General features: G+C 63.1%; 48 protein-coding genes and 1 riboswitch (2 of these 49 only partly in view). Of the genes, 22 read left to right on the forward strand and 26 right to left on the reverse strand.

What is annotated here, in order from left to right; translation table 11 throughout:
* From mfd to X727_RS159045, 6 genes are all read right to left on the reverse strand, one after another.
* A protein-coding gene (gene mfd, locus X727_RS159070; protein WP_023833733.1) for a transcription-repair coupling factor crosses the window boundary here: on the reverse strand, positions 1-1,050 show its 5' end (the start). Its footprint begins 2,442 nt before the window's first position; only the first 1,050 of its 3,492 coding nucleotides appear in the window; its start codon is at positions 1,048-1,050; its stop codon lies off the left edge, out of view.
* A gap of 10 nt (positions 1,051-1,060) precedes the next feature.
* Complete coding sequence (locus X727_RS159065; RefSeq protein WP_023681561.1) at positions 1,061-1,348, reverse strand: succinate dehydrogenase assembly factor 2; 288 nt, start codon at positions 1,346-1,348, stop codon at positions 1,061-1,063.
* A 2,306-nt stretch (positions 1,349-3,654) separates the two neighbouring features.
* The gene (locus X727_RS159060; RefSeq protein ID WP_027050381.1) at positions 3,655-4,413 is read right to left on the reverse strand and encodes a DUF502 domain-containing protein; all 759 of its coding nucleotides are present in this window, start codon (positions 4,411-4,413) and stop codon (positions 3,655-3,657) included.
* A gap of 92 nt (positions 4,414-4,505) precedes the next feature.
* Positions 4,506-6,329 (reverse strand): glutamine--fructose-6-phosphate transaminase (isomerizing), encoded by a 1,824-nt coding sequence (glmS, locus tag X727_RS159055; protein WP_023748541.1) that lies wholly within the window; start codon positions 6,327-6,329, stop codon positions 4,506-4,508.
* A 194-nt stretch (positions 6,330-6,523) separates the two neighbouring features.
* On the reverse strand, positions 6,524-7,897 hold the full coding sequence (gene glmU / locus X727_RS159050; RefSeq protein WP_023833734.1) for a bifunctional UDP-N-acetylglucosamine diphosphorylase/glucosamine-1-phosphate N-acetyltransferase GlmU: 1,374 nt from the start codon (positions 7,895-7,897) through the stop codon (positions 6,524-6,526).
* Between the two features lie 123 nt (positions 7,898-8,020).
* Positions 8,021-8,770, reverse strand: a complete 750-nt coding sequence (locus tag X727_RS159045; protein ID WP_023833735.1) for a cytochrome c biogenesis CcdA family protein — start codon at positions 8,768-8,770, stop codon at positions 8,021-8,023.
* Between the two features lie 218 nt (positions 8,771-8,988).
* Between X727_RS159045 and X727_RS159040 the strand changes: the two genes are divergently transcribed.
* The 8 genes from X727_RS159040 to rpmG all read left to right on the forward strand — a co-directional run bounded on the left by X727_RS159040 (position 8,989) and on the right by rpmG (position 18,257).
* Positions 8,989-9,366: a hypothetical protein gene (locus X727_RS159040; protein ID WP_023833736.1), complete on the forward strand. Its 378-nt coding sequence runs from the start codon at positions 8,989-8,991 to the stop codon at positions 9,364-9,366.
* A 318-nt stretch (positions 9,367-9,684) separates the two neighbouring features.
* The gene (gene topA / locus X727_RS159035) at positions 9,685-12,348 is read left to right on the forward strand and encodes a type I DNA topoisomerase (protein ID WP_023833737.1); all 2,664 of its coding nucleotides are present in this window, start codon (positions 9,685-9,687) and stop codon (positions 12,346-12,348) included.
* A gap of 4 nt (positions 12,349-12,352) precedes the next feature.
* Entirely contained in the window at positions 12,353-14,659 is a 2,307-nt protein-coding gene (gene rnr / locus X727_RS159030; RefSeq protein WP_023833738.1) for a ribonuclease R, read from the forward strand.
* Positions 14,659-15,111, forward strand: coding sequence for a DUF983 domain-containing protein (locus X727_RS159025; protein ID WP_031194788.1), 453 nt, complete (start codon positions 14,659-14,661; stop codon positions 15,109-15,111). The genes rnr and X727_RS159025 overlap by 1 nt, the downstream gene beginning before the upstream one ends.
* A gap of 87 nt (positions 15,112-15,198) precedes the next feature.
* Complete coding sequence (locus X727_RS159020) at positions 15,199-15,939, forward strand: NUDIX hydrolase (protein ID WP_023833739.1); 741 nt, start codon at positions 15,199-15,201, stop codon at positions 15,937-15,939.
* Between the two features lie 79 nt (positions 15,940-16,018).
* Positions 16,019-17,194, forward strand: a complete 1,176-nt coding sequence (locus tag X727_RS159015; RefSeq protein ID WP_023681570.1) for an MFS transporter — start codon at positions 16,019-16,021, stop codon at positions 17,192-17,194.
* A gap of 116 nt (positions 17,195-17,310) precedes the next feature.
* Entirely contained in the window at positions 17,311-17,766 is a 456-nt protein-coding gene (locus X727_RS159010) for a hypothetical protein (protein WP_023710625.1), read from the forward strand.
* A 323-nt stretch (positions 17,767-18,089) separates the two neighbouring features.
* Positions 18,090-18,257: a 50S ribosomal protein L33 gene (gene rpmG / locus X727_RS159005; protein ID WP_006201775.1), complete on the forward strand. Its 168-nt coding sequence runs from the start codon at positions 18,090-18,092 to the stop codon at positions 18,255-18,257.
* Between the two features lie 409 nt (positions 18,258-18,666).
* On the opposite strand, the gene X727_RS159000 is transcribed toward rpmG, so the two are convergent.
* A complete protein-coding gene (locus X727_RS159000) occupies positions 18,667-20,040 on the reverse strand; it encodes a PleD family two-component system response regulator (protein ID WP_023710626.1) in 1,374 nt (457 codons plus the stop codon).
* 24 nt (positions 20,041-20,064) lie between these two features.
* A complete protein-coding gene (locus X727_RS158995; RefSeq protein ID WP_023667574.1) occupies positions 20,065-20,436 on the reverse strand; it encodes a response regulator in 372 nt (123 codons plus the stop codon).
* A 239-nt stretch (positions 20,437-20,675) separates the two neighbouring features.
* Here X727_RS158995 and X727_RS158990 point away from each other — a divergent pair, with 239 nt between their 5' ends.
* Both X727_RS158990 and X727_RS158985 read left to right on the forward strand, forming a co-directional pair.
* Entirely contained in the window at positions 20,676-20,975 is a 300-nt protein-coding gene (locus X727_RS158990; RefSeq protein WP_023729852.1) for a DUF3572 domain-containing protein, read from the forward strand.
* The gene (locus tag X727_RS158985) at positions 20,972-21,625 is read left to right on the forward strand and encodes a hypothetical protein (RefSeq protein WP_023710628.1); all 654 of its coding nucleotides are present in this window, start codon (positions 20,972-20,974) and stop codon (positions 21,623-21,625) included. The genes X727_RS158990 and X727_RS158985 overlap by 4 nt, the downstream gene beginning before the upstream one ends.
* Before the next feature lie 24 nt (positions 21,626-21,649).
* Here the strand turns inward: X727_RS158985 and X727_RS158980 are convergent, their stop codons facing one another.
* Together X727_RS158980 and X727_RS158975 are read right to left on the reverse strand one after the other, a co-directional pair.
* Entirely contained in the window at positions 21,650-23,137 is a 1,488-nt protein-coding gene (locus X727_RS158980) for a hypothetical protein (RefSeq protein WP_023710629.1), read from the reverse strand.
* A gap of 100 nt (positions 23,138-23,237) precedes the next feature.
* The gene (locus X727_RS158975; protein ID WP_023821406.1) at positions 23,238-23,813 is read right to left on the reverse strand and encodes a GNAT family N-acetyltransferase; all 576 of its coding nucleotides are present in this window, start codon (positions 23,811-23,813) and stop codon (positions 23,238-23,240) included.
* Between the two features lie 67 nt (positions 23,814-23,880).
* On the opposite strand from X727_RS158975, the gene X727_RS158970 reads away from it, so the two are divergent.
* Complete coding sequence (locus X727_RS158970) at positions 23,881-25,209, forward strand: DNA polymerase IV (protein ID WP_023744815.1); 1,329 nt, start codon at positions 23,881-23,883, stop codon at positions 25,207-25,209.
* A 6-nt stretch (positions 25,210-25,215) separates the two neighbouring features.
* Here the strand turns inward: X727_RS158970 and X727_RS158965 are convergent, their stop codons facing one another.
* Complete coding sequence (locus tag X727_RS158965) at positions 25,216-25,722, reverse strand: hypothetical protein (protein WP_023681578.1); 507 nt, start codon at positions 25,720-25,722, stop codon at positions 25,216-25,218.
* A gap of 183 nt (positions 25,723-25,905) precedes the next feature.
* Here X727_RS158965 and X727_RS158960 point away from each other — a divergent pair, with 183 nt between their 5' ends.
* Complete coding sequence (locus X727_RS158960) at positions 25,906-26,787, forward strand: DMT family transporter (RefSeq protein ID WP_023710632.1); 882 nt, start codon at positions 25,906-25,908, stop codon at positions 26,785-26,787.
* Between the two features lie 7 nt (positions 26,788-26,794).
* Here X727_RS158960 and X727_RS158955 read toward each other — a convergent pair whose 3' ends face one another.
* The 4 genes from X727_RS158955 to X727_RS158940 form a co-directional block, all read right to left on the reverse strand.
* Positions 26,795-27,598 (reverse strand): potassium channel family protein, encoded by an 804-nt coding sequence (locus X727_RS158955; RefSeq protein ID WP_023725720.1) that lies wholly within the window; start codon positions 27,596-27,598, stop codon positions 26,795-26,797.
* A 306-nt stretch (positions 27,599-27,904) separates the two neighbouring features.
* Positions 27,905-28,303 carry a nuclear transport factor 2 family protein gene (locus X727_RS158950; protein ID WP_023667583.1) on the reverse strand — a complete coding sequence of 133 codons (399 nt, stop codon included), beginning with the start codon at positions 28,301-28,303 and terminating at the stop codon, positions 27,905-27,907.
* Positions 28,304-28,472: 169 nt separating this feature from the next.
* Positions 28,473-32,000, reverse strand: a complete 3,528-nt coding sequence (dnaE, locus tag X727_RS158945) for a DNA polymerase III subunit alpha (RefSeq protein ID WP_023710635.1) — start codon at positions 31,998-32,000, stop codon at positions 28,473-28,475.
* A gap of 260 nt (positions 32,001-32,260) precedes the next feature.
* Positions 32,261-34,273: an acetyl/propionyl/methylcrotonyl-CoA carboxylase subunit alpha gene (locus X727_RS158940; RefSeq protein ID WP_023833740.1), complete on the reverse strand. Its 2,013-nt coding sequence runs from the start codon at positions 34,271-34,273 to the stop codon at positions 32,261-32,263.
* Positions 34,274-34,511: 238 nt separating this feature from the next.
* Between X727_RS158940 and X727_RS158935 the strand changes: the two genes are divergently transcribed.
* The 6 genes from X727_RS158935 to X727_RS158910 all read left to right on the forward strand — a co-directional run bounded on the left by X727_RS158935 (position 34,512) and on the right by X727_RS158910 (position 39,333).
* On the forward strand, positions 34,512-35,639 hold the full coding sequence (locus tag X727_RS158935; RefSeq protein ID WP_023833741.1) for an S-(hydroxymethyl)glutathione dehydrogenase/class III alcohol dehydrogenase: 1,128 nt from the start codon (positions 34,512-34,514) through the stop codon (positions 35,637-35,639).
* Positions 35,640-35,706: 67 nt separating this feature from the next.
* Positions 35,707-36,276, forward strand: coding sequence for an S-(hydroxymethyl)glutathione synthase (gene gfa / locus X727_RS158930; RefSeq protein ID WP_023729860.1), 570 nt, complete (start codon positions 35,707-35,709; stop codon positions 36,274-36,276).
* 64 nt (positions 36,277-36,340) lie between these two features.
* Positions 36,341-36,814, forward strand: a complete 474-nt coding sequence (locus X727_RS158925) for a YaiI/YqxD family protein (protein ID WP_023695438.1) — start codon at positions 36,341-36,343, stop codon at positions 36,812-36,814.
* A gap of 21 nt (positions 36,815-36,835) precedes the next feature.
* The gene (locus X727_RS158920; protein ID WP_023688301.1) at positions 36,836-37,528 is read left to right on the forward strand and encodes a DUF1345 domain-containing protein; all 693 of its coding nucleotides are present in this window, start codon (positions 36,836-36,838) and stop codon (positions 37,526-37,528) included.
* A 136-nt stretch (positions 37,529-37,664) separates the two neighbouring features.
* Positions 37,665-38,540 carry a cytochrome b/b6 domain-containing protein gene (locus X727_RS158915; protein WP_023691148.1) on the forward strand — a complete coding sequence of 292 codons (876 nt, stop codon included), beginning with the start codon at positions 37,665-37,667 and terminating at the stop codon, positions 38,538-38,540.
* Between the two features lies 1 nt (position 38,541).
* Positions 38,542-39,333 (forward strand): molybdopterin-binding protein, encoded by a 792-nt coding sequence (locus X727_RS158910; protein ID WP_023681588.1) that lies wholly within the window; start codon positions 38,542-38,544, stop codon positions 39,331-39,333.
* 151 nt (positions 39,334-39,484) lie between these two features.
* Here X727_RS158910 and X727_RS158905 read toward each other — a convergent pair whose 3' ends face one another.
* Positions 39,485-40,486: a hypothetical protein gene (locus X727_RS158905; RefSeq protein WP_023688299.1), complete on the reverse strand. Its 1,002-nt coding sequence runs from the start codon at positions 40,484-40,486 to the stop codon at positions 39,485-39,487.
* A gap of 199 nt (positions 40,487-40,685) precedes the next feature.
* Positions 40,686-40,772: riboswitch (glycine riboswitch) on the forward strand.
* 149 nt (positions 40,773-40,921) lie between these two features.
* On the opposite strand from X727_RS158905, the gene gcvT reads away from it, so the two are divergent.
* The 3 genes from gcvT to gcvP are packed head-to-tail and all read left to right on the forward strand — an operon-like array spanning position 40,922 to position 45,224.
* Positions 40,922-42,022: a glycine cleavage system aminomethyltransferase GcvT gene (gene gcvT / locus X727_RS158900; RefSeq protein ID WP_023691145.1), complete on the forward strand. Its 1,101-nt coding sequence runs from the start codon at positions 40,922-40,924 to the stop codon at positions 42,020-42,022.
* A 5-nt stretch (positions 42,023-42,027) separates the two neighbouring features.
* Entirely contained in the window at positions 42,028-42,396 is a 369-nt protein-coding gene (gene gcvH, locus X727_RS158895) for a glycine cleavage system protein GcvH (protein ID WP_023681591.1), read from the forward strand.
* A 17-nt stretch (positions 42,397-42,413) separates the two neighbouring features.
* The gene (gene gcvP, locus X727_RS158890; RefSeq protein ID WP_023833742.1) at positions 42,414-45,224 is read left to right on the forward strand and encodes an aminomethyl-transferring glycine dehydrogenase; all 2,811 of its coding nucleotides are present in this window, start codon (positions 42,414-42,416) and stop codon (positions 45,222-45,224) included.
* Between the two features lie 12 nt (positions 45,225-45,236).
* Here the strand turns inward: gcvP and X727_RS158885 are convergent, their stop codons facing one another.
* The 10 genes from X727_RS158885 to cpaB all read right to left on the reverse strand — a co-directional run bounded on the left by X727_RS158885 (position 45,237) and on the right by cpaB (position 55,473).
* Positions 45,237-46,406, reverse strand: a complete 1,170-nt coding sequence (locus X727_RS158885) for a GGDEF domain-containing protein (RefSeq protein WP_023744807.1) — start codon at positions 46,404-46,406, stop codon at positions 45,237-45,239.
* A gap of 161 nt (positions 46,407-46,567) precedes the next feature.
* A complete protein-coding gene (locus tag X727_RS158880; RefSeq protein WP_245264504.1) occupies positions 46,568-47,014 on the reverse strand; it encodes a hypothetical protein in 447 nt (148 codons plus the stop codon).
* Between the two features lie 95 nt (positions 47,015-47,109).
* Positions 47,110-47,898 (reverse strand): hypothetical protein, encoded by a 789-nt coding sequence (locus X727_RS158875; protein WP_245274127.1) that lies wholly within the window; start codon positions 47,896-47,898, stop codon positions 47,110-47,112.
* A gap of 230 nt (positions 47,899-48,128) precedes the next feature.
* Positions 48,129-49,094: a type II secretion system F family protein gene (locus tag X727_RS158870; protein WP_023681595.1), complete on the reverse strand. Its 966-nt coding sequence runs from the start codon at positions 49,092-49,094 to the stop codon at positions 48,129-48,131.
* Position 49,095: 1 nt separating this feature from the next.
* Positions 49,096-50,061 (reverse strand): type II secretion system F family protein, encoded by a 966-nt coding sequence (locus tag X727_RS158865; protein ID WP_023704530.1) that lies wholly within the window; start codon positions 50,059-50,061, stop codon positions 49,096-49,098.
* Positions 50,062-50,065: 4 nt separating this feature from the next.
* Positions 50,066-51,487, reverse strand: coding sequence for a CpaF family protein (locus X727_RS158860; protein WP_023667600.1), 1,422 nt, complete (start codon positions 51,485-51,487; stop codon positions 50,066-50,068).
* On the reverse strand, positions 51,484-52,698 hold the full coding sequence (locus tag X727_RS158855; protein ID WP_023667601.1) for a response regulator: 1,215 nt from the start codon (positions 52,696-52,698) through the stop codon (positions 51,484-51,486). Before X727_RS158855 ends, X727_RS158860 begins: the two co-directional genes overlap by 4 nt.
* Before the next feature lie 44 nt (positions 52,699-52,742).
* Complete coding sequence (locus X727_RS158850) at positions 52,743-53,009, reverse strand: hypothetical protein (protein WP_023744805.1); 267 nt, start codon at positions 53,007-53,009, stop codon at positions 52,743-52,745.
* A 4-nt stretch (positions 53,010-53,013) separates the two neighbouring features.
* Entirely contained in the window at positions 53,014-54,447 is a 1,434-nt protein-coding gene (locus X727_RS158845; RefSeq protein WP_245274128.1) for a type II and III secretion system protein family protein, read from the reverse strand.
* Positions 54,448-54,567: 120 nt separating this feature from the next.
* Positions 54,568-55,473 carry a Flp pilus assembly protein CpaB gene (gene cpaB, locus X727_RS158840; RefSeq protein WP_023667604.1) on the reverse strand — a complete coding sequence of 302 codons (906 nt, stop codon included), beginning with the start codon at positions 55,471-55,473 and terminating at the stop codon, positions 54,568-54,570.
* A gap of 257 nt (positions 55,474-55,730) precedes the next feature.
* Between cpaB and parE the strand changes: the two genes are divergently transcribed.
* Positions 55,731-57,671, forward strand: partial view of a DNA topoisomerase IV subunit B gene (parE, locus tag X727_RS158835; RefSeq protein WP_023744803.1) — the 5' portion only. It continues 114 nt past the right edge of the window; only the first 1,941 of its 2,055 coding nucleotides appear in the window; the start codon lies at positions 55,731-55,733; its stop codon lies off the right edge, out of view.

A 57,671-nucleotide genomic window follows, 5' to 3' on the forward strand; every position in this document is an offset into this window, starting at 1 on the left:
GATGGCTTCGCGCGGTCCGAGCGACGCTACGAGGTTTTCCGGTGAGAGATAGAGCAGGTCCGGCGCCACCGGCTTGTAGGGCACGGCGTCCTTCAAGGCGGCGTCGGCCTGTTTGCGGCGCGCTTCGTAGTGGTCGAGGATCAGCGTGTGACGCTCAGCCAGCGCTTCGTGCGCCAGATGGTCGAAGATGACAGGCGCATCCGGCAGATAATCAAACACTGTCTCCAGCCGCTCGTAGAACAGCGGCAGCCAGTGCTCCATGCCGGCAAAGCGCCGCCCTTCGCTCACCGCCGCATAAAGGCCGTCGTCGCGCTGCGGCGCGCCAAAGGCTTCGATATAGGAGCGGCGGAAGCGGCTGATGGTTTCGGGGGTCAGCGCCACTTCACTCATCGCCTGCAGCGCCATCGACTTGCGCTGGCCGGTGGTGCGCTGCGTGGCGGCGTCGAAGACGCGGATCGATTCCAGCGTGTCGCCGAAGAAATCGAGCCGCAGTGCTTCCGTCCAGCCGGGTGCGTAGAGGTCGAGGATGCCGCCGCGCACGGCGAATTCGCCGATACCGCGCACCGTCGGCACCCGCTCGAAGCCGGAAATCTCCAGCCGGGACACCAGCGCGTTCATGTCGATCTGGTTGCCGGGCTTTGCGTGGAAAGTCTGCGCTTCGACCAGATCGGCCGGCGGAATGCGCTGCAGCAGCGCATTGGCAGTGGTCAGGATGACGGCGCGATGCGGCTTTTTCGCCAGCGCGATCATCGCCGTCAGCGCGTCGAGCCGCTTGGCGGCGGCATCGGAGCCGGGAGAAACGCGGTCATAGGGCAGGCAATCCCAGGCCGGCAACTCCAACACCGGCAGGCCGGGGGCGGCAAAGGTCAGCGCCTCGATGATCGACGGCAGGCGCTGGCCGTCGCGCGCCACGAACAGCACCGGTTTGTCAGGCGCAATCTCATGGATCGCCTGCACCAGCGCAAAGGCTTCGTAGCCATCGGCAACGCCGTCGACGATGAACTGGCCGGCACGGCCTTTCGGCAGACCGATTCTGGGAATGAGGCTCATGGTTGCACGTTTAAAATGTCATGGTCCGGCGCGATGCCAGGATCTTTTGCAGGACGGCACAGTCGATATTCCTGGGAACCGGGCGTTCGCCGGTGACCATGGGCAGGAATTCGGTGTCGGGGATGTCGAGGAGCCTTTCATATTGGTCGATTTCATCGCCGGTCAAGGCGCCGATCTCGTTGTCGGCAAACGTACCGAGGATAAGGTCCATCTCGCGCATCCCGCGATGCCAGGAGCGGAACAACAGCTTGCGGCGCCTGATATCCAGCCCCTCGCTCGATCGTTTCGTCCCGGTCATCGTGCCGCATCCTTGCTTGGTGCGGCGCATATAGCGTGGATAGAGGGCGGTGTCAGCCTTGCAACGCACGGGTGGGCGGCTAAACATCCCGGGTGTGAAGAACACTCCTGACAACGCTGGTGCCGGACACCGCCCGCACTTCACCCTCCCCCTTGTGGGGAGGGTCGGCGAGCACGCTTCGCAAAGCGAAGCGGGTGAGACGGGGTGGGGGTGCGGCGCTGACCTACCGACTTCCTCGAAAGTTAGCCGCGCACCTACCCCCATCCCGCTCCGCTTCGCGGATCGACCCTCCCCACAGGGGGGAGAGTGAAGCCATGCGCCCCTCCCTCCTCGACCCTCTCTTCGTCCCGATCACTTCGCTTGCCGGCGTCGGCCCCAAGGTTGGCGCTCTGATTGAGAAGGTGGTGGCGGCCGATCTCGGCGAACGGCCGGCGCGCGCGGGCGACCTGTTGTTCGTTCTGCCGCACACCGTCATAGACCGCCGCAATCGTCCCGGCATCGCGCTTGCGCCGGCCGGCGCCATCGTCACGCTCGACGTGCGCATCGACCGCCACCAGCCGCCGCCGCGCGGCAACCGGTCGGTGCCTTACCGCGTCTATGCCCATGACGACACCGGCGAGATCGGCCTGATCTTCTTCCACGCCCATGCCGCCTATCTCGAAAAGGCGATGCCGGTGGGCGAGCATGTCGTCGTCTCCGGCCGCATGGAGTGGTTCAACGGCCGCCCGACCATGGTCCATCCCGACCATATCGCCCTGGTGAGCGAGGCGGAAACACTGCCGCTGGTCGAACCGGTCTATCCGCTGACCGCCGGCCTGTCGGGCAAGGTGCTGCGCCGCGCCATCGGCCAGGCGCTCGGCCGGCTGCCGGAATTGCCGGAATGGCAGGACGGCGCCTTCATGCGCAAGCAGACTTTCCCCGCCTTCGCCGACGCGCTCGCCCGCATCCACTATCCCGCGGACCCGATCGATGTCGCCATCGAGGGGGTGGCATGGCGCCGCCTTGCCTATGACGAGCTTCTCGCCGGCCAGGTCTCGCTGGCATTGGTGCGGGCAAAAGTGCGCCGCCTGTCGGGCCGGCCGCTCATCGGCGACGGTCGCATCGTCGAGAAACTGCGCAGATCGGAAGAGCGTCGTGTAGGGANTGCAAGGCGATGTCGGCTCCGGCAAGACGGTGGTGGCGCTGCTGGCCATGGGGCGCGCAGTCGAGGCCGGCGGCCAGGCGGCCTTGATGGCGCCGACCGAAATCCTGGCGCGCCAGCATCTGGCGACGATCACGCCTTTGGCCGAACAGGCCGGCCTGCGCGTCGCTATCCTGACCGGCCGCGAAAAGGGCCGCGAACGCACTGAAACGCTATCAGGTCTCGCCAGCGGCGAGATCGACATCGTCGTCGGCACCCATGCGCTGTTCCAGGAAACGGTGGCCTATCACGACCTCGTCTTTGCCGTGGTCGACGAGCAACACCGCTTCGGCGTCCACCAGCGGCTTGCCATCACCGCCAAGGGCGACGCCCCCGACATGCTGGTGATGACGGCGACGCCGATCCCGCGCACTCTGGTGCTGACCGCCTTCGGCGACATGGACGTCTCCAAGCTGACGGAAAAACCGATCGGCCGCCAGCCGATCCGCACCGTCACGCTGCCGCTGGAACGGCTGGACGAACTGGTCGGTCGCATGCTGGACGCGGTTGCCGACGGCCAGAAGATCTACTGGATCTGCCCGCTGGTCGAGGAATCCGAAGAGATCAAGTTGATGTCGGCCGAGGACCGTTTTGCCTCGCTGCAGCCCTTGTTCGGCGATCGCATCGGCCTCGTCCACGGCCGCATGAAGGGCGCCGAAAAGGACGAGGCGATGCGCGCGTTCAAGGCCGGCGAAACCCGCATCCTGATCGCCACCACCGTCATCGAGGTCGGCGTCGACGTGCCGGACGCCACCATCATGGTCATCGAGCATGCCGAACGTTTTGGCCTGGCGCAACTGCACCAGTTGCGCGGCCGCGTCGGCCGCGGCGACAAGCCTTCTTCCTGCGTGCTGCTCTACAAGGACCCGCTCGGCGAAACGGCCAAGCGCCGGCTGTCGGTGATGCGCGAGACCGAGGACGGGTTCCTGATCGCCGAAGAGGATCTGAAGCTGCGCGGCGAAGGCGAATTGCTCGGCACCCGCCAGTCCGGCACGCCGGGCTTCCAGGTGGCGCGCATCGAGGTGCACGCCGACTTGCTCGAAGCAGCCCGCGACGATGCAAGGCTGATCCTGTCGCGTGATCCGGAACTACAGTCTGAGCGCGGCGAGGCGCTGCGGCTGCTGCTCTATTTGTTCGGCCGCGACGAGGCCGTGCGGCTCTTGCGTGCCGGCTGAGCCAAAGCGCCAAGCGGCGGGTTGGCGAGATCTCCGTCGATCGGCTGGCCGTTCATAGTCACCATTTTCGGCTTGACTTCGGGCGCCACCAGCCCGGCCGAGACGATCAGCCTGGCGCCGTCCTCGATCGTCATGTCGAGCAGCACGATGTCGGATTTCGGCACGTACATCAGGAAACCGGTGGTAGGGTTCGGCGTGCACGGCATGAACACGGCGATCATCGGGTCGCCTGCATGGTCGAGCTTCTGGTTGATCTCGGTTTCCTTTTCACTGGCGACGAACACCAGCGACCAGACGCCTTTTCGCGGATATTCGACCAGCCCGACCTGGCGGAACATATCGCCCTTGTTCGACAGCACCGTCTGGAATATCTGCTTCAGCGAACCGTAGATGCCGCGCACCAGCGGCATACGGCCAAGCAGCCGTTCGCCGAAATTGACGATCGCGCGGCCGACGATGTTGGCGGTCATGAAGCCGATCAGCGTGATCAGCACGAGCGCCACGATCAGGCCGAAGCCGGGCACCGGAAACGGCAAATAGGTGTCGGGGCTGTAGCGCGCCGGAATGTACGGCTTCACCCAGGAATCGACCCAGCCGACGAACGACCAGGCGATATAGGCGGTGATCGCCAGCGGCGCGCAGACGATAAAGCCTGTGAGGAAATAGTTCCTCAGCCGGGTCATGCCGGAAGTTCTGGGAGCATCGGACATGGTTCACCGGGGACGCGGGTTGCAGGGCCACACTAGTGAAGCGAACGGCGCTTTGGAACCGCGAAGTTTTTAAGACCGCCGATGAGCGCCGACTACTCCACGGTCACCGATTTCGCTAGATTGCGCGGCTGGTCGACGTCGGTGCCCATGAAGACGGCGGCGTAGTAGGCCAGCATCTGGATCGGCAGCGCGTAGATGATCGGCGAGATGATTTCCGGCACGTCTGGCAGGATGATCGTCTCCATCGTCTTGACGCTGACCTGCGCCGCGCCCTTGGCGTCGGTGATCAGGATGATCTTGCCGCCGCGCGCCGCCACTTCCTGCATGTTCGACACCGTCTTTTCGAAGATGCGGTCATGCGGCGCGATGACGATGACCGGCATGTTCTCGTCGATCAGCGCGATCGGCCCGTGTTTCAGTTCGCCCGCGGCATAGCCCTCGGCATGGATGTAGGAGATTTCCTTGAGTTTCAGCGCGCCTTCCATGGCCAGCGGGAAATTGGTGTCGCGGCCGAGATAGAGCACGTCCTTGTAGCGCGAGATTTCGCGCGCGATGCGCTCGATCTGCTCCTCGAGCTTGAGCACCTGGTTGGCATAGCGCGGCGCTTCCGAAAGCGCGCGCACCAGCGTCTTTTCCTCGTCCTTCGAGATCGTCCCGCGCGCCACGGCGGCGCGCACCGCAAGCGACGCCAGAACCGAAAGCTGGCAGGTGAAAGCCTTGGTCGAGGCGACGCCGATTTCCGGCCCGGCCAGCGTCGGCAGCACCACGTCGGATTCGCGCGCCATGGTCGATTCGCGCACATTGACGATGGCGCCGATCTTCATGCCGGCCTTGCGGCAATAGCGCAGCGAGGCCAGCGTGTCGGCGGTTTCGCCCGACTGCGAGATGAAGAAGGCGGCATCATCAGCCGATAACGGCATTTCGCGATAGCGGAATTCCGAGGCGACATCGATGTCGACCGGCAGCCGCGCATAGCGCTCGAACCAGTATTTGCTGATCAGGCCGGCCAGATAGGCGGTGCCGCAGGCCGAGATCGCCAGCCGGCCGATCTTGGCGAAGTCGAACGGCAGTTCCAGCGGCTTCGACACGCCGGAGACGAAATCGACATAGTGCGCCAGCGTATGCGAAATCACTTCGGGCTGTTCATGGATTTCCTTTTCCATGAAATGGCGGCGGTTGCCCTTGTCGACCATGAAGCTGGTCGACAGTGATTGCTGGCGCTTGCGGGCAACCTCTTTGCCGTCGATGTCGAAGATGGTGACGCCATCGCGGCGCACCACCGCCCAGTCGCCGTCTTCAAGGTAGGTGATGGAATTGGTGAAGGGCGCCAGCGCGATGGCGTCGGAGCCCAGAAACATCTCGCCATCGCCATGGCCGACGGCCAGCGGCGGGCCATTGCGGGCGCCGACGATGAGGTCCTCGTCGCCGGTGAACATGATGGCCAGAGCAAAGGCGCCTTCCAGCCGCTTCAGCGCCTGATGCGCCGCCTCGATCGGCTTCAACCCCTTGGCGAGTTCGCGCGCCACCAGATGTGCTACGACCTCGGTGTCGGTCTGCGACGAGAAGGAATAGCCGTCGCGGATCAGCTCATCGCGCAACTCGGCGAAATTCTCGATGATGCCGTTGTGAACGATGGCGACGCCGTTGGAAAAATGCGGATGGGCGTTGGTCTCGTTGGGCACGCCATGGGTCGCCCATCGCGTGTGGCCGATGCCGATGGTGCCGTCGAGCGGTTCTTCCTTCAGCCGGCGTTCGAGGTTGATGAGCTTGCCTTCGGCGCGGCGGCGGCCGAGCGCACCTTTCTCGACGGTGGCGACTCCGGCGGAGTCATAGCCACGATATTCAAGCCGCTTCAAAGCATCGACAATGAGCGGCGCGACTTGGCTCTGGCCGACAATTCCGACGATACCGCACATGCGCCTGCCCCCGATTCACCTGGAAAACCAGTCCCGATGGAAAACCAGCGCTATCTAGGGATTGCCGGCCCGCCGCGAAAGTCACTTTGCGTTTCGTCTGCTGTAACGGAACGCTTCTCAACCCGATGCACCATGACACACCGCTCTTGCAATCCGGTTACCGCAATTCCTCGGTTGTTCAATTGCTTCGGCGGTTAATGGCCGGTGCCGGCCTTTTTCTTCGCCCCTGCGGCAGACGCGAAGCGCTCGCGCAATTCCTTGCCCTTGCCGGGAATGGTCTTCTGGCGGGCGCGGCCGAAGGCCAGCGCATCGTCCGGCACGCTTTCGGTTATGACGCTGCCCGAGGCGATGTAGCCGCCCTTGCCGATCGTAACCGGCGCCACCAGCGACGAGTTCGAACCGATGAAGGCGCCCTCGCCGATGTCGGTGAAAAACTTCGAGTAGCCGTCATAGTTGCAGGTAATGGTGCCGGCGCCGATATTGGCCCCCGCGCCCACACGGGCATCGCCGATATAAGTCAGATGATTGACCTTGGCGCCCTCCTCGATGACCGCCTGCTTGACCTCGCAGAAATTGCCGACCTTGGCCTTGTTGCGAAGATCGGCACCCGGCCGCAGCCGCGCGAACGGCCCGACATCGCAGTTGGAGGCAATGGTTGCGCCTTCGATGTGGCTGAAAGCGTGGATCTTGGCGCCGGTTGCAATTTTCACGCCCGGTCCGAACCAGACATTGGGCTCGACGATCGTATCGGCGCCGATTTCGGTGTCGTGCGAGAAATACACGGTCTCCGGCGCGATCAGCGTTACGCCCGACAGCATCGCCTCGTGCCGGCGACGCGTCTGCCAGATGTCTTCCGCCTGCGCCAGTTCGGCTCGGTTGTTGATGCCTAGCGCACTCTCGAAGCTGGTTTCGGTGGCAACGACATCTACGCCCTGCGCGCTGGCGATCTCGACGATGTCGGTGAGATAGAACTCGCCCTTGGCGTTCTTGTTGCCGACCTTGTCGAGCAGTTCGAGCGCATGAGCGCCGGCCACCGCCATCATGCCGGCATTGCAGAAGCCGATCTTCTTTTCCTCGGCGGAGCAGTCCTTCTCTTCGCGGATGGCAGTCAGCTTGCCGCCCTTTTCGATCAGCCGGCCATAGCCGGCCGGGCTGAGCGGACGGAAACCGATCACCACGACGGCCGCGCCATCGGCAAGCTTTCGCCGTGCGGTCACCAGGGCTTCAGCATCGATCAGCGGAGTGTCGCCGAACATCACGAGAATGTCGTCATAACCCCTTGATATTGCACCGCGTGCGGCCAGCACGGCATGCGCGGTGCCGAGCCGCTTCTCCTGCACGAACGTCTCGGCCTTGGGGGCGAACTTCGCCGCAGCCTTGCGCATTTCCTCCGCCCCATGGCCGATCACCAGCGCCTGGCTGGCAGCACCGGCGGCCCCGGCCGCCTTCACAACATGGGCGACCATCGGCAGCCCGGCGATCTGGTGCAGCACCTTGGGCAGAGCGCTCTTCATGCGCGTGCCTTCGCCGGCGGCGAGGATGACGGACAGACAGGATCTCTGGCTCATGGAAGGACAACCATCTGAAAAGGGATCAGGAATCGGAGAGTGGTAGCATCTGGCGTCATGCTGCACCAATGCGGTTAAATTCCGGTGAGGTGATGAGGCAGTTCACTCTCGATCAGCGGATCTCTACCCCAGCCGGCCCAGCACCGGAAATGTCTCCAGCAGCCAATAGGACACCGTCTGCACGCCACCGGTGAGGAAGAACACGCCGGCGATAACCAGCAGCGCGCCGATCGCCTTTTCGACGCGGCCGAGATGGACGCGGAACCTGCCCAGGAAGCGCATGAAGGCGCCGGAGAACAGGGCAGCAATCAGGAACGGAATGCCGAGGCCAAGCGAATAGGCGGCAAGCAGAAGAGCGCCCTCGCCCACCGTCTCGCGGCCGCCGGCCAAGGTCAGGATCGGCCCCAGCACCGGGCCGATGCACGGCGTCCAGCCAAAGGCGAAGGCCAGCCCCATGACATAGGCGGCGACCATGCTGGCAGGCTTGCCCTGCGACTGAAAGCGCGCCTCGCGCGACAGAAGTGGTATGCGCAGGATGCCGAGGAAATTCAGCCCCATCAGGACGATCAGCACCCCGGCCGCCATCGCCAGCGGCTCCTGCCAGACGCGCAGCCACTGGCCGATGGTCGAGGCGCCGGCGCCAAGCGCCACGAACACGGTGGAGAAACCGAGTACGAAGGCGAGCGAGGAATAGATGAGCGCGCCGCGGGCGCCGGCCTTGGCCGTGACGCCGGCACCGCCACCGCGAAAGTCGTCGACCGACACGCCGGCCATGTAGCAGAGATAGGGCGGCACCAGCGGCAGCACGCAAGGCGACAGGAACGAGATCGCCCCCGCTCCGACCGCGCTGACATAGCCGATGTCCAATGGCATTCCAGAACTCCAGATTCCTTGGCGCCGATATAGCGACGCAAAATCGTGTTCGCCAATCACCATCGTGTGGAATTTGGCTACAGATACGATCCGGCCGGACGAATTGTTGTCGGCCAATCCCAAGTTGACCAAGCCGGGGAAGAAATGTCCCTCGCCGAACGTTCACAGAGCGAAGCCGCGGTTTCTGCGCGCTTCGTCGGATCACCAGGGAGATTTCCATGAAAAGCATCACTGTCGGCCTGGCCGCCCTTCTGCTCAGCACCGCCGCATCCTTCGCCGCCGAAGCGTGGAAGGAAGCGGAAGTCGCTGGCACCAAGATCTACACCGATGCCAACGGCATGACGCTCTATACCTATGACAAGGACGAGAAGGGCAAGACCAACTGCTATGACAAATGCGCCACCAACTGGCCGCCGCTGAAGGCCGAGGACGGCGCCAAGGCGGACGACGAATGGACCATCGTCGACCGCACCGACGGCACCAAGATGTGGGCCTATGACGGCAAGCCGGTCTACACCTTCATCAAGGACAAGAAGGCCGGTGACGTCACCGGCGACGGCGTCGGCGAAGTCTGGCACATCGTCAAGGCCGACTGATCGTCCGAACCTCTATCCCGCACCCCATCGGCGGGACTCGGCTGGCCGCCGGCTCCAAGCGACCCGGCGGCCAGTTCGGCATTTACGGGCAGCACGAACTGGTCGCGGCACCTTTCCCGGTGGCTCGAAACACGAACCCTCCCAGACAAAAAATTTTGTGATCTTCTCCATACACTCTAAGAGTGTATTGCGGCACACGCCTCCGCATTTTGGCCGCTTGCCCTTGACCGATCGCAAAAGCGCGGCCATGTGAGCGACCAATTGAATGCGTCACGCAGCGGAATTCTTCTGCCGCCCCCACAGCTGATATGAGACCTCATGGACGTCGTCGTCGTCGAATCGCCGGCCAAGGCAAAGACAATCAACAAGTATCTCGGCAAGAACTTCAAGGTTCTGGCCTCGTTCGGCCATGTCCGCGATCTGCCGGCCAAGGATGGTTCGGTGCGTCCCGACGAGGATTTCGCCATGTCCTGGGCGGTCGACACCGCTTCCGGAAAGCGTCTCACCGACATCGCCAACGCGGTCAAGGATGCCGATGGCCTGATCCTCGCCACCGATCCGGATCGCGAGGGCGAAGCCATTTCCTGGCACGTGCTGGAGGTGCTCAAGCAGAAGCGCGTGTTGAAGGACAAGCCGGTCAGCCGCGTCGTCTTCAATGCCATAACCAAGTCGTCGGTGCTGGAAGCGATGGCCAATCCGCGCCAGATCGATGCACCATTGGTCGATGCCTATCTGGCTCGCCGCGCACTCGATTATCTCGTCGGCTTCACGCTGTCGCCGGTGCTGTGGCGCAAATTGCCGGGCGCCCGTTCGGCCGGCCGCGTCCAGTCGGTGGCGCTGCGCCTGGTCTGCGACCGCGAATCCGAGATCGAGCGCTTCATCCGCGAGGAATACTGGCAGATCGCTGCCCTCCTCGGCACGCCACGTAACGACAGCTTCGAGGCGCGGCTGACCGCGTTCGAGCGCAAGAAGCTGCAGAAGCTCGACATCGCCAGCAAGGCGCAGGCCGACGATATCAAGGGCATGCTCGAAGGCGCGACCTTCAAGGCTCTGTCGGTGGAAGCCAAACCGACAAGGCGCAATCCTGGCCCGCCCTTCACCACTTCGACGCTGCAGCAGGCGGCATCGTCCGGCCTCGGTTTTTCGGCCACGCGCACCATGCAGGTGGCGCAGCGCCTCTATGAAGGTATGGAGATCGGCGGCGAGACTACCGGCCTGATCACCTATATGCGAACCGACGGCGTGCAGATGGCGCGGGAGGCGATCGACGCCGCCCGCGACACCATCGCCAAGGAATTCGGCCCAAGATACCTCCCGGAAAAGCCGCGCCAGTACACAGCCAAGGCCAAGAATGCCCAGGAAGCGCACGAGGCGGTCCGCCCGACCGATTTCATGCGCACGCCGGCTTCGGTCAGGCAATATCTCGATTCCGACCAGCTGCGGCTTTACGAATTGATCTGGAAGCGCGCCATCGCCAGCCAGATGCAGTCGGCCGAGATCGAGCGCACCACGGTCGAGATCGAGGCGGTCAATGGCGCCCGCACCGCGGAGCTTCGCGCCGTCGGTTCGGTCGTTCGCTTCGACGGCTTCATCGCCGCATACACCGACCAGAAGGACGACGACGCCGAAGACGAGGAAAACCGTCGCCTGCCCGAGATCCGTGCCGGCGAGCAGCTGGCCCGTCAGGCGATCAATACCACCCAGCACACCACCGAGCCGCCGCCGCGCTATTCCGAGGCGTCGCTGATCAAGAAGCTGGAAGAGCTCGGCATCGGCCGTCCGTCGACCTACACCGCGATCCTGAAGACGTTGGAAGACCGTGACTACGTCACCATCGACAAGCGCCGGCTGGTGCCGCAGGCCAAGGGCCGGCTGCTGTCGGCTTTCCTCGAAAGCTTCTTCGAGCGCTATGTCGAATATGACTTCACGGCCTCACTCGAGGAAAAGCTTGACGAGATTTCCGACGGCAAGCTCGCCTGGAAGGACGTGCTGCGTGACTTCTGGAAAGATTTTTCCGGCGCCGTCGCCGACATCAAGGAACTGCGCGTCACCGACGTGCTCGATGCGCTGAACGAGGAACTGGCGCCGCTGGTGTTCCCCGCGCGGGAGGATGGCTCGAATCCCCGCATCTGCCCAAAATGCGGCTCCGGCAATCTGTCGCTGAAACTCGGCAAGTTCGGCGCCTTCGTCGGCTGCTCCAACTATCCGGAATGTTCCTTTACCCGCCAACTCGGCGACGCCGCCAACCCGAATGGCGAGAATGGCGGCGGCGAGGACGGCACCAAGGTCCTCGGCAACGATCCCTACACGGCAGAGGAAATCACGCTGCGCTCAGGCCGCTTCGGTCCTTATATCCAGCGCGGCGACGGCAAGGAAGCCAAGCGCTCCAGCCTGCCCAAGGGCTGGACGCCCGACGCGATCGACCATGAAAAGGCCTTGGCGCTGCTGTCGCTGCCGCGCGATATCGGCAAGCATCCTGAATCCGGCAAGATGATCTCCGCCGGGCTTGGCCGCTATGGTCCATTCGTTTTGCATGATGGCACCTATGCCAATGTCGACAGCATAGAGGATGTGTTCTCGATCGGCCTCAACCGCGCTGTCACCGTGATCGCCGAGAAGCAGCTGAAGGGCAAGGGCGGCCGCAATGGCGGCACCGCGGCGGCGCTGAAGGAACTCGGCGACCATCCCGATGGCGGCGGCAAGATCGTCGTGCGCGATGGCAAATACGGGCCCTATGTCAACTACGGCAAGGTCAACGCGACACTGCCCAAGGGCAAGGATCCGCAGTCGGTGACCGTCGAGGACGCGGTGGCGCTGATTGCCGAGAAGGAAGCCAAGGGCGGCGGCAAGAAGCCGTTCCGCAAGGCGGCAGCCGCCAAGGCCCCCACAGCCAAGAAAACCACTGCCAAAACAACCACTGGCAAGAAAACCACAGCCAAGAAGTCGGCGACCAAGAAGCCGGCGGCGAAGAAAAAGGGATAGCAGAGTGGCGCGCAGGATCACCGGTAGAAGCCACGGCGATCCGCGCACCGCCGACACGAGGGCCAAGGTCAAGGACGACTACAGGCCCTCGCGTGACGAAATCCTGCGCTACATCGCCGAGAACCCCGACCGCGCGGGAAAACGCGACATCGCCAAGGCGTTTGCCTTGCGCGGCGACGACCGCATCTGGCTGAAGGACATTCTGCGCGACCTGCAGGACGAAGGCATCCTGACCAAGGAGCGCAAAGGGCTGGCCCGTGTCGGCGCCCTGCCCCATGTCGCCGTGCTCGACATTTTCGGCCGCGACGGCGACGGCATCCTGCTGGCGCATCCTGCCGAGCCCGTAGGCACCGGCGAACCGCCCGTCGTCTCGATCCGCGTCTCGCGCGGCGGCAATGGCCCGCAGCCGGGCATCGGCGACCGTGTGCTGGCCAAGACCTTCCCGACCGACGAGGCGACCGGGCCTGCCTATACGGGCCGCGTAATGAAGATTTTCGAGAAGCGGACAGATGCCGTGCTGGGCGTCTTTCGTATCCTTCAGGACGGCACCTTCCGCATCGAGCCGGTGGAACGTCGCCAGCCCGAACTGATCGTCGACAAGGAATTCCAGAACGGCGCCAGGAACGGCGACCTTGTCGAGGTCGAGCCCGCGCGGGCCTCCCGGTATGGTTTGCCGCGCGCAAAAGTGGTGGCGGTGCTGGGCTCGCTGACCAGCGAAAAGGCGGTCTCGATGATCGCCATCCACGCGCACGACATTCCGCATATCTTCCCGGCCGACGTCATCGCCGAATCCGAGGCGGTAAAACCGGCGACGCTTGCTCACCGCGAGGACTGGCGCGACCTGCCGCTGGTGACCATCGACCCGGCCGACGCCAAGGACCATGACGACGCCGTCTTCGCCACGCCCGACCTCGACGAGAAGAACCCCGGCGGCGTGATCGCCACGGTGGCGATCGCCGATGTTGCAGCCTATGTCCGCTATGGCACCGCACTCGATCGCGAGGCGCTGAAACGCGGCAATTCTGTCTATTTCCCCGACCGCGTCGTGCCGATGCTGCCAGAGCGCATCTCCAACGACCTGTGCTCGCTGCGCGAAGGCCAGGACCGTCCCGCGCTTGCCGTGCGCATGATTTTTGCCGCCGATGGCCGCAAGCTGCGTCACACCTTCCACCGCGTCATGATGAAATCGGCGGCAAAGCTCGCCTATCCGCAGGCCCAGGCCGCGATAGACGGCCTTCCTGACGACAAGACCGGCCCGATCCTCGATACGGTGCTGAAGCCGCTGTGGGACGCCTACGCCATCCTCAAGCGCGGCCGCGATGGCCGCCAGCCACTCGAGCTTGATCTGCCCGAGCGCAAGATCCTGCTCAAGCCGGACGGCACCGTCGACCGCGTCGTCGTCCCGGAGCGGCTCGACGCCCACAAGCTGATCGAAGAATTCATGATCCAGGCCAATGTCGCCGCCGCCGAAACGCTGGAAGCGAAGAAGCAGGCGCTGGTCTACCGCGTCCACGATGCGCCGTCGCTGGCCAAGCAGGAATCGCTGCGCGAGTTCCTGCAGACGCTCGGCCTGTCGCTGGCGCGTGGCGCGCAGATGCGACCCGCCCAGTTCAACGGCATTCTCGAGCGCGTGCGTGGCGCCGACAATGAGGGGCTGGTCAACGAAGTGGTGCTGCGCTCGCAGAGTCAGGCCGAATATTCGCCCAAGAACATCGGCCATTTCGGCCTCAACCTGAAGCGCTACGCGCATTTCACCTCGCCGATCCGCCGCTATGCCGATCTGATCGTGCATCGCGGGCTGATTGCCGCACTTGGGCTCGGCCCTGGCGGGCTGACGCAGGACGAAGAGACGCGGCTGGAAGACGTCGCGGTGCTGATCTCCGGCACCGAGCGCCGCGCCATGGCGGCCGAGCGCGACACCGTCGACCGGCTGATCGCTGCCTACCTCGCCGAGCGCATCGACGACCGGTTCGACGCCCGCATTTCGGGCGTCACCAAATCGGGACTATTTGTCCAATTGCCGCAGTTTGGCGCAGATGGCTTCATCCCGGTGTCAAGTCTGGATGGCGATTACTATATATATGACGAAACCGCGCGATCGCTGTTCGGAGAACGCACCGGCAAGGGCTATCAGCTTGCCGACCGCGTCGAGGTTCGCCTGATCGAGGTGGCGCCTATGGCCGGCGCGATGCGTTTCGAGATGCTGACCGACCCGAAGCCCCTGCCCGGCTCCAAACGGTCGTTTCACAAGGCAAAAGGCCGCGCCCGCGCGTCGCAATCGCGCCCGGGGTCGCGCGGCAGGAGACGATAATGGCAAGCGAAATGGGAATCCAGAAGCAGGTTTTCGGCGGCGAACATCATTCGGGCCGAGTCGCCCGCCCGCTGTGGACGGCGATGAAGCGCGGCGCCCTTGGCCGCTGCCCGCATTGCGGCGAAGGCAGGTTGTTCGCCGGCTTCACCAAAAGTGTCGACAAATGCGCCGTGTGCGGTGAGGAGTTCCACCACCACCGCGCCGACGACCTGCCCGCTTATCTCGTCATCGTCATTGTCGGCCACATCGTTCTCGGCGCCTTCATGGGCGTTGAGGCGACCTCGACGCTCTCCATGTGGCAGCACATCGCCATTTGGGTGCCGTTGACCATCGTGCTGTCGGTCGCTCTGCTGCAACCGGTCAAGGGCGCCGTCATCGGACTGCAATGGGCGCTCTATATGCACGGCTTCGGCGGCGAAAAAGACGGCACCGAGCCGCATCCCGGAACCTAGTTTGCGTCAGGGCAATGTCGCCTGGCGCAACATGCCGACCGTGAAAGGCCACTTTCGTTTGCCAGAAGTTTCCGCTAGGTCCTGCGCATGGAAGGTATGACCAAGGCGGAAGTCAGCAGGATGGACCGTGGCGCAGCCGCCCACAGCGGCCTGCCCATACGCCCGCGCGATGCCGCCACCCTGATCCTGCTCGACCGCGAGGGCGACGAGATTCTGGTGCTGATGGGCCGGCGCCATGCAGGCCACGCCTTCATGCCCGGCAAGTTCGTCTTTCCCGGCGGCCGCACCGATTCGGCCGACAGCCGCATAGCCGTTGCCACCCCATTGCTCCCGGAGGAAGAAGCCAGGCTGACCGCCGGCGTCGGCCGCATCAGCCCGTCGCGGGCCCGTGCCATCGCGCTCTCGGCCATCCGCGAGACTTATGAGGAAGCCGGCCTGCTCATCGGCCGCAAAGGCTCGTTCGCAACCGACAAGCGCGACTGGCAGGGCTTTGTCGAGCACGGCGTCCAGCCTTCGCTGGCGCCGCTGCGCTTCATCGCCCGCGCCATCACCCCGCCCAATCGCGTGCGTCGTTTCGACACCCGCTTCTTCAGCGCCTGGCGCAGCGATGTCGCCGTGGAACTGCCGGGTGGCGGCCCGACCAATGAGCTGGAAGAACTGGTCTGGCTGCCGCTTGTCAAGGCCAGAGAGGCCGATATCCCCGACATCACCCGAACGATCTTGCAGGAGCTGGAGACGCGGCTTGCCGGCGATCCGCGCCTGCGACCCGGTGGGTCCGTGCCGTTCTACCGGCTTATCCGCAACCGCTTCGTTCGCGAAATTCTTTAGAGCAATTCCAGGAAAAGTGTGACGCGGTTTTCCGTCCGGAATTACGCAATATCAAACAGACAGAGTATTCAGGCATCACATGACGGTCGATACCCAGCAAGAGGGCGACGAGCGCGTACATTGGCTACCGATGATCGCCGCGATCTCGTCGATCAGCGTCGTCGGCATCGCCATAGGCCTCGGCATGCCGCTGCTCAGCGTTATTCTCGAGAGCCGCGGCCACTCGGCATCGATGATCGGCCTCAACACCGCGGTCGCCGGCCTTGCCTCGATCGCCGGCGCCCCGCTGGCCACGCCGCTGGCGATGCGCTTCGGCGTCGCCTGGACGATGATCGCCATGATCGCCGCCGGCGCGCTCGCCTTTGTCGGCTTCCACTTCGCGCCGGACTTCTGGATGTGGTTCCCACTACGCGTCGTGCTGCACATCGCGCTGACGGTGCTGTTCATCCTGTCGGAATTCTGGATCAGCACCTCGGCGCCGCCGCGCCGGCGCGGCCTGGTGCTCGGCATCTACGCCACAGTGCTGTCGCTCGGCTTCGCCGCCGGGCCATGGATCTTCGCCCATATCGGCAGCACCGGCTTCTTGCCGTTTGGCGTCATCATCGTCCTGGTCGCGCTGGCCGCAATCCCGGTGCTGGCCGCACGGAATGAAAGTCCCACAATCGTGGTTGACGGCGAAACCAGCAACTTCCTGCGCTACATCTGGCTGGTGCCGACAGCGACCGCCGCCGTGCTGGTGTTCGGCGCCGTCGAGACCGGCGGCTTTGCGCTGTTCCCCGTCTATGGCAACCGCATCGGCTATTCCGAGGCGGATGCAGCCCTCCTGCTCACCATGATCGGCCTCGGCAACGTGCTGTTGCAGATCCCTATCGGCATGATCAGCGACCGCGTCTCAGACCGCCGCTATCTGCTTTTGGCCTGTGCCACGGTCGGACTTGCCGGCACCATCTTCATGCCGTTCTTCGCCGGCAATTGGCACCTGATGGCGGCGCTTCTGTTTGTCTGGGGCGGCGTGGTGGCCGCCATGTACACGATCGGCCTTGCCCATCTGGGCTCGCAGCTCTCCGGCCATGAACTGGCCTCGGCCAATGCCGCCTTCGTGCTCTGCTACGGCGTCGGCATGGTGCTTGGCCCGCAGGCGATCGGCATCGGCATGGATGCCTTCGGGCCCTCCGGCTTCGGCTGGTCGCTCGGCCTGTTCTTTGCCGCCTATATCGCCTTGGTCAGCGCCAGGCTGGTCCGCAAGATCTGGTAGCCTGTCCGTCGCCAGCCTGCGCAATCCTGACGGGATGTCGCCGCTGCTGACAGAACCGTGTCAGGAGACCTCAGCTAAAAGGGTGTCCCAAAAAACCCGAGTTTGAGGATACGGTGATGATCGACAGCGGCTTTGAAACCACATCTCTGCGCATGACGCTTCTGCTGCTTGTCAGCTTCCAGGCCCCGGCAACCGATGTCGACCGCATCATGGACGCCGTGGTCGCGATCGCGCCGCTGGCAATGGGCAAATACGACCGCAACGCCTATCAAACGGCGCACGGCATCGAACGCTACCGACCGCTGGAAGGTGCAGCCGCCGGCGTCGAAACCGAACTGCGCCGCCGCCCCGGCACCGTCGAGGTCTCGTTCGAGTTGCCCGACGACCAGGTGCTCGCCGCCCGCGTCGTCGAGGCGATTTTCCAGGCGCATTCCTACCAGGAGCCGGTGATCCGCATCCAGCCGATCCTCGCCAGCCGCTCCAAGGGCCTGGACGACCGCGCCAATCCGAATCGCTGGTGGAACACCACCGGGGACTGGAAAAAAGCGCTTCCAGTTAAGGAAGAAGCCTAGAAATCCGGCCCCGCTGAGGGCGAGCAACAGCGACCTTACCTTCTCTCCTTGTGGGGTGAGAAGCGGCCTCGTAGCGGACGAAAAGCCAATTGCTTGGTTTTCGAGATTCGAACGCCCTGAGCCTCAGCCTCCATCGAGCCGGTGATAAAACCGGACAACTCATGTGCTACCTAATCCGGACAACTCATGTGCTTACGACACGGCGGCCGCGCCGGGCTTGACTTTCCGGGCACGTTCTTTATGTGTCGCGCCAAGTTTCCCGCGTCCGGGTGTTTTCCCCCGCTCCAGCGGCCAAAACCCCACGAACATAACGGACTGATACAATGGCCAAAGCCGCAAACATCAAGATCAAGCTTCTGTCGACCGCCGACACCGGTTTCTTCTACGTGACCAGCAAGAACAGCCGTACCAAGACCGACAAGCTGTCGTTCCGCAAATACGACCCGGTCGCCAAGAAGCATGTCGAGTTCAAGGAAACCAAGATCAAGTAATCTGGTTTTCATACGCTCTGTCAAAAGCGCCGCCCCTTCGGGCGGCGTTTTTGATTCAAGGCCCCGAAAAGCCAGAACCCTCCGCTGTTTGGCGCGAAGTGCTCATCTCATTTTTTGGCAAAAAAGGGGGCCGGTCGGCGTATGGCAGCGGTACGAGGAGGCCACTATGTGCCAGCGCCGGCCGGCCGACCCCACGGACCCAGGAGATGCGGCGGACCTGAGCATCATGGGGTATTCGGCGAAGCGATGCGGCTGTCTACCCTCGTGCCCGCATCGCCCTTGTTCTTGCACCGCACATTTGCGCAACAATGTTTGAAAATCAATAGTTTCTTAACCAAGCCTGCCGAATCGCTTGGATTAAGGTAAATTCCTAACCCTGTCCGATTGACTGCATAATCGGTGGTCTAGCCTACGCTGCCTTGGCGACGACCCGGTTGCGGCCGCCACTTTTGGCTTCGTAGAGCGCCACGTCGGCACGTTTCATCAACGCCGCGACCGTGTCCGCGCCCTTCAGAACCGATGACACGCCGACGCTGACCGTGACTTCGATCGCCTTGCCTTCAGGGCCGATGGCAAACGGCAGCTGGGCGATTTCAGCGCGAATGCGCTCGGCAACTTTCTCCGCCACCGCGCCGTCCGTGTCCGGCATCACAACGACGAATTCCTCGCCGCCGAAGCGGCAGGCAAGGTCGATACCCCTGACGTTCTTGCGCAGCCGCCTTGCGAACTCGCGCAGCACATCGTCGCCGCCATCATGGCCATGCGAGTCATTGACGGTCTTGAAGCGGTCCAGATCGGTGATCATCACCGACAGAGGCCGCCGCCGCGCCACGGCGCGGTCGAACAGCGTCTGCAAATGGCTGTCGAGGTAGCGGCGGTTGTGCAGGCCGGTCAATGCGTCGGTCACCGCCATCTCGATGGTCTGGGTGACGCTGGCGCGCAGCTGGTCGTTGTAGCGCTTGCGGCGCACCTGCGTGCGCAGCCGCGCCGTCAGCTCCTGCTGGTCGATCGGCCGCATCAGATAGTCGTTGATGCCGAGCTCGAGCCCGCGAATGATGCGCCCCTCCTCGCCTCCATCGGCAATCAGGATGATCGGCAGGAAGCGGGTGCGGTCGAGCGAACGAAATTGCGAACACAACCGCAGCGGATCGAAATCGGCAAAACCGGTCGAGATCAGCACGCACTCATAGGGCGCCTCGGCGGCTTGGAAGAAGCCGGCATGCGGATCGGTCGCAATGTCGAGCTCGGCGCTGCCGCGCAGCATTTTCTGGATGCGCTCGAACGACGATTTGCGCTCGTCGATCAACAGCACCTTCGGCGTGGCGTCCTCCGACGCGAAGCTGCGGCTCAACAGCGCCTCGATGCCGATGTTGCGGGTGGTCGATGCGCGCAGCCGCAGCTCGTCGGTCAGCGACTTCAGCCTGACCAGGCTCTTCACCCGCGTCATCAGCTGCAGATCGTTGACCGGCTTGGTGAGAAAGTCGTCGGCGCCTGCCTCGAGGCCGCGCACCCGGTCGGCAACGTGGCCCAGCGCGGTCACCATGACCACCGGTATATGCGCGGTCGCCGGATCGCTTTTCAGCCGCTTGCAGACCTCGAACCCGTCCATGCCGGGCATCATCACGTCGAGCAGCACGACATCGACCTTGCCGTTTTCGCAGGTCTCGATCGCGTCCGGCCCGTTGAAGGCCGTCAACACCTCGAAATATTCGGCCAGCAGCCGAACCTCGAGAAGTTTGACATTGGCAGGGATGTCGTCGACGACGAGGATCCGCGCGGTCATGTCACAAGGCTCCGGCTGAAGGCATCAGGCATCACCGAGATAGGATTTAATGGTCTCGATGAAACGCGGCACCGAGATCGGCTTGGAGATGTAGGCCTCGCAACCGCCCTGGCGAATGCGTTCCTCGTCGCCCTTCATGGCGAAGGCGGTGACGGCGATGACCGGAATGGAATGGAGGTCGTCGTCCTCCTTCAGCCATTTCGTCACTTCCAGCCCCGACACTTCGGGCAGCTGGATGTCCATCAGGATCAGGTCGGGCCTGTGCTGGCGCGCCAGATCGAGCGCCTCGAGCCCGTTGCGCGTGCGCACCGTTTCATAACCGCTGGCTTCGATGAGGTCGCGAAAGAGCTTCATATTGAGCTCGTTGTCCTCGACGATCATGACCTTCTTAGGCATCGATTTCCCGTCCCGGCCAGGCTTCTGCCCGAAGCCCTGCCGCTATGCGCCCTTGTCGAAGCACACCAAACCCTCGCTCACTCTTAAGGCAATATGATTGACGAAATGGAAACCCGAAGCGGCAAAAGCCATTCGGATTCCACCTCGAAAACCACATTGGATCGGGGCTGTGGCTTGCCGCAGGCGACGCTTGCGATTACTGCGGAAAAGAGACTCATTTCCGCAACGAGAAAGTAGTGATGGCAAACGCAGCGTCAATGCGCGAGGAAGCGGAAACCATTGCCGTGAAGGCACTGGGCTTCGTCGCCGCCGACCCCGAACTCCTGCCGCGCTTCCTGGCCATCACCGGCATCGAGGCGTCCGCCATCCGCCGCGCCGCGGCCGAACCGGGATTCCTTGCCGGCGTGCTGCAGTTCATCCTCGCCCACGAGCCGACCTTGCTGCGCTTTGCCGAGGAAACCGGCACCCCGCCTGCCTCAGTCGGCAAGGCGTTGCGCGCGCTGCCTCTTGGCGGCGAGGACCATGAGCATTCGATATGAGCGACGATCCCGAGACGGCACGCCAGATCGCCGAACTTGCAGCCGACGACCGGCCTCTGCTGATCCTCGATGTCGACGATGTCGTGCTCGAATTCATCCGGCCGTTTCCGCATTTCCTGAAATCGCGCGGCTTCGGCCTGACGCTGGCCTCGTTCCGTCTCACCGGCAACATTGCCGAAACGGCGAGCGGCCGGCTGATCGAACAGCCGGAGGTGACGGCACTTCTCGGAGATTTCTTCGATACGCAGGCCGACTGGCAGAGCGTCACCGACGGTGCCGAACAAGCGCTTGCCAGCCTCGGCGACCGCGCCGAGATCGTCCTTTTGACCGCCATGCCGCATCGGCATCGCGCGGCGCGCCGCGCTCATCTCGATGCGCTCGGGCTGCCCTATCCGCTGTTGACCACCGAGATGGCCAAGGGACCGGCGGTGGCCAAGTTGCGTGGTAGCAAGGGCCGGCCGGTGGTCTTTGTCGACGACCAGCCCGCCAACCTCATCTCGGCACGCAACTCGGTTGCCGACGCCCATCTCTTCCACCTGATGGCCGACAATTCGCTGCGCGCCTTCCTGCCGCCGGTGCCGGACGACGTCATCTCCGTCGAGGACTGGCACGAGGCCGCGCCGAAGATCGCAAGCGCGCTCGGGCTCTGAGTTAGTCGCCTCTGAGTCCAGCGCTCAGGGCTTCGTTGCTGTCCCAGGGCTCGCATCCTGATCGGTGTTGTCTTCCACGACCGGATCAGGCCCCTTCAGCATGGCGCCGTTGACCGTCACCGACCCGTCGTGCCTGGCGTTGATCACCCATTCGATACGACCGCCCGGCAGCGTCTTGGCGAATCCCTTGATGGCCAGCGCGCCGGTAAAAGCCTGCGAGGCCTGCGGGTCCGTCTTCGCCGCCTCCTGCAGGCTTGCCACGATCTTGTCGTAGCCGGTCACGTCGATCGTCACGTTGGCATCGGGCTTCTTGTCGGGGAAGGTCATTTCGCCTTCCATGGCGACCTCAATGTCACCATTCTTGACCGTGCTGTGTCCAAGCACGAACTTTGGTGTCTTGGCCAAGAAATCGGCGGAAATCTCATCGCCGAAATCTGCCGGAAGCGGTGGATCCTTACTGAAATCGAGGGTTTCTATGGTTTTCCGAGCCATACTGTCGAGATCGATGTTGGCGCCGCCGAAATTCAGGTCGAGATCCGTCGGCAGCAACGCAACGGTCCAACTGGGCAGCATCTGCTGCGGTATTGTCAGGCCGGAAACCTTGAATGCGTAGCTGATCTTGCCGTCCTTGGTGATGCCGTCCATGCCGACAACGGTGTTCAGCTGCGCCGCGCCGAAATTGCCGGCATATGTTTCAATGGCAAGGTTTTTGAATGCGTAGGTCCCATCGATCCGTTCCCATAGCGGCAGCGCACCGAGCAGAAGCGTTTTGAACTCTGCTTGATCGGCCTTCAGCCGGGCCTCGTCCTCATGGGCGACGGCGAACGCCAAAAGATCCAGAAGCGGCTTGGTCTGAATGGCCTTAGCGGTCACGTTCACAGCGAGCTCCGGTGCCCGGAGCGCTGCGATTGACCGGTCATCGATTTTGACCGTTTCGACGAAGTCCGCCATCGCCTGTGTGAAATTAAGATCGACGCCGCCGTTAGCCGACTTGCTGGCGTCAAATTTGGAAGAGCCCAGCCCCACGCTCAAATTGGTCAATTGACTGACTTGGCGCGACGTCATCGTCATGCCCGCAATCGAACTGGTGCCACTGGTAAATGCCGCCAGTTTCGGGTCATAGACGCCCGTGAACTTGCCATCCTTGACAACGATTTGCCCGGTGTTCAGGCCATTTGGGCCATTTACCTCGATGGACCCAGTCGTAGAGAAATCCGAGGCGACATCCCAGCCTCCGTCGCTGCGCGGTTTGACCCGCAGCGTGACGGGCGGGAAATCGAACCGCTTCAGATCCTGCTTCGGCATCTTCGCCACAAGCGCCTTCACATCGAAGGTGATCTTGTAGGCACCCTCCTCGGCTGAGATCTTCAAAATGCCTTCATTGAGCGCCTGTTTGCCGACATAGCGAGAGAGCTCATCGGAAAGTTGCTTGGCACCTTGGGCATCGACAGCCTGGCCAAAGGCAGGAGCGCTGAGGGCGAGAAGGAAAGCAAGCGGCAAGACACGGTTCACAAAATTCTCCATTTGACCAAAAAGGAACGCTTCGTTCGTCTGCTATGAAACCAACCTACAGTTTCCACAGGACATCAACAAACGCCGACGGGTAATTAGCCTACAGCACAAGCCGCATCAGCGGCCGGCCGGCCTTGCGTTCGAGGAGCCGCTCGAAGCCGGCCTTTTCGAACACACGCGACGAGCCGACGAACAGCCCGATCGAACGCGAATCGCGCGACACGTCGATCGGACACGCCTCGACCAGCCGCGCCTTGTTCTGGCGGGCAAAAGCGATGCCGCCCTCGACCAGGCGGTGGCTGACGCCCCGGCCGCGCGCGCTGGCGCGGATGAAGAAGCAGGAGATGGCCCAGACGCCGGGATCTACGGCGTCGGTTGGATCGACCGGCGCCGAGCCCCTGCCCCGATTGTTCCATTCGGGCACGTCGGCGCGCGGGCCGATCTGCATCCAGCCGACCGCTATGCCGTCCTCGAAAGCCAAAAGCCCCGGCGGCGGCCCTGCGTCGATGCGCGCCTTGATATGATCCTTGTTGCGCTGTTTGTCGCTGGCCCGCCGGACCGCCGGCGCCATCCGGAAATGCGTGCACCAGCACCCGTAACAGGCGCCCTGCTTGCCGAAAAGATCCTCGAAATCCGCCCATAGGTCAGGCGCCAGCGGCGCTATGGTGGTGCTCATGAGTTCTCTCCCGGCTAACCGCTTGTGGCGGCTTCCGTCCTGACGTACCATTGCATCTGTTCTCTTTATGTTCGCAGCGATGGCGGCCCCTGTCAACAATCCCGAGCACGGTTTTTGCCGCGACTGCCTGACCTTTCAGCGCAGCGATACCAGGCGCTGTGAGCGTTGCGGCAGCCCTCGACTCACCCGCCATCCCGAGCTCTACCAGCTGCATCTAGCGCATATCGATTGCGACGCCTTCTATGCGGCTATCGAAAAGCGCGACAATCCGGCGCTGAAGGACAAGCCGCTGATCATCGGCGGCGGCAAGCGCGGCGTCGTCTCCACCGCCTGCTACATCGCCCGCATCAAGGGGGTGCGCTCGGCAATGCCGATGTTCAAGGCGCTCGAAGCCTGTCCGGAAGCGGTCGTCATCCCGCCCAATATGGAGAAATACGTCCGCGTCGGCCGCGAGGTCCGCGCGCTGATGCAGGCGCTGACGCCGCTGGTCGAGCCACTCTCCATCGACGAGGCGTTTCTCGACCTCGCCGGCACCGAGCGCCTGCACGGCATGCCGCCGGCGGTGGTGCTGGCGCGCTTTGCGCAGACCGTCGAAAAGGAAATCGGCATCACCGTTTCGGCCGGCCTTTCCTACTGCAAGTTCCTGGCCAAGGTTGCCTCCGATTTCCGCAAGCCGCGCGGCTTTTCGGTGATCGGCGAAGCCGAGGCGCTGGGTTTCCTGGCCGAACAGCCGGTGACGCTGATCTGGGGCGTCGGCAAGGCTTTTGCCGCAACGCTCGAACGCGACGGCATCCGCAGCATCGCCCAGTTGCAGCGCATGGAGCGCGCCGATCTTATGCGCCGCTATGGCGTGATGGGCACCCGGCTCTACCATCTCTCGCGCGGCCAGGACGACCGCCGTGTCGATCCCGACCAGGATGCGAAAAGTGTGTCGGCCGAAACCACTTTCGACACCGACATAGCTGAAATGGGCGAACTGGTTCCAGTGCTGAGGGGATTGTCGGAAAAGGTCTCGGCGCGGCTGAAGAAGTCAGGCATTGCCGGGCGCACCGTGGTGCTGAAGCTGAAGACGCAGGATTTCAAGCTGCGTACCCGCAACCGCCAGCTCGGCGACCCGACCCGGCTGGCCGACCGCATTTTCCAGACCGGGCTCGAGCTGTTGCGCAAGGAGGCGGACGGGACAAAGTACCGGCTGCTTGGCATCGGTGTCAGCGATCTCTCGGATGACGAGAAGGCCGATCCGCCCGATCTCGTCGACGTCGGCTCGCGCAAGCGCGCCATGGCCGAAAGCGCCATCGATACGCTGCGCGACAAGTTCGGCAAGAAGGCGGTGGAAACCGGCTACACCTTCGGCAAAGGCCGCAACGCCAACCCGCCGGAGCCGATCGAGGAGTGAGACGGCTTAGATACGCTTGAGATCGATGCGGCTCGTCACCACGTTCTTGCCGGTTTTCGGATCGACGTCGGTAACGGTCAACCGCATTCCGTCGCCGCTGGTTTTCTCGACCGTCAACCGCGCCTTACGATCGCCATTGACCTCCGCCGCCCAGCGAATGCCGAGACTGATCGCGTTGCCAGAACGGCTGCCGGCGAGCTGTGCCGGCCCGGTGCGCGACCCGACATAGACGCCTGTATACTTCGCCCCGCGGGCCTTCAGATTGGCGCTGATGGCGCGCGTCACCACGACAAGACCACGGCAATTGCCGTCAAGCGACAATGAGCTCGAGGTCGCGTCGGAATTGAAGGTGCAGGACACATTCACCGTCGGTGCGTCGGTGGTGACCTTGACTGTCCCCTTGCCGGAGAAATTCCCTTGCAAGGAGCTGAGAAAATTCGCCTCGTCGGCATGGGCCGCGGCGCTTGCAGTTAGCAGGCAGCCGGCTAGCAGAAACCGCGCGAATGATTTCATCGGAATCTCTCCCCCGTTGATGTTTAAGAAACGATGCGTCCAGCATTTGGCCAATACCGGGAACCAACGCCTGCCGTTGCGTCAGGTTCCACTTCCAGCATGGCTGTTTTGCAACGGGTCTGGCCCAGTCGAATGCGTCGCCTAGCGGTTGCGATGGAAGCCCCGGCTTGCGACATAGCGCCTATGGCACCTTCCCCATCGATCCCCAAAGCCGCGTTCTGGATGGCGCTGTCGATCGCCTCGTTCCTGGCGATGTCGGTCGCCGGCCGCGCCACGACCGCGGAGCTCAACGTGTTCCAGGTGCTGGAACTGCGCTCGGTGATCGGCTTCTTCATCCTGTTGCCGCTGGTGACGATGAGCGGCGGATTCGCCGCAATGCGCACGCAGCGCCCGTTGGCCCATATCGCTCGCAATGTCATCCACTATACGGGCCAGGCGGCATGGCTCTATGCGCTGACGCTGATCCCGCTTGCGGTGCTCATATCGATCGAATTCACCACGCCGATCTGGACCGCGATCCTGGCGGTGACCTTTCTTGGCGAAAGGCTCTCCCGCCCGAAAATTGCGGCGGTCGTGCTTGGCCTGATCGGCGTGGTGGTCATCGTTCGCCCCGGCGTCGGCTCCATGGATCCGGGTCACCTCGTCGTTCTCGGCGCGGCCGTGTGCTTTGGCGTATCGGTGGTGTTGGTCAAGTCGCTGACCCGCACGGACAGTGTCGTGCGCATCATCTTCTGGATGCTGATCATCCAGTCGGTGGTCGGCCTGATCCCGGCGCTTTATGAATGGCGCAACCCACCGCTCGAACTCTGGCCATGGATCCTGCTGATTGCCTTCACCGGCATGTCGTCGCATTTCTGCATGGCGCGTGCCCTCACCTATGCCGACGCTACGGTGATTTCACCGATGGATTTCCTGCGCGTGCCACTGTCGGCGCTGATCGGCTGGCTGCTCTACAGCGAACAGATCGACATCTTTACAGCCGGCGGCGCCCTGCTGATCCTGATGGGCAACCTGCTCAACCTGCAGCGCAAGGCGCCAAAGCCGGCCGAGGTCGCGGCCTCGTAGCGGTCGGTCAATTCCCCTCATCCGGTATGTTGAGAAGATGCCCGCAGGCCTTGCAGTGCACGGCGTCCGGCTCATGCCGTTGCAGTCCGCACTGCGGACAGGGAAAGAACACCTTGGCGGGTCGAAAAATCGCCGTCGCCAGTCTGACAAACAGCGAGATGCCGATGATCATGGTAGCGATTGCGGTCAGCTTGCCGGCGATCCCCGGCAGCACGATGTCGCCGAAACCGGTCGTCGTCACCGTGGCGACGGTAAAATACAGCGCATCGATATAGTTCTCGAGGCCGGCGCCGGTGCGAAAGAAAAAGGTGTAGACGAAGCCGGTGATGACGAACAGGAACGTCAACAGGTTGATGACCGCGTGGCTCGCCTCGCGCCAGGGCCTTAAGCCACGCATTTCGAAATGCCGCCACAGCGACCCGCTGCGCGACAGCGACCACAGCCGCAGGATGCGCAGGAACGCCAGATTTGCCAGCGCCGTCGGCATCAGCAGCGTCAGAAGGATGAAGACATCGACCCAGGATGTCGGCTGTTTCATCAGCCGCAGCATGTCGTTGGAGGCTAACAGCCGGGCAATCAGGTCGGCGGCGACCAATGCGGCGACGGTATAGTCGAGCCACAGGAATGACGGCTTGTCCTGGAGCACCGGCGTGGCAACGAAGAAGGCGATGATGGCGAGGTCGATGATGACCGCCACCAGCTGAAACCGGAACGCCGCCGGCGTGCGTCCGTGATAGAGCTTGCGCAGCCGGTCACGCAGCCGCGCCATCGCTGAGCTTTGCTGCAATCCGTCCTTCTCGGCTGCTTTCATCACCAAGTGCGTAACTGTCCCAGCCGGGGCCGTCTAGAGCATGATCCCAAAAAGTGGGTGCCGGTTTTTGGAAAAGATCATGCTCCAACAAAGGGTTAGATCATGATGAGATTTCAACCAAATCTCATCATGATCTAGCGCCGCAACACCGCGCTCAGCACATCGCGTATCCCGNTGCGGGGTGCGGCGGCTAGGGCATGATCCCAAAAAGTGGGTGCCGGTTTTTGGAAAAGATCATGCTCCAACAAAGGGTTAGATCATGATGAGATTTCAACCAAATCTCATCATGATCTGACCCGGTGATCGTCACCCCTCCACCACCTTGCCGTCCGGCCCGACGAGGCGCCAGGCCGAGGCGGTGTCGTAGACGAACCGCTCCTCCGCAATCCGGTCACCACGCCAGCGCTGCAGGGCCACCTCTTCCAGCCGGCGCACGGTGCCGGCCTTGTCGACACGGTCGAAGGTCCAGCGGATGGCGACATTGTCGCCATCGACCAGGAATGTCTGGACAGGATGGGTGTGCATCTTCTCGATCCGATCGAGTGCTGCCTGCTCATGCGCCATCAGTGTTTCCTTGCCGCGCCGCGGGACGCCGAGATTTTCCTGCATGGTGGCATCGTCATGGTAGAAGTCGGCGATCGCTTTGACGTGGCTGCCTTCGACCACCTCCTTGAGGAAGGCTTCGACGCGTTCGCGGCTGGGCATGATTGTGCGTTCCTTTGAAGTTTCTGCTCAACGCATGTGGTTCAAAGGAAGGTCAGGTCAACCACGCCCCGCACGCTGGCCCTATCGGCTGCAATGTCAGGCCCAGAGCATCTTTATGCCGTCATGCACTGGCCGACGTCGATGCGATTGCCGTGTATATCAGCGCAGCCTAGACGAGCTCGACTTCGACCACACCCGGCACCGCGCGCATGGCCGACGCGATCTGCGGCGAGATGCGGTAGCGGTTGGGCAATTCGATCTCGATCTCGCCCTGCGCCTCTTCTTTGATGACGATAATGCTTACCTGACTTTCCCCACGCTGGGTAAGCTGCGATTGAATCGCCGACGCAGGCCCGTCATTTCGAACGAAGATGCGCAGCGCCTTCTGGATACGGCTGGCCTCATCCTCCAGCGACTGCACCGTCTGGATGCGCAGATTGACCCCTTCGGGCCTATCCTCGGCCGAAACGGTGATCACCACCGAACGTCCGGGCTCGAGCAGATCGCGATACTGCGCCAACCCTTCCGAAAACAGCACGGCTTCATATTGGCCAGATGTGTCGGAAAAGGCGATGACGCCCATCTTGTTGCCGGTTCGGGTCTTGCGCTCCTGCTTGGTGGTGACGGTGCCGGCGAGCCGGCCCGCGGCGGCACCGCGTTTGACCGCAGCCGAGAACTCGCCCCAGTTCTGCACGCGCATCTTCTGCAGGGCCGCCTTGTACTCGTCGAGCGGATGCGCCGAAAGATAGAAGCCGACGACCTGGAATTCACGGTGCAGCCGGTCGGCGGCAAGCCACGGATCGGTCTGCGGCAAATTGAGCGCCTGCTGCTGCGCGCCGAGCGACGCGCCGAAAATGTCGTGCTGGCCCGAAATGGCATTCTGCTGCGCCAGCGAAGCCAGCCCCATCATCCGTTCGACGCCGGCCATCATCTGGGCGCGGTCGTGGCCGAAGCAGTCGAGCGCGCCGGCCATGATCAGGCTTTCGAAGACGCGCTTGCCGACGATCTTGGGATCGACCCTTTCACAGAAATCGGCGAGATTCTTGAACGGCTTTTCGCCGCGCATGGCGACGATGTGCTCGACCGCAGCGTCGCCGACGCCCTTGAGGGCCGCCAGCGAATAGTAAATGCGGTTCTCGCCGACCTCGAAATTGCGGAAGCTGGTCATCACCGACGGCGCCACCACCTCGATGCCGAGACGCAGCGCATCCTGGCGGAAATCGGCGAGTTTGTCGGTATTGCCCATGTCGAGCGTCATCGACGCCGCCAGGAACTCGACGGGGTAATGCGCCTTGAGATAGGCGGTCTGGTAGGACACGACGGCGTAGGCGGCCGCGTGCGATTTGTTGAAGCCGTAGTCGGCGAACTTGGCCAGAAGGTCGAAGATGAAGTCGGCCTGCGGCTTGCCGACGCCGCGTTCGACCGCACCGGTGACGAAACGCTCGCGCTGCTTGTCCATTTCGGCGCGGATCTTCTTGCCCATCGCGCGACGCAGCAGATCGGCTTCGCCGAGCGAATAGCCCGACAGTTCCTGCGCGATCTGCATCACCTGTTCCTGGTAGACGATGACGCCTTGCGTCTCCTTCACCAGATGGTCGATCTTGGGATGGATCGATGCCATCTCCTCTTCGCCATGCTTTCTGGCGTTGTAGGTCGGGATGTTCTCCATCGGGCCGGGACGGTAGAGCGCCACCAGCGCGATGATGTCCTCGATGCAGTCGGGCCGCATGCCGATCAGCGCCTTGCGCATGCCGGCACTTTCCACCTGGAACACACCGACCACTTCGCCGCGCGACAGCATGGCGTAGGTTTCAGGATCGTCGAGCGGGATCGTCGCCAGGTCGATCTCGATGCCGCGCCGGCGGATCAGCTTCACCGCCGTCTCCAGCACCGTCAGCGTCTTCAGGCCGAGGAAGTCGAATTTTACGAGCCCGGCCTGCTCGACATATTTCATGTTGAACTGGGTGACCGGCATGTCGGAGCGCGGATCGCGGTACATCGGCACCAGTTCCGACAAGGGCCGGTCGCCGATGACGATGCCGGCGGCGTGCGTCGAAGCGTGGCGGTAGAGCCCTTCCAGCTTTTGCGCCATATCGAGCAGCGTCTGCACGATCGGCTCCTTCTCGGCCTCCTCGGCAAAGCGCGGCTCGTTGGCGATGGCATCCGCCAGCTTGACCGGATTGGCCGGGTTCTGCGGCACCATTTTGGAGAGCTTGTCGACTTGGCCGTAAGGCATTTGCAGCACGCGGCCGACGTCGCGCAGCACCGCGCGCGCCTGCAGCGTACCGAAGGTGATGATTTGTCCCACCTGGTCGCGGCCATATTTCTGCTGGACGTAGCGGATGACCTCTTCGCGCCGATCCTGGCAGAAGTCGATGTCGAAGTCGGGCATCGACACGCGGTCCGGATTGAGGAAGCGCTCGAACAGCAGCGAGAAGCGCAGCGGATCGATATCGGTGATGGTGGTGGAGTAAGCGACCAGCGATCCGGCGCCCGAACCACGGCCCGGCCCGACCGGAATGCCTTGCGCCTTCGCCCATTTGATGAAGTCGGCCACGATCAGGAAGTAACCGGGAAATTTCATCTTCTCGATGATGGAGAGCTCGAAATCGAGCCGCTCGCGGTATTGTTCGACCGTGTAGCCGGCGGTGGGTCCATGCGCCGCCAGCCGGGCGTCGAGACCTTCATGGGCCTGCCGGCGCAGTTCATCGGCCTCCGCTTTCAGCGCCACCTCATTGTCGGCGACATCGCCGCCGGTAAAGCGTGGCAGGATCGGATTGCGGGTCTTGGGATAATAGGAACAGCGCAGCGCGATCTCGACGGTGTTGTCGATCGCTTCCGGCAGGTCGGCGAACAGCCGCGCCATATCGGCCTGGCTGCGCAGGAAATTGTCCGATGTCAGGCGGCGGCGGTTGTCGGCGGCAACGACGGACCCTTCGGCAATGGCGATCAGCGCGTCATGCGCTTCATAGTCGTCGCGGGCGGCGAAGAACGCCTCATTGGTGGCGACCAGCGGCAGATCATGGATATAGGCAAGGTCGACCGATGATTTCTCGATAGCGCGGTCATAACCGGAAACACGGTCCAGTTCGACATAGAGCCGGTCGCCGAACAGCGCCTTGAGTGCCAAAAGCCGCGTCTCGGCAAGATCTCGGCGATCCTCCTTCAGCGCCCGGCCGATCGGGCCGCGCGGCCCGCCGCTGAGGCAGATCAGGCCATCGCTATGGCCTTCCAGCATTGCTGACGTCAGATGCACGGGCTCGCCCGGCGGCGTCTCCAGATAGACCTGGCTGACCAGCCTGACCAGGTTGCTATAGCCAACCTCGGTGGCGGCGAGCAGCACCACGGCGTTCATCTCCGGCCCGTGGCGGCGGCGGTCGCGCTGTGCGTCACTGGTCTCGCCTGAAAAGGCGAGATCGATCTGGCAGCCGATGATCGGCTGGATGCCCTCTTTCACCGCTTTCTGGGCAAATTCCAGCGCGCCGAACAGATTGTTGGTGTCGGTGACGGCGATTGCCGGGCACTCGTCCTTGACGGCATGGGCGACGACAGCGGCGACCTGCAAGGCGCCCTCGAGCAGCGAATACGCTGAATGCACGCGCAGATGGATGAACGGCCGCGCCGGCGCCTCCGGGCGCGCAGCAGCGAGCGCTGCTTCGCGCCTCAGGGGATCGCGTGGAAGTTTGTCATCCGCCATGATGTTTCAAATTGCTCGAAGGGCTTTGAGTCGATGGAGATGTATTGTCCCGGACCGGGCGATGCCAGTCCAGCACAATTGACCACCGACCACAGGCTTCCGTACCCAGCCGCACGGCTCAGAGATTGTTCGAAATTCGCTCTGGCGAGTCATATGATGGTGGTTTCGAGAACCGGAGCGCAGCGGCCATTGGTCCGTGAGCACGGGAAGCGCAGAAACCACCTTCAGATGGCCGCCGGAGTAGAATTTCCAAACAATCTCTAGGCGAACTCCATGATCACCGCATCGACAGCCAGGCTGTCACCCGGCTTGGCGTTGAGCTTCGACACGACAAGATCGCGGTCGGCGCGCAGCACGTTTTCCATCTTCATCGCCTCGACCACGGCCAGCGTCTCGCCGGCCTTGACCTCCTGCCCCTCGGCAACCGCGATCGACACGACCAGGCCCGGCATCGGGCAAAGCAGCATCTTGGACGTGTCCGGCGCCACCTTCTCCGGCATCAGCCTTTCCAGCTCCGCCGTGCGCGGCAGCATGGCGCGTGCCCTCACCGACATGCCTTTCCAGGCAATGCGCAGGCCGTTCGGCGCCGGCCTGATCTGCGCCGTGACCTTGCGGGCACCGACAGTGCCGCGCCAGATGAGGTCGCCCGGCCGCCAGTCGGACGCCACCGTCAGCGCTTTGCCGCCATCGACCGACAGATCGATTTCCATCGGAATGGAGATCATGCCCTCGATGATCGAAGCCTGGAGATAGTCGTCGCCGAGCTTCACCACCCAATCGCGCTTGAGTGCGCCCGAATGCGGCGCCAGCCGCCCGCCCAGCCGGTCGAGCCGGTCGCGGCGCAGAAGCTCGACCGCGGTGGCGATCGCCGCCAGCACTGCCTTTTCATCGCCATTGGGCACGATCGACGCGAAGCCGTCAGGATATTCCTCGGCGATGAAGCCCGTCGATATCCGCCCCTCGCGCCAGCGCGGATGCTGCATCAGCGCCGCCAGGAAGGGGATGTTGTGCTCGATGCCGTCGACGACGAAACTGTCCAGCGCTTCCGACATGGCGTCGATTGCCGCCAGCCGCGTCGGCGCCCAGGTGCAGAGCTTTGCCACCATCGGGTCATAGAACATCGAAATCTCGGAGCCTTCGGTGACGCCGGTGTCGTTGCGGATGAAGATGTCGCCGAACGTGCCCTCCTCCGGCGGCCGGTAGCGCGTCAAACGGCCGATCGAGGGCAGGAAATTGCGATAGGGGTCCTCGGCATAGATCCGGCTTTCCACCGCCCAGCCGTTCAGCTTGACGTCGCTCTGCTCGATCGCCAGCTTCTCGCCGGCGGCGACACGGATCATCTGCTCGACCAGGTCGATGCCGGTAACAAGCTCCGTCACCGGATGCTCGACCTGCAATCGTGTATTCATTTCAAGGAAATAGAAGTTCTTTTCAGCATCGACGATGAACTCGACGGTGCCGGCGCTCTGGTAGTCGACCGCCTTGGCCAGCGCCACGGCCTGCTCGCCCATCGCCTTGCGCGTCCTGGCATCGAGGAATGGCGACGGCGCCTCTTCCGCCACCTTCTGGTTCCGACGCTGGATCGAGCATTCGCGCTCGCCGAGATAGAGGGCGGTGCCATGCGCGTCGGCCAGCACCTGGATTTCGATATGACGCGGATCGACGACGAACTTTTCGATGAAGACGCGGTCGTCGCCGAACGAGCTTTTCGCCTCCGAGCGCGCCAGGTCGAAGCCGTCGCGCACTTCCGACTGGCTCCAGGCAATGCGCATGCCTTTTCCGCCACCGCCGGCTGAGGCCTTGATCATCACGGGATAGCCGATCTCGCCGGCGATCTTTTCGGCATGGTCGGCATTTTCGATGACACCAAGCCAGCCCGGTACCGTCGACACTTCTGCGGCATTGGCGAACTTCTTCGATTCGATCTTGTCGCCCATCGCCTTGATCGCCCTGGCTTTTGGACCGATGAAGACAATGCCCTCAGCCTCAAGCGCTTCGCAGAAGGCGGCCCGCTCCGACAGAAATCCGTAGCCGGGATGCACGGCCTGCGCGCCCGTCTCCTTGCAGGCAGCAATGATCTTCTCAGGCAGGAGATAGCTTTGCGCGGCAGGCGATGGGCCGATATGCACGGCCTCCTCGGCCATTTCGACATGCACGGCGTCGCGATCGGCGTCGGAATAGACCGCGACGGTGGCAATCCCCATCCTGCGCGCCGTCTTGATGACGCGGCAAGCAATCTCGCCGCGATTGGCGATCAGGATTTTCGTGAACATCGAAGGCGTTTCCTCGGGTCTTTCGTCCTTCTTATGGGCTTCGGCAGCCGGGCTCAAGCATTGCCGGCAGCGCACCCATCAAGACACTCCCGGCCCGCCAGGCCCGTGCCGAGAGGCGAAGATCGGGCTCGCCGACGACTGGGCCAAGATTTGCGCCATATTTGGTCGCCAAATCGGGTTGAAACAGTATAAAAACCCTGAAAGCCTGAAGACCAATCGCCTTGGGAGGAATTGCCTGATGAAAACCCGCGCCGCTGTCGCTGTCGCCGCCGGAAAGCCGTTGGAAATCATGGAGGTCGACCTCGACGGACCGCGCGAAGGCGAGGTGCTGGTCGAGATCAAGGCGACCGGCATCTGCCACACCGACGAGTTCACTTTGTCGGGCGCCGATCCCGAAGGCCTGTTTCCGGCAATCCTCGGCCATGAAGGCGCTGGCGTTGTCGTCGATGTCGGCAAGGGCGTCACCTCGGTCAAGAAGGGCGACCACGTCATCCCGCTCTACACGCCGGAATGCCGGCAGTGCCCATCCTGCCTGTCGCGCAAGACCAATTTGTGCACCGCCATCCGCGCCACGCAGGGCCAAGGCTTGATGCCCGATGGCTCCTCGCGCTTCTCGATCGGCAAGGACAAGATCTTCCACTATATGGGCTGCTCGACCTTCTCCAATTTCACCGTGCTGCCCGAGATCGCGCTCGCCAAGGTCAACCCGGACGCGCCCTTCGACAAGATCTGCTACATCGGCTGCGGCGTCACCACCGGCATCGGTGCGGTCGTCAACACCGCGAAGGTCGAGCAAGGCGCGACTGCTGTCGTCTTTGGTCTCGGTGGCATCGGCCTCAACGTCATCCAGGGCCTGAGACTTGCCGGCGCCGACATGATCATCGGTGTCGACCTCAACAACGACAAGAAAGAATGGGGCGAGCGCTTCGGCATGACGCATTTCGTCAACCCGAAGGAGATCGACGGCGACATCGTCCCTCACCTCGTCAACCTGACCAAGCGTGGCGCCGACCAGATCGGCGGCGCCGACTACACATTCGACTGCACCGGCAATACCAAGGTGATGCGCCAGGCACTGGAAGCCTCGCATCGCGGCTGGGGCAAGTCGGTTATCATCGGCGTTGCCGGCGCCGGCCAGGAGATTTCGACCCGGCCGTTCCAGCTGGTCACCGGCCGCACCTGGATGGGCACCGCCTTCGGCGGCGCGCGCGGCCGCACCGACGTGCCGAAAATCGTCGACTGGTACATGGACGGCAAGATCCAGATCGACCCGATGATCACCCATTTGCTGAAGCTGGAAGACATCAACAAGGGCTTCGACCTCATGCATGAGGGCAAGTCGATCAGGAGCGTCGTCGTTTTTTGAGGAGAAGAAGCCGCCGACCGAAGGGCCAGCGACTGTAGTTGCATGGGTTCAACAAGGGAGGAAGACAATGCCTGAGAAACTGCATCCGAAAATCGACAATGGCCTGCCGAAGGAAAGCGCAAGCTTTGCCGGCGGCACGCTGGTCTGTGCCTGCACCAGCAAGCCGGTGAAGGTGAAGGTCAAGGGCCAGATCGCCCACAACCATGCCTGTGGCTGCACCAAATGCTGGAAGCCTGACGGCGCGGTGTTCTCGGTCGTGGCCGTAGCCGGCACCGGCGATGTCACAGTCACCGAAAACGGCGACAAGCTGAAAGTGGTCGACCCCTCGGCACTTATCCAGCGTCACGCCTGCACCGGCTGCGGTGTCCATATGCACGGACCGGTCGAGCGCGACCATCCGTTCAAGGGTCTGTCCTTCATCCATCCCGAGCGCTTCCAGGAAGACGGCTGGTCACCGCCGGGCTTCACCGCTTTCGTTTCGTCGATCATCGAATCCGGTGTCGACCCCAAGCGCATGGACGGCATCCGCGGCCAGTTGAAGTCGATGGGCCTCGAGCCCTATGACTGTCTCAATCCCGGCCTGATGGATTACATAGCCACCTGGACGGCGAAGAAGTCGGGCGCGCTGCCGGCCTGACAGTACGAGATTTCTGGCATGGGGCCGGGTAACGTGCCGGCCCTATGTCCGTTTTGGAGAGATAATGCCGGCACCCGCCATCTACGTCGACGCCGACGCCTGCCCGGTGAAAGCCGAGGTCGAGAAGGTCGCCGAGCGCCATGGCGTGGTCGTCACCTACGTCTCCAATGGCGGGCTGCGTCCGTCGCGCGATCCGATGATTCGCAACGTCGTCGTCTCTAAAAGCGCCGATGCCGCTGACGATTGGATCGTCGAGAACGCAAAACCCAACGACATCGTGATCACCGCCGACATCCCGCTTGCCGCTCGCACCGTGGCGCTCGGCGCGCATGTGCTTGGGCCAACCGGCCGGCCGTTCACGCCGGAGACCATCGGCATGGCGGTTGCAATGCGCGATTTGAAGCAGCATCTGCGCGAAACCGGCGAGAGCAAGGGCTACAATGCCAGCTTTGCGCCACAGGATCGCTCGCGTTTCCTGGGTGAGCTCGACCGTATCTTGCGGCGGGCTCTGAAATCCGTCACACCCGACCAGACGTGAAGCATCATCCGAGGTCGGGCTATGGCCGACACATCGCCGAATAACCCCTTGCAGCGGCACAAGCAGTTCTTTGTGTCGCTAGCCGTCGGTCTGGTCGTATTTGCCGCGGTATTGCCTTTGATTGGATCGCTCCCCGTCTCCACGCGGCTTGCTTATTCGATCTCGATTGCCGCCGATTCCTTCTTCGTCGTCTTCATCGCGCTCGTCATCGCCAAGATGCCGCTGCTGTCCGGCCGCTATCTCAGCAAGAACGCGCGCGAACTGGACCTCCCAGTGCTGGGCATCTTTGCCATCACGCTCGGCATCGTCGCCATGGCCATTGTCCTGCTGTTCCTTTTGATCAATCACAAGGATCGCGACCCCATCGAACTCGGCTTCGCCATGCTGTCGATCCCGCTTGGCTGGTTCACCATCCATGCCATGGCCGCCCTCCACTATGCGCATGTCTACTGGATGGACGGCGACGCGATCGATGCCGAAACCAAGAAGAAGATACCGGTCGGCGGCCTCGATTTTCCCGGCAGCAAACGGCCGGACGGTTGGGACTTTCTCTATTTCGCGACGGTGATCGGCATGACCGCGCAGACCGCCGACACCGCGATCACGACCTCGCATATGCGCCGCGTGGTGCTTGTCCATTCGATCCTGTCGTTCTTCTTCAACGCCGTCATCGTCGCCGCCGTCGTCAATCTCGCGGTGAGCCTCGGCAATTGAGTATCCGTGCCCGCGATAAACCCGTGCCCGTAATAAAAACGTGACCGCATGAAACATCGCTTTCGATAGCGACGTATTGGGAGGACAAGGACGAGCGCGGCCATCCCAGGATCGCGCAGCCGGAGGCGAGGAAAAGATGGAAACCATTACCATGAGTCAGCCCGGCGCAGGCGTCGATGCCGCCTCAACGAAGGATGCGACGCTGATCTACCGGCAATCGCGCTGGACCCGCCTGACGCACTGGCTGTGGGCGATCTCGCTGTTCTTCTTGCTTTTGTCCGGCCTGCAGATCTTCAATGCCCGGCCGCAGCTCTACATCGGCAAGCAATCCGGCTTCGAGTACAACAACACCGTCTTTGCCATCGGCGCCGAAAACACCGCCACCGGCCCGCGCGGCTATACCGAAATCTTCGGCCATCGCTTCGACACCACAGGCGTGCTCGGCTGGTCGGGCCCGGCCCGGCAGCAAACGTCGCGTGCCTTCCCGTCCTGGGCGACAATCCCGTCCTATTACGATCTCGGCACCGCCCGCGTTGTGCATTTCTTCTTCGCCTGGATACTGACAACCACCTTGGTCGTCTGGCTGGTCGCCAGCCTGGTCAACGGCCATCTGCGCCGCGATCTGGCGCCGCGCCTTGACGATCTCAAGCGGCTGCCGCAGGACATCATCGAGCACGCCAAGCTCAGGTTCCACCACACACGCGAATACAACACGCTGCAGAAAATGGCCTATGGCGGCGTACTGTTCGTGCTGTTGCCACTCATGATCATCACCGGCCTTGCCATGTCGCCGAGCATGAACTCGGTGCTGCCCTGGCTCAACGAACTGCTCGGCGGAAGGCAGACGGCGCGCACCATCCATTTCACGGTGATGGTGCTGCTGGTCGGCTTTTTCATCGTCCATATGATGATGATCCTCGCCGCCGGCCCGATCAACGAACTGCGCTCGATCATCACCGGCTGGTACCGCACCGATCCGCCAAGGCATGGCGACACCGAGAGGAGTGCGTGAGATGGCCAAATTCCAGATCAGCCGCCGAAAGTTCCTGACGGGCGCCGGCCTCGGCGTTTCCGGCATCATGTTGTCGGGCTGCGATGCCTTCGACAGCCAGCTCGGCATGGGCGACGGCCTGCGCAGTTTCCTCGAAAACGCCAATGGCCTGACCTACCGCGCGCAACGCTGGCTTGCCGGCCGCGATGCTCTGGCGCCGGAATTCACCGAGGCCGACATCCGCCAGCCGCAGCGGCCGAACGGCGTCACCGCGCCCGACGATGACACCTACAAGGGCCTGCTCGCCAACAATTTCGCCGACTGGCGGCTGGAGGTAACGGGCCTGGTCGAAAAGCCGCTGTCGCTCAGCCGCGAGCAGTTGGAGAACATGCCGAGCCGCACGCAGATCACCCGCCACGACTGTGTCGAAGGCTGGAGCTGCATCGCCAAATGGACCGGCACCCCGCTGTCGCTGGTGCTCGACCAGGCTGTGGTCAAGCCGCAGGCCCGCTATGTCATGTTCCACTGCCTCGATACGATCGATCGCAGCCTCTCCGGGGAAATCAAATATTACGGCACCATCGACCTGATCGATGCCCGCCACCCGCAGACGATCCTCGCCTACGGCCTCAACGGCAAGCCGCTGCCGGTCGAAAACGGCGCGCCGCTGCGCGTGCGCGTCGAACGACAGCTCGGCTACAAGATGCCGAAGTATCTCTACAAGATCGAGCTCGTCGACAGTTTTGCCAATATCGGCGGCGGCCGCGGCGGCTATTGGGAAGACAATGGCTATGACTGGTATGGCGGGATTTGATGGCCTCGCATTCTGACCGAGCACGATCTGACTCCGACCGAACCGAGCTTGCCTGAGGAAGCCGGTTTCGAGCGCGTGGCCGAACTTGGCGATTGGCCTGAAGACACTCCAATATCGTCCTCTGCAAAACGGTCGCAGAAAACGGCGCGGCTTAAGCAACCTTGTCGAGCAGTGGCTTGAGCGCCGGATGTATCTCCGGCGAGGCGAGTTTGATCAGCGTCAGCAGCGCGCGTTCATTGTCACGCAGCGGGCGGTCGGTGCCGATGCGATCGGCCAGCCATTTCGGCTCGCTGGCGTCGATCGTCTCGGCGCGGCGCGCGAGTGCCTCGGCGGCACGGTTCTTCGACTCCCATTCGGCCTCGATATCGCCGGGCGAACGATAGGCTTCCATGATGCCGGCCAGTCCGCCCGACACCATGCGGCTGAAGAAGCCACCAATTTCGGGCTCGACCTGGTCCAAGAAACTGTCACGACGCAGCGCCACATCGCGCGTCGGCGCTTCGTAGCCGGCCGAACACATGACGAAATTGGCGAGCGCCTTGACGAACAGGTCGTTCCAGGACGGGTCGTTGTGGGTCGCTGCGGTCTGCTCGTTGATCTGGAACAGCACCTCGGCCTCAACCCGTGTGATGGCGATGTTACCGTCGCCGCCATAGGCATGGAGAATGCGGCGCAACAGATCGACCTCTGCCTTGGCGACCAGCCCGGGAACCAGCGCGCCGCCGAGCATCAGTGGTCCCTTGCCGTCGACCACCGCGTTGGCGACCTGCTCGAGCGCATAGGCGGAGAGCCGGCCGGGCGATGATTTCGCCCTTTCCAGCACATGCACCAGCAGCTCCAGTTCGGTCACACTGTCGACCATTCCGTCGCGCGAGATGGTCTGGATCAGCCAACCGGCATTGTCTTCAGAGATATAGCCTGCCGGCTTTTCCTGGTGGACGATGTAGTCGGTAACGGCCTCGACGAAGAATTCAGGCCATTGCGGACATTTGTCCGTCGCTGTCGCATCGAGCGCGAACAGTGCTTCAGCCTCGCCGCGCGTCACCACGCCGTCGGCGAACACTTCGCGACGCAGCATGACGACATCTTCCGCCGTGATGCGGTCCTTCGAGGCCAGCCCCGCCACCGGCGCGCTCCCGATCCGTTCGCCCATCTGTCAATCCCCATCCGCCGTGCCCAACGCAATTGCCGGCCAAACCGTCAGCCCAGAATATCGCCATTGTCTTGAAAAACCGGCAAACGGCGTGGTTAGCGAAGACTGTAAAGACGACGCGCTTTACGTGTCGCTGGCAGGTGACAAGGTGTCGCCGACAAGCTATGGATGGCGCGTCGAGGGCTTAAGTTTTGAGTCCTACCTGTTTGCGGGAGAGAGCAGCGCGAGCTGCCGCCGAAGGGGAAATCGCCCGAAATCTCTCAGGCAAAAGAACCGTAGACGGGAAAGACACTCTGGAAAGTCGGGGCTTGCCCCCGCGCCGAAGGTGTAAGCGTCGCCGACAGAGTTCCGGTTGCGCGAGTCTCTCAGGCTTCAGACAGAGGGGCACGGACTGGTCGCCAGCAGCGGCCGATTGCGTGCGACTCTGGAGATGACATGACGGGCGACGACACCAAACACCTTCCTCTCGAAGATCTGCACACCGCCGCCGGCGCACGCTTTGGCGCCTTTGCGGGCTGGTCGATGCCGCTGACCTATCCGGCCGGCGTGATGAAGGAGCACCTTCACACCCGCGAACATGCCGGCCTGTTCGACATTTCGCATATGAAGCTGTTCGCTGTCAGCGGACCGGGCGCTGCGGCACTGCTCAACCGCGCCAGTCCGCTCGATGCCGGCGCGCTTGAGATTTCACAGTCCAAATATAGTTTCTTCCTCAACGAGGCCGCCGGGATCATCGACGATCTGATCGTCACCCGGCTCGGCGCCGAGCGCTTCATGGTGGTCGCCAACGCCGGGAATGCGGTCGAGGACGAGAAGCATTTGCGTGCGCTGGCCGCGGACTTCGACGTCAAAGTCGATGCGCTCGACCGCGTCTTCCTGGCGATCCAGGGGCCGGAAGCCTGGGCTGCCTTGTCCCGCGCCGGCATCGAGACCGGCTCACTCTTGTTCATGCATGGCATCGAGCCGAAGCAAAACTGGTTCATGAGCCGCTCCGGCTACACCGGCGAGGACGGCTTCGAGATCGGCCTGCCGGAGGCGGATGCGCGCGCTCTGGTCACGAAACTGCTCGAGGACGAGCGTGTGTTGTGGATCGGCCTTGCTGCCCGCGACTCGCTGCGGTTGGAGGCCGGCCTGTGCCTGCACGGCCAGGACATCACGCCGGAGATCGATCCGGCCAGTGCCGGCCTGATGTGGGCGATCCCCAAAGATCTCCGCGCCGGCGGGTCCTTCATCGGCGCCGATGCGCTGCGGTCCATCCTGGAGCGCGGGCCGTCGCAAAAGCGCGTCGGCCTGAAGCCGGACGGCCGCCAGCCGGTGCGCGCCGGCGCTGCTTTGTTCGATGCCGACGGCGATCCGGCCGGCTACGTGACATCAGGCGGCTTCGGCCCGTCGGCCGGCCATCCCGTCGCCATGGGCTATGTGTCAACGGCCTTGGCCAAGCCGGGCACGAAACTGTTCGCCGACGTTCGCGGGACGAAAATCCCGGTCGATATCAGTTCCTTGCCCTTCACTCCTCATCGCTACCGCAAAGGATAATTCCGATGGCAAAAACCTATTTCACACAAGATCACGAATGGCTGAGCGTCGAGGGAGGCATCGCCACCGTCGGGATAACCGACTATGCGCAGGAACAGCTTGGCGATCTCGTCTTCGTCGAACTGCCTCAAATCGGCACCAAACTCAGTAAGGGCGACACCGCCGTGGTCGTCGAATCCGTCAAGGCGGCATCCGATGTTTATGCGCCGGTTGATGGCGAGATCACCGACGCCAACGGCGCGCTGTCCTCGGACCCGTCGCTGGTCAACTCCGCTGCGACCGGCGACGGCTGGCTGTGGAAGATGAAGCTCGCCGACGAAGGCCAACTCGCAGGCCTCATGAATGAGGCCGCCTACAAAGCCCATATCGGTTGACATCAGGACCTATTGCCATGAGCGCAGCACTTACCCCCTTCTCGGCCCGCCACATCGGTCCTGATGTAAACGACGTCAGAGCCATGCTTGCCGTGATCGGCGTTCCCTCCGTCGAGACGCTGATCAGCCAGGCCGTGCCGCAGTCGATCCGCCTCGATCTGCCGCTAGCCCTTCCCGCGCCGGCGAGCGAAGCCGAAGCGCTGGCCGAATTGTCGGCGATCATGGCAAAAAACAGGGTGCTGAAGAGCTTCATCGGCGCCGGCTATCACGGCGTCCATGTGCCGCCGGTCATCCAGCGCAACCTGTTCGAGAACCCGGCCTGGTACACCGCCTATACGCCCTACCAGGCCGAGATCAGCCAGGGCCGCCTGGAAATGCTGTTCAACTTCCAGACCTTGGTCACCGAATTGACCGGCCTGCCGGTGGCTTCGGCCTCCCTGCTCGACGAAGCGACGGCGGTGGCCGAAGCGGTCGGCATCGCGCTGCGCCATCACCGCGACAAGCGCACCAAGGTGGCGCTGGCCGGCACGCCGCATCCGCAGACGCTGGACGTCGTGCGCACCCGGGCCGAGCCGCTCGGCATCGAGATCGATGGCGAGACCATCGACGACAACACCGCCGCCCTGCTGGTCTCCTGGCCGGACACGTTTGGCGTCTATGGCGACCACAAGGCGGCGATCGAGAAGGCTCGCGCCACCGGCGCCGTGGTCGTCTTCATCGCCGATCCGCTTGCGCTCACGCTGACCGAAGCGCCGGCCAGGCTTGGCGCCGACATCGCCGTCGGCCCGATGCAGCGCTTTGGCGTGCCGATGGGCTTTGGCGGCCCGCACGCCGCCTATTGCGCCGTCTCCGACAAGCTGACCCGGCTGATGCCCGGCCGCCTCGTCGGCCAGTCGATCGACAGCAAGGGCCGTCCCGGCTATCGCCTCGCCCTGCAGACGCGCGAACAGCATATCCGCCGCGACAAGGCGACCTCCAACATCTGCACCGCGCAGGCGCTGCTTGCCAACATGGCGACCGCATACGCGATCTGGCACGGGCCTACTGGTTTGCAGGCGATCGCAGCCCGAATTCATGAGCTCGCCAACGGCCTCGCAGCAGGCCTGAAAACCGCTGGTGTTTCCGTGCTCGGCTCAAGCCGTTTCGACACGGTGACGGCCGAAGTGAAGGGCAAGGCAGCTTCGATCGCCGCTGCCGCTGAAAAAGGTGGCCGGCTGCTGCGCGTCATCGATGCCGACCGCATCAGCATCGCCTTCGACGAAACCTCGACCGAGGCGGATCTCGAGGCTATCGCCGCCCTGTTCGGCGCCAAGTCCGGCGCTACTGAGGCCGGCGCGATGCCCGGCAAGCCGCGCGGCAAGGAGTTTCTGACCCAGCCGGTTTTCCGCGAAAACCACTCCGAGACCGACATGATGCGCCTGCTGCGCAGGCTAGCCGACAAGGATTTGGCGCTCGACCGCACCATGATCCCGTTGGGCTCCTGCACCATGAAGCTCAACGCGGCGGCCGAAATGATGCCGGTCAGCTGGCCTGTTGTCGCCAACCTCCATCCCTTCGCGCCGGCCAGCCATTCGGCCGGCTATCGCGCCATGGTCGGCGAGCTGGAAGGCTGGCTGGCGGAGATCACCGGCTTCGACGCCGTCAGCCTGCAGCCCAATGCCGGCAGCCAAGGCGAATATGCCGGCCTGCTCGCCATCCGCGCCTATCACCGTTCGCGTGGCGAAGGCCATCGCACCATCTGCCTGATCCCCCAGTCCGCGCATGGCACCAATCCGGCGAGTGCGGCGATGGCCGGCATGAGCGTCGTCGTCGTGCGTTGCCTGGAGGACGGCAATATCGACATGGACGATATGCGGGCCAAGGCCAACGAGCATTCGAAGAATCTCGCAGCCCTGATGTTCACCTATCCCTCGACGCACGGCGTCTACGAGGAAGGCGCGCGCCACCTGTGCGCTCTCATCCACGAACATGGCGGCCAGGTCTATTTGGACGGCGCCAACCTTAACGCGCTGGTCGCCCTGGCGCGGCCCGCCGATATCGGCGCCGATGTCTGCCACATGAACCTGCACAAGACCTTCTGCATCCCGCATGGCGGCGGCGGTCCGGGCGTCGGTCCGATCGGCGTCAGGGCGCATCTGAAACCCTATCTGCCGGGTCATGTCACCGAAGGTTCGGCGCATGCCGTGTCCGCTGCCCCGTTCGGCAGCGCTTCCATCCTGCCGATCACCTGGATGTACATCCGCATGATGGGCGCCGCCGGCCTGAAGCAGGCGACGGAGACGGCGATCATCTCGGCCAATTATGTGGCGACGCGGCTCGCGCCGCACTTCCCGCTTCTCTACAAGGGCAGGCACGATCGCATCGCGCATGAATGCATTGTCGACACGCGCGTGCTCAAGGAGAGCGCTGGCATCAGCGTCGACGATATCGCCAAGCGGCTGATCGATTACGGTTTTCACGCGCCGACCATGTCGTTCCCTGTCGCCGGCACGCTGATGGTCGAGCCGACCGAATCCGAGCCCAAGCGCGAACTCGACCGGTTCTGCGAGGCGATGATCGCCATTGCCGGCGAGGCAGCGAAAGTGGCGAAGGGTGAATGGCCGCTCGAGGACAACCCGCTGGTCAATGCCCCGCACACGGCGGCCGAAACCCTTGCCGGCCAGTGGACCCACCCCTATTCGCGGCTGGAAGCGGCCTACCCCGCCGGCGATGTCGATACAGCGGCCAAATACTGGCCGCCGGTCTCGCGCATCGACAATGTCGCCGGCGACCGCAACCTCGTCTGCTCCTGCCCGCCGCTGTCGGAATATCTCGGCGCCGCCGAATAACACTCTGGCCTGTCAGGCTGAGCGCAGGGCCGGTCCGTCGGCTTTGCTTACCCGGTTCAGCACAAGCACGCGGTTCCGCCCCGCGTGCTTGGCCGCGTAAAGCGCTTTGTCTGCCTCGGCCAGGACGTCCTCGAGGCTGCTGCCGTCTTCCTTGCCAAAGCCAATGCCACCGCTGACGCTACTGCGCAACGGCCCGCGCGGCGTCGGCACCACTTCCGTGCCGAAGGCGACGCCGATCCTGCTGGCGAGATCGTAGGCCTTGTCCTCAGTCATCCGCGACATGACCAACGCGAACTCCTCGCCGCCCAGCCGGAAGGCGTCGACGCCAACCCTGTCATACTTCTTGATGACAGCGGCGAAACGGCAGAGCACCCGATCGCCGACGGGATGGCCATAGACATCGTTGGTCCGCTTGAAGTCGTCGAGGTCGAACATGGCGACCGACATGAACGGGCCGAAGACGTGCTCGCCATAAAGCGAGTTCAAAGCCCGCCGGTTCATCAGCCCGGTCAACGGGTCGGTCAAGGTCTCGGCCTTCAGTTCGATCTGTGCCTGCAGATGATGCAGCGACAGCGTCAGCGCGCCGAGAGCCGTCATGCAGGCGACCGCCACGACCGAATTCAACCGCTCGGCCCAATTGTCGGGTGCGACGCCGAGCACCCACTGGCCCTTGACCAGAAGCACGGCGCCGCAGAGCCCGAAGGATACGCCACAGACGCCGCTTAGCGCCGAAACGACCAGCAGAATGCCGCGATCATGACCGCCCTTGATCCAGAACATCATCCCGATCGAGGCGAGCAGCACTGTTACCGTCGCATAGGTGAGGATGAAGGCGACACCATCGAAACCGAGATAGGTGACGCCGGCGCACACGGCCATCGCGAGCAGGGCCGGCAGGACAGCGCGGCTGTAATTGCGCACACCAAGATATTGCATGGCCGAAAGTGAAAGCGCCAGGAAACCGAGGCTGAGCAGCGCCAGCGCCGCTTGGCAAAGCAACGGACTGGGCTCCCTCGTGTAGCGCCAGAAGACGATGACGTGGGCGACAAGGACGAGAATGCCGCACGCAACCGTCAGCACGAAGCGTGCACGCGGCGCCGTGAACCAGATCACAAACATGGTGACGCTCAGGCATGTGCCCGACAGCGCAGCCGCCAGCAATAGCGAACTGAAATCCAGCATGGATGAGCGGCAACCTTTGGGATCTTCGATTTGTGGCGCATCATAGGCATGCAACCGGCCGGAGATACCGTTTTCGGCCGGTTTTCAAAGCAACCTGCCGACAGGGTTTACAAAGCGTCGACTGCCGTCCCGCGAAGCTCGGCACGCGAGTGTCCCTAGTCTCAGCCCTTGTTGAGCAGCGCCAGATTGGCGTTGATCACGCTCGGGTCGGCCATGCCGGCCCTTGCTTCCATGAGCAGCGCTCTCGCCTTCTTCTTGTTGCCGCGCAGCAGCTGCGAATAGCCCATATTGTTGACAATCTGCGGCTTGCGCCCGGCAACCTTCAAAAGCTGGTCGTAGGCGCGGTCGGCGAAGTCGAACCGGCCGAGTTCGTCATAGGAGGCGGCAAGCCCCATCCATCCCTCGGCACTGTCGGCCTTCAGTTCCACGGCCTTGCGAAAATGCTGTTCGGCAAGGCCGTAATTGGCCTCGCGGAACTGCGCCTTGCCTTGCGCAAGGTCGGAGGTGCTGACGTCTTTTGCCACCGGTTGGATCGATGTGGTCTTGGTTTTGTCGACGTTGTCGGTCGTGCAGCCGCCGACCATCAAGACGGCCGCTAGCGCGGCCATTGCCGTGAAACTTCTGTGACGCATGCCCCTGGCCCCAATCGCCCGATTTACCGGGTCGTTCTTCAGGAGGCAGACTACAACAGGGCAATTAAACTTCAGTGCTGAAACGCCCCTAAAATTTGGTTTCGGGCACACCAGCCATTAACCAGCCGAGGGTCCGGCTCCATCGACTTGAGCCCCGCCGGAAACTGATAGCGGCTGCCGTCATAGCGCAGCCGGTAGGTTCGTTTCATGGACCTTCCGGGATGGGACTGGCACTCGCCATTCTTGTCGACAGACGGATTGTCGGTGTCCAACCGCTCGAACACTGTGATGTCGTGATAGCCGTGATGTCTCGCCGGGCTCATCGCCAGGCTGACCCGGCTGGATTGAAAGGATCCTGAGCAATTGGTGTCGCCTTCGCCGCCAAAGCCGGCCACGATGATGCCGTCGAGCACCAGGCGCAGATCACCGCCGTCAAGGGCATAGAGTCGCAGGTCGGTTTCGCTGAAGGGATTGGGCCGCGAATGGCTCGCCATTTGGATGCGCAGGCCAAAGCCGGTGACACCGGGCGCCAGGCCATAGCGGCCGGTATCGAATTCGACCTTGTTGATGGCGATGGCATCATCGGTCATCAGCCCGGGCTGGAGCAGGCGCTGGCGCACCTGCCGGGTCTTCCTGTCGACGACCAGAAGGTCGACATCGCCGACATGCCCGTCGTCGCTGGATTGGCTGCTGTCGATGAGCGGCACCGCGACCAGCAACAGATCGTCATGGGCAGGCCATATCTTGCAGACGAGGCCAAACGGCGTATCCGGGAGCGTCACGGCGATGCTGGTATGGGGTTCGAGCGTGAACGAGGCGCCGTCTGCGCTCTTTTGGGCCCTGGGATAGGCCTGTTGCACCAGGGCGGCAGCATCGCCGCAATCGTCGGCCGCGGCCGAGGCCGGCGACAGACTGGTGGCGGCCAGGCCGAGGAAAGCGGTGCACAAGACTATTCGCATGGACGGCTCACTCATTTTGCTTTGCGGATTTTGCCGAAGGAGAGCGACCGAACCGGCCGGGTTTCGACATCCAGATGAAGCGTAGTTGGAGTGAGTAACCGCAAGAAGCCGCCGGGCAATCCCCTAGGTATCTACTGAACCGCCGTCATTTTGACGATGATCGGGATGACGGCGATCATCAGCACCACCGGCAGGATGCACACCACCACCGGCACCGACATCTTGGCCGGCAAGGCATGTGCCTTCTCCTCGGCCAGCGACATGCGCTTGTGGCGCATTTCGTCGGAGAACACGCGCAGCGCCCCGGCAAGGCTGGTGCCGAGTTCCTTCGACTGCTGCAAAAGCGTGGCGAAGGAGCGCACCTCGTCCAAGCTGAGGCGGTCGGCGAGCGCCTTCAAGGCATCGTCGAGGCTGCGGCCGGCCCTGAGTTCCAGCGACACCAGCTGCAGGTTTTGGCTCAGCGACGGATAGGTCTTGGCCAGTTCCTTCGAGACCCGCTCGATGCCTGCCTCCATGCTCATGCCGGCATCGGAGCAGACGATCATCAAATCCATGAAGTCGGGAAAGCCGTTGCGGTATTCGCGCATCTTTTCCCGCACCTTCTGGCTGAGCACCAGGCCGGGCACGAAATAGCCGGCGGCTCCCGACAGGATGATGAAGGTCCAGCGGCTGGTCGCGGTGGAATCGGCGCTGCCCATCCAATGGTTGACCAGGAACGCGCCGATCGTTGCGCCCACCAGGCAGGCGAAGCGGATCAGGAAGAATGTGCCGATCGCGCGCGGCTCCATATAGCCCGCCTGGATCAGCTTCATACGCAACCGGGCGACATTTTCCGGATCGCTCTTGGCGTAGAATTCCTGCGCCCGCTTCACCGCCTTCTCGCGCACGACGCTCTGGTTCTTCTTCGGCGCCGCCTCGGCCTGTTGGGGAGTCTTGCTGTCGTCGATCTTGAGCCGGCGCTTGAGATCGTTGCGGTCGCCTTTGGCTACCACGAGCGGCCATGCCACCGCGCTGCCACCCAACACCAGCAGCAGCGCGGCTACCGGCATCAGCGACGTCGGCGCCAGCGATGCAAGAAACTGGATCATCTGCTCCATCTCAGAACCGGAAGTTCGACATCTTGAACATGATGATGTTGCCCAGCATCAGCCATGTCACGGAACCGCCCAGCAGATACCACGTCTTCGGTACATCCCAGACGCTCTGATAGAATTGCGGCATCATCACCATGATGGTGGCGAACAGCAGTGCCGGCACCGCCGTCAGGATATAGGCCGACATACGACCCTCAGTCGAAATGGCGCGCACCTTGCGGCGCAGCTTGCCGCGTTCGCGGATCGTCGTCGACAGCCCGTCGAGGATCTCGCGCAGATTGCCGCCCGAACTCGTCTGGATGGAAACCGCGGTGACGAACAGCGGCAGATCCTCCTGGCCGACGCGGTCGAACAGTGAATTCAGCGCCGAAACCAGGTCGGAACCATAAGTCACCTCGTCGGAGATAACGCCGAATTCGGTGCCGATCGGATCGGACATCTCGCGCGACACCATCGAGATCGCCACCGGAACCGGATGCCCGGCCTTCAAGCCGCGCGTGATCAATTCCAGCGCCTCCGGCAACTGCACGCCGAAACGCTTCACCCGCCGGGCACGCTTGGAACGCAGCACAATCACCGGCAGCAGCGCTGTCAGCACCACAAACAGCAAAATGGCGAGCAACAGCGGCAGGCCGTACCAGAGCGCGACGAGCATCATGGCCAGCGCCACGCCCGTCGTCATCGTCAGGAATTTCGGCAACGGCATCACCATGCCAGACTGCGTGCGCAGCGCGCGAAAACGGTCGGGCGAGAAGAATGACGTGCCGGAATCGAGGCCGCGTTCCTTGCGCAGCTGAATCAGCACCTGTTCCTGGCTGATCTTGTTTTCCTGCAGCCTCATGCGCCGGTTGATGGCCAGGCGCTTGTCGCTGCGGCCGGCATAGAGCAGATAGCAGCCTTCGGCGATCATGATGCCGGTCAGCGCTGCCGCGGCATAAACGACATAGATCGGGCTGAAATTCTCGAACACCCGGCTACTCCTGCGGCCGGCCGGGTTCGAAATATTTGCCGGGGAATTCAATGCCCATATTGCGCAGGTCCTCGAGGAAACGCGGGCGAATGCCGGTCGCCTCGTAGTGACCGAGGATCTTGCCGTCGGCCTCCATGCCAGTGCGCACGAAGCGGAATATCTCCTGCATCTGGATGACGTCCCCTTCCATGCCGGTCACCTCGGCGACGCTGGTCACCTTGCGCTTGCCGTCCGACAGTCGCGTCAGCTGGACGATAAGGTCGAGCGCGCTGGCGATCTGACTGCGGATCGACTGCACCGTCATCGGCATGCCGGTCATGCCCAGCATCTGCTCGAGGCGCGAAATGGCGTCGCGCGGCGTGTTGGCGTGGATGGTCGCCATCGAGCCTTCATGGCCGGTGTTCATCGCCTGCAGCATGTCGAAGGCCTCCTCGCCGCGGCACTCGCCGAGGATGACGCGGTCAGGGCGCATGCGCAGCGCGTTCTTGACCAGGTCGCGCTGCTTCAGCTCGCCATGACCTTCGATGTTGGCGGGGCGCGTTTCCATGCGCGCGACATGCGGCTGCTGCAGCTGCAGTTCGGCCGCGTCCTCGATGGTGATCAACCGTTCGTCTTCCGGAATAAAGGCTGACAATGCGTTGAGCATCGTCGTCTTGCCGGTGCCGGTGCCGCCCGAGATGATGGTCGTCTTGCGGGCGTGGACTGCCGCCGCCAGCACCTCGGCCATATTCTGGGTGATGGCGCCGAACTCGACCAGCTTGTGCAGGCCGAGCTTGTTCTTTGAAAACTTGCGGATCGACACCAGCGGCCCGTCGACGGCGACCGGGCGAATGGCGGCGTTGAAGCGCGAGCCGTCGAGCATGCGGGCATCGACCATCGGTTGCGATTCGTCGACCCGGCGGCCGACGGCGGCGACGATCTTGTTGACGATGCGCAACAGATGCGCCTCGTCCTTGAACGGGATATGGACCTGCTGCAGCTTGCCCCGTTTTTCGACGAAGCAGTTCTGGTGGCCGTTGATCAGGATGTCGTTGATGTCGGGGTCCTTGAGCAGCGGTTCCAGCGGGCCGAGGCCGACCATCTCATCGACGATGTCATCGACCAGTGCTTCAAGTTCGACGGTGTTGATCGCCATACGCTCCTGGCGGGTCTTTTCCGACACGAACTCCTGCACCTGCCGGCGCATCTCATCCTTGGGCAGGCGCTCCAGCGCGACCAGGTTGATTTCCTCGAGCAGCAGCCGGTGGATGCGCACGCGGGCATCGAGCACCTTGTTGGCGCTTTTTCCCGGTGTTGTCTCCGGCTTCGGCGGCAAGGCCTTGCGGTTCGTCGGGATGACCACGGCGTGATGCGCGACCGGCGCCGCCTCGGCCGGCTTCAGCGCGCGGACGTCACGGTTCTGCAGGGTCGAGAAGCGGCTGGTCATCCGGCTTTCCTCTTCAGGAGGCCCCTGCCGATGCCGAACAGCGAGCGCGATTTCTCCGGCGTCACCACGGCTTCTTCCGGCAGGATGATCCTCTTCAGATCGTTGACGACATTGGCGTTCGGGTCGATCTCATGCAGCGGCACGCCGCGGTCGACCGCTTCACGCACAAGCCGGTAATTGTTGGAGATGCCGCCGACGAAATGCTCGCCCAGGATTTCCTGGACATCCGCCTGCTTGATGCCGTTGTCGAACATCTTCTGCTCGAAACGATTGACGATGACGTTCGGCTTCACTTCCTTGCCGGCCGTCTCGTAGACCGCCTGGATCAGCCGCTGCGTGTGGCGCAGGCATGGCACCGTCATTTCGGCGACGATGTAGAGCTTGTTGGAGCCGAGCAGCACCGTCTCCGTCCACGGAAACCAGGTGCGCGGCATGTCGATGACGACGTTATCGAAATAGGCCGAGACGAGATCGAGCATGCGCACCACGACATCGGTCTTGAACGAGCGCATTTCCGACGGATGCGTTGGCGCCGCCAGCACGCAGAGCCCGCTCGCATGCTTGGACAGCATCACATCCAGCAGCTGACGGTCGAGGCGCTCGGGCTGGTTCTCGATTTCGGTGATGTCGAAGCGCGGCTCGAGGTCGAGATATTCGGCGCAGGCGCCTTGCTGGAAATTGAGGTCGACCACGCAGGTCGACGCGCCGCGCGTCACCGAATGATGCAGCTGGAAGGCGGTCTGCAGCGCCAGCGTCGTGGTGCCGACGCCGCCGGCGGCCGGCATGAAGGTATAGATCTGCGACTCGGTGTTTTCCTCGCGCCCCGGCCCTTGCAGCGCGCGCACGACCGACCGCACCAGATCGGCGGTGGTGATCGGCTTGACCAGGAAATCGGCGACCTGGAGCTGCACCAGGATACGCACTGCGGCTGCGTTGAATTCCTGGGTGACGACGACCACCGGAACGCGGCCTTCAAGCCGGCGCATGATGCGCTGCAGCGACTCGATCTCTTCCAGCTTTGCCGCATCCATGTCGACGATGAGCGCGCCGAAATCGGCTTCCTGGACCTCGCCGCGCAGTTCGGTAATGTTCTTCTCGACGGTCGAAAGCTGGATCACCTCCGAGGCCGCGAACGCGGTGCGCGTATCCTGCGCAAAGGTCCGGTCGCTGGACACCAGCAGGATCTTCTTGGTCTTGATGCCGCTTGCCATTTTGTCAGCCTGTCAGGTCATTCCCGGTCAAATCACCGGGCAAATCAATCGGTTGTCGCTGTCGGTTGCACGGCCTTGGCGGCAGCAGCCTGGTCGGCGGCGTTGACTGCCGCCTCACCGCGCTGCGCCGGCACCAGCAGCCTGGTGTTCTGGACGCCGTATTTCCAGGGATCGACCATCTGCATTGCCGTATTGGCGGCCTGTGCGTTGCCGGCGGCAATCGTCGGTCCCTCGGAGCGGACATAGTCGTCGCTGGTGCAGCCGCCGGCGAGGCCGGCGATCAGCAGGGCGATGCATGATTCCACGCGCATGGCTTCAATCCTTCGGCAGGTCGAGGAAATGCCCGACGGTGGTGACCGCGGCCGGCTGTGCCGTACTGCCGCTGGCCATTGCCACTGCACGATTGGCTTCGGACGATTTCACTTCCTCGGTGTTGTTGAGGAAATAGTCGACATTGCTGGCCGGCTGCGTGCCGTCGGTCGGCTCGAGCAGCTTCTTCGACGGATCGACCGGCTTGACCAGATAGGGGGTGACGATGATCACCAGATCGGTCTCGCGCCGCTGATAGGATTTGGAGGAGAACAGCGAGCCGAGCACCGGCAGCTTGCCGAGGCCGGGAAGACGCGATGTGGTAATGTCGTTCTGTGACTGCAGCAGGCCGGCGATCATGAAGCTCTGGCCATTCTTCAGGTCGACGGATGTTTTGGCGCGGCGCACGATAAAGCCCGGGACCGAGATATTGCCGATATTGTAGGAGGCCGAAGCGTCGATCGAGGACACTTCCGGCGCGATGTCGAGGCTCACCAGCCCGTCCTTGAGAACCGTCGGCGTGAAGTCGAGGCTGACGCCGTATTTCTTGTAGCTGACGGAAATCTTGCCATTGTCCTCGGAGACCGGGATCGGGAACTCGCCGCCGGCGAGGAAGCTTGCCGTCTGGCCCGAGCGGGCGATCAGGTTCGGCTCGGCCAGCCGCCTGGCGAGACCACGTTCCTCCAGCGCCTTGATGGCGACGTCGATCGACAGGCCGTTGGACAGCAGCCGGCCGATGATCTCGCCATTTCCGGCTCCCGGCACCGTGCCAGGATCGAGGGTGACGTCGCGCCCGCCAATGCCGTAAGCGAAATTGGCGCTGTATTTGGCGCCGAGATCCTGTCCGGCCTGGCGATTGATCTCGACGAAGCGGACGTTGAGCTGAACCTGCTGCGAGGACGAGATGTTGACCGAATTGATCACTTCTTCATTGCCGGAGAAGCGGCTGGCGATCTTGCTTGCCTTCTCGGCGGCGACCGCGTCATCGGCCTCGCCCGACAGCACGACGCGGCCATTGGCCGAGCCGACCTTGATCTTGGCGTCCGGCACGCTGGCGCGAATGGTGCTGGCCAGCTGGTCGGTGTCCAGCGTCACCTCGATGTCGACGGTGCCGACCAACTGCTTGTTCTCGTCGAACAGCGCGATGCCGGTGGTGCCGAGATTGTTGCCCAGCACATAGAAGGATTTGTCGGTCAGCGGATTGACGTTGGCGATCTCCGGATCGCCGATGACGATCTGGTAGAAGGCGGCATTGGTCATGACCGTCTNCAGCGGATTGACGTTGGCGATCTCCGGATCGCCGATGACGATCTGGTAGAAGGCGGCATTGGTCATGACCGTCTTCGGCTTGCCCTTGGCTACCTTGATCGACGCATTCGTTGTCGACGAGACATGGACGATATCGTTGTCGGCCTTGGCTGGCGCACTGAGGCCGAGCATTGCGGCCGCGGCCAGGCAAGCCCCCACCGCAAGCGCCCGCATTGGGCGCAGCCCTTTCGTAGTTCGAAATGCATGAAGTCCCGACATCTGTCCCGTCCCTCGCCCGGTCCCCACCGGCAGTTATTGCTGGTCCCGCGCAGGAACCTGGTATTCTTCGACCTGCGTGCCGCGCGTCACGATGATCGTCTTGAATTTCGGCTTCTCAGGCTCCTTGGTCGCGGCAGTGAACAGCGCGCCGGCAGCGGCCTGGACGCCGGAGGCGACCGATCCGCCGAAGGACGAGATGGTGGTGACGCCGTCCTTGGCGGCCCCTCCGTCTGCGGCCGAGCGGAGCGACAGCGACAAGGTGCCGACGGTGCGGGCAAGCGCCACTTTCTGCGCGCCTTCGGTCGTCACCTCGATGGTGACGGAATTGGCGATCTGCGGTGTGGTCTGGCGCTCGTCGGCGCCCTGCCCCACGGTCAGCACCTTGGCGTCGGAGACGACGATCTCGGAGGTAACGGTCGATCCGGCAGCGCCCTGCGCGTTCTTGGCCACTTCCTGGATTTCGCCCGCATCGCGTGTCAGCACCACGTCGACCCGGTCGCCCGGCATGACGAAGCCGCCGACACCGGCGATCTCGTCGGTGCGGATTGTCACCGCCCGCATGCCGGGCGTCATCATGTTGGATAGCGTCGCGCGGCCGTTCGGCCCCGACAATTTGCTGATCAGCACCGGCTCGTTGATCTCGATCGGCGACAATACCACGCGGCTGCCTTCGGCGAGCAATGCATTGACTGTGGTGAACGCGCCCTGCGGCACCGAATCCTCGGACCATGGGATTTCGCTGAGCTGCGCCCGGTCAAGCTCCATGCCGTAACGCAACGGCGCGTTGGCCACCACGATGGTCTTGAAGACGATCTTGGGGACGGCGGGCGCCGGGATCGACGCCGTTTTCTCTTCGGCATCGGCCTTGGCCTGGCTTTTCACCCAGAAATCCGCGGCAAAGATTGAAATCGCGCCGAAGACGGCAGCGATGCCAATCATCGTTATGGCCTTGCCCCTCACAACCAACCCCTGACATTCGTGGTCTTTTGTTTTGTTGAGGCGACGCTAGGCCGCTTTGTTAAAGATTCAGGAATCGCGCCCGCTCCGCAGGGACCTATTTCCGCCAGCTTGGTTATCGAAAGGTTTTAGGATAAGAAGGGTTTAATCCCCGAACGTAACAGGAACTTCCGTCGCTTGGCGCCGAAAAGCGTGGCAGTATCGACGGGTGATTCGCGGCACCGGATTCTATGGCAGGCATGGACGACAACAACGATCTTTTCGGCAATCTGGAAAAGCAGCCCCAACCGGCTCGGACACCGGAGCGCCCGGCCGACCCGCTGGTGCAGGCCACGAAGCGTCCTGCCGCGACCAAGGACGGCAGCGAGGGCTATAGCGCCGCCGACATCGAGGTGCTGGAGGGGCTGGAGCCGGTGCGGCGCCGTCCCGGCATGTATATTGGCGGCACCGACGACAAGGCGATGCACCATCTGTTTGCCGAGGTCATCGATAATTCGATGGACGAGGCGGTCGCCGGCCATGCCACCTTCATCGATGTCGAGCTGTCGGCCGACGGGTTTCTGACCGTTACCGACAATGGCCGCGGCATTCCGGTCGATCCGCATCCGAAATTCAAGAAGCCGGCGCTCGAAGTCATCATGACGACGCTGCATTCGGGCGGCAAGTTCGATAGCAAGGTCTATGAGACCTCCGGCGGTCTGCACGGTGTCGGCGTCTCGGTCGTAAATGCGCTGTCGGACCATCTCGAAGTCGAAGTCGCGCGCGGTCGCCAGCTTTACCGCCAAAGGTTCTCGCGCGGCGTTCCGGTGAGCGGGCTGGAGCAGCTCGGCGAAGTGCACAACCGGCGCGGCACCAAAATCCGCTTCCATCCCGACGAGCAGATTTTCGGCAAGGGCGCCGCCTTCGAGCCGGCGCGGCTCTATCGCATGACCCGCTCGAAAGCCTATCTGTTCGGCGGCGTCGAGATCCGCTGGAGCTGCGACCCATCGCTGATCAAGGAAAAGGACCAGACGCCCGCCAAGGCGGAGTTCCATTTCCCCGGCGGCTTGAAGGACTATCTCAAGGCATCGCTTGGCGACGACTTCCAGGTGACCCGCGAGATCTTCGCCGGCAAGAGCGAAAAACAGGGCGGCCACGGCTCGCTGGAATGGGCGGTGACCTGGTTCGGCGGTGACGGCTTCGTCAACTCCTACTGCAACACCATCCCGACCGGCGAAGGCGGCACGCATGAGGCCGGCTTTCGCAATGTGCTGACGCGCGGGCTTCGGGCCTATGCCGACTTGGTCGGCAACAAGCGCGCCTCGATCGTCACCTCCGAAGACGTTATGATCTCGGCGGCCGGCATGCTGTCGGTTTTCATCCGCGAGCCGGAATTCGTCGGCCAGACCAAGGACAGGCTGGCAACGATCGAAGCCATTCGCATTGTCGAGACCGCCATCCGCGATCCCTTCGACCACTGGCTGGCCGACAATCCGCAGGAAGCCTCCAAGCTGCTGGAATGGGTGATTGCGCGCGCCGACGAGCGGGTGCGCCGGCGCCAGGAAAAGGAAGTGTCGCGCAAGAGCGCGGTGCGCAAGCTGCGCCTTCCCGGCAAGCTCGCCGACTGCACGCAGAACGCCGCCGCGGGCGCCGAACTGTTCATCGTCGAAGGCGACTCGGCCGGCGGCTCGGCCAAGCAGGCGCGCGACCGTGCGAGCCAGGCGGTGCTGCCGCTGCGCGGAAAAATCCTCAACGTCGCCAGCGCCGGCAACGACAAGCTCGCCGCCAACCAGCAGATATCGGACCTGATTCAGGCGCTCGGTTGCGGCACGCGCTCGAAATACCGCGACGAGGATTTGCGCTACGACCGCGTGATCATCATGACCGACGCCGACGTCGACGGCGCTCACATAGCCTCGCTGCTGATCACCTTCTTCTACCAGGAAATGCCGAACCTGGTGAATGGCGGCCATCTCTATCTGGCGGTGCCGCCGCTCTATTCGATCCGGCAAGGCGGCAAGGTTGCCTATGCCAGGGACGATGCGCACAAGGACGAGCTGTTGCGCACCGAATTCACCGGCCGCGCCAAGGTCGAGATCGGCCGCTTCAAGGGCCTGGGCGAGATGATGGCCGCGCAGCTCAAGGAAACCACCATGGACCCGAGGAAGCGCACGCTGCTCAGGGTCGATGTTATCGACGCC

It is taken from the genome of Mesorhizobium sp. L103C105A0, from assembly GCF_000502215.1.
In the GTDB taxonomy this organism is placed as follows: Bacteria; Pseudomonadota; Alphaproteobacteria; order Rhizobiales; family Rhizobiaceae; genus Mesorhizobium.

Bases quoted from the DNA above. Each gene is read 5' to 3' on its own strand.
- gcvH (WP_023681591.1), top strand. From the start codon at position 42,028: ATGGCAAAAACCTATTTCACACAAGATCACGAATGGCTGAGCGTCGAG.
- X727_RS159000 (WP_023710626.1), bottom strand. From the start codon at position 20,040: ATGACCGCGCGGATCCTCGTCGTCGACGACATCCCTGCCAATGTCAAA.
- cpaB (WP_023667604.1), bottom strand. From the start codon at position 55,473: ATGATTGGCATCGCTGCCGTCTTCGGCGCGATTTCAATCTTTGCCGCG.
- X727_RS158955 (WP_023725720.1), bottom strand. From the start codon at position 27,598: ATGAAAGCAGCCGAGAAGGACGGATTGCAGCAAAGCTCAGCGATGGCG.
- X727_RS158905 (WP_023688299.1), bottom strand. From the start codon at position 40,486: ATGGGCGAACGGATCGGGAGCGCGCCGGTGGCGGGGCTGGCCTCGAAG.
- X727_RS159015 (WP_023681570.1), top strand. From the start codon at position 16,019: ATGACGGTCGATACCCAGCAAGAGGGCGACGAGCGCGTACATTGGCTA.
- X727_RS159065 (WP_023681561.1), bottom strand. From the start codon at position 1,348: ATGACCGGGACGAAACGATCGAGCGAGGGGCTGGATATCAGGCGCCGC.
- X727_RS158855 (WP_023667601.1), bottom strand. From the start codon at position 52,698: ATGGCAAGCGGCATCAAGACCAAGAAGATCCTGCTGGTGTCCAGCGAC.
- X727_RS159025 (WP_031194788.1), top strand. From the start codon at position 14,659: ATGGCAAGCGAAATGGGAATCCAGAAGCAGGTTTTCGGCGGCGAACAT.
- X727_RS158850 (WP_023744805.1), bottom strand. From the start codon at position 53,009: ATGCGCGTGGAATCATGCATCGCCCTGCTGATCGCCGGCCTCGCCGGC.
- X727_RS159020 (WP_023833739.1), top strand. From the start codon at position 15,199: ATGGAAGGTATGACCAAGGCGGAAGTCAGCAGGATGGACCGTGGCGCA.
- dnaE (WP_023710635.1), bottom strand. From the start codon at position 32,000: ATGGCGGATGACAAACTTCCACGCGATCCCCTGAGGCGCGAAGCAGCG.
- X727_RS159045 (WP_023833735.1), bottom strand. From the start codon at position 8,770: ATGCCATTGGACATCGGCTATGTCAGCGCGGTCGGAGCGGGGGCGATC.
- X727_RS158925 (WP_023695438.1), top strand. From the start codon at position 36,341: ATGCCGGCACCCGCCATCTACGTCGACGCCGACGCCTGCCCGGTGAAA.
- topA (WP_023833737.1), top strand. From the start codon at position 9,685: ATGGACGTCGTCGTCGTCGAATCGCCGGCCAAGGCAAAGACAATCAAC.
- X727_RS158915 (WP_023691148.1), top strand. From the start codon at position 37,665: ATGGAAACCATTACCATGAGTCAGCCCGGCGCAGGCGTCGATGCCGCC.
- gcvT (WP_023691145.1), top strand. From the start codon at position 40,922: ATGACGGGCGACGACACCAAACACCTTCCTCTCGAAGATCTGCACACC.
- rpmG (WP_006201775.1), top strand. From the start codon at position 18,090: ATGGCCAAAGCCGCAAACATCAAGATCAAGCTTCTGTCGACCGCCGAC.
- glmS (WP_023748541.1), bottom strand. From the start codon at position 6,329: ATGTGCGGTATCGTCGGAATTGTCGGCCAGAGCCAAGTCGCGCCGCTC.
- X727_RS158920 (WP_023688301.1), top strand. From the start codon at position 36,836: ATGGCCGACACATCGCCGAATAACCCCTTGCAGCGGCACAAGCAGTTC.
- X727_RS158995 (WP_023667574.1), bottom strand. From the start codon at position 20,436: ATGCCTAAGAAGGTCATGATCGTCGAGGACAACGAGCTCAATATGAAG.
- X727_RS158960 (WP_023710632.1), top strand. From the start codon at position 25,906: ATGGCACCTTCCCCATCGATCCCCAAAGCCGCGTTCTGGATGGCGCTG.
- X727_RS158910 (WP_023681588.1), top strand. From the start codon at position 38,542: ATGGCCAAATTCCAGATCAGCCGCCGAAAGTTCCTGACGGGCGCCGGC.
- X727_RS158935 (WP_023833741.1), top strand. From the start codon at position 34,512: ATGAAAACCCGCGCCGCTGTCGCTGTCGCCGCCGGAAAGCCGTTGGAA.
- X727_RS158880 (WP_245264504.1), bottom strand. From the start codon at position 47,014: ATGGCCGCGCTAGCGGCCGTCTTGATGGTCGGCGGCTGCACGACCGAC.
- X727_RS159040 (WP_023833736.1), top strand. From the start codon at position 8,989: ATGAAAAGCATCACTGTCGGCCTGGCCGCCCTTCTGCTCAGCACCGCC.
- X727_RS158860 (WP_023667600.1), bottom strand. From the start codon at position 51,487: ATGACCAGCCGCTTCTCGACCCTGCAGAACCGTGACGTCCGCGCGCTG.
- X727_RS158870 (WP_023681595.1), bottom strand. From the start codon at position 49,094: ATGGAGCAGATGATCCAGTTTCTTGCATCGCTGGCGCCGACGTCGCTG.
- X727_RS158885 (WP_023744807.1), bottom strand. From the start codon at position 46,406: ATGCTGGATTTCAGTTCGCTATTGCTGGCGGCTGCGCTGTCGGGCACA.
- X727_RS158990 (WP_023729852.1), top strand. From the start codon at position 20,676: ATGGCAAACGCAGCGTCAATGCGCGAGGAAGCGGAAACCATTGCCGTG.
- X727_RS158965 (WP_023681578.1), bottom strand. From the start codon at position 25,722: ATGAAATCATTCGCGCGGTTTCTGCTAGCCGGCTGCCTGCTAACTGCA.
- X727_RS159060 (WP_027050381.1), bottom strand. From the start codon at position 4,413: ATGTCCGATGCTCCCAGAACTTCCGGCATGACCCGGCTGAGGAACTAT.
- gcvP (WP_023833742.1), top strand. From the start codon at position 42,414: ATGAGCGCAGCACTTACCCCCTTCTCGGCCCGCCACATCGGTCCTGAT.
- X727_RS158985 (WP_023710628.1), top strand. From the start codon at position 20,972: ATGAGCGACGATCCCGAGACGGCACGCCAGATCGCCGAACTTGCAGCC.
- X727_RS158950 (WP_023667583.1), bottom strand. From the start codon at position 28,303: ATGCCCAGCCGCGAACGCGTCGAAGCCTTCCTCAAGGAGGTGGTCGAA.
- X727_RS159010 (WP_023710625.1), top strand. From the start codon at position 17,311: ATGATCGACAGCGGCTTTGAAACCACATCTCTGCGCATGACGCTTCTG.
- X727_RS158970 (WP_023744815.1), top strand. From the start codon at position 23,881: ATGTTCGCAGCGATGGCGGCCCCTGTCAACAATCCCGAGCACGGTTTT.
- glmU (WP_023833734.1), bottom strand. From the start codon at position 7,897: ATGAGCCAGAGATCCTGTCTGTCCGTCATCCTCGCCGCCGGCGAAGGC.
- X727_RS158940 (WP_023833740.1), bottom strand. From the start codon at position 34,273: ATGTTCACGAAAATCCTGATCGCCAATCGCGGCGAGATTGCTTGCCGC.
- X727_RS158975 (WP_023821406.1), bottom strand. From the start codon at position 23,813: ATGAGCACCACCATAGCGCCGCTGGCGCCTGACCTATGGGCGGATTTC.
- gfa (WP_023729860.1), top strand. From the start codon at position 35,707: ATGCCTGAGAAACTGCATCCGAAAATCGACAATGGCCTGCCGAAGGAA.